Origin of the sequence: Xanthomonas sp. 3075, from assembly GCF_014197275.1 — a bacterium.
GTDB classification, from domain to species: domain Bacteria; phylum Pseudomonadota; class Gammaproteobacteria; order Xanthomonadales; family Xanthomonadaceae; genus Xanthomonas; species Xanthomonas campestris_B.
This window is the reverse complement of sequence record NZ_JACIFI010000011.1, coordinates 56,486-113,223: the sequence shown is the minus strand read 5'-3', so window position 1 is coordinate 113,223 and position 56,738 is coordinate 56,486. Positions and strand designations below refer to the sequence as shown.

Below are 56,738 nucleotides of genomic sequence, written 5' to 3'. Positions count from 1 at the left end.
TTCGCGGATCTCGCGGCGCATGCCGGCCAGCACATCCTCATCCGCTTCCACCTTGCCGCCAAGCCCGTTGTACTTGCCCAGGTGCTGGTCGCCCGGGCGGGCATTGCGGTGGATCATCAGCACCTGGGTGCCATCCGGCGACAACAGGTAGCCAAGCGTGGCGACGATGGGGGTATAAGGCATGGCATGCGATCTGGCACGAAGCGCATCAGTATGACCGATCCGGCACAGGGCGCGGCGGCGGGCAGTCGCTCAGCCGATGGTGGTGCGGGACCCAGGACGCGGCGGAGCGACGTAGTCGGTATCCAGACGCAACGTGGCCACGCCATGGCCGCGCTCGGCCAGGTAGTCCAGCCACTTGCCCAGGAAGGTATTCATGCGCATGCGGTGGCTGATCAGCTCGGCCGGCGGCGGGAACATGCCCATCACATCCTGCCAGCGTCGGCCGACATAGCAATGCGTGGTCTCTGCCTGGCGGGCATCGCGGTACAGGCGGACATACGCCGACGGGTCCGGCTCACCGGTCACCGGGTCGCACAGGTCGTAGGTCAACCGCAGCTCGACCGTGTAGCGGTGGCATTCGATCACGTCCAGACGCAGGTCCAGGCCATCGCCGATCGTCGAGACGTAGGATCCGGGCGCCAGATCGGCCGGTGCGAACAACCGGGTCAGATGCTGGAAGTTCTCTGCATACAAGCCCATCAGCCAGCCGAACCGGCTCAACTTGGGGATGCGTTCGAGTTTGCTCAGTGCTTGCGCCATGGATCAATCCTACACGCTGCGCTGCCACTCGGGCAGCATTGACGAGGCCCAACGGCAGGCCTACCTTGGCAGGCTAGTGCCCGGCCCCACTTCATTTCCTCAGAGCTGACACGGAACTGCGCGGGCAGCGTTTCAGGCGTTTGGCGCGGCATGCAGCAACCGCGCGTCGTAGCGACCGCATCACGGCCATTCAATTCCCAATCCCGGCAACTTCAGAACATCTCGCGCTGCAGCCCCAGCGTGGACAGCACCTTGCTGGAAATTTCCTCGATCGAGGTGTTGGTGGTGCTGAGCGAGGGAATGCGTTCCATCTGGAACATGCGCTCGGCAATCGCCACCTCGCGCCGGCAGGTGTCGGCCGCGCTGTAGCGCGAGTTGGCGCGACGTTCCTGTCGAATCTGCTGCAGCCGTTCCGGGTCGATGGTCAGGCCGAACAACTTGCTGCGGTAGTTGCGCAGCCGCGGCGGCAGACTCTCGTTTTCCAGATCTTCGTCGGTGAGCGGATAGTTGGCGGCACGAATGCCGTAATGCAAGGCCAGGTAGATGCAGGTCGGCGTTTTGCCGGCACGCGACACCGCCACCAGGATCACGTCGGCCTCGTCGTAGTTGAGCGCGATGCCGTCATCGTGGCTCAGCGCGAAATTCATCGCATTGATGCGGCGGTGATAGGTCTCGAAGTCCACCATGCCGTGCGCACGCCCGACACGCGAGTGCCGGGGCGCATTGAGCTCGCGCTCCAGCGGCTCGATGAAGGGCGCGAACACGTCCAGCATCAATGCGCCGCTTTCGGCCAGGATCATGCTGAGTTGGGGATCGACGCACGAGTTGACCACCACCGGGCGCACTTGGTAACGCTCGCCAGCGGCGCGCACACGCATCGCTGCATCGCGTGCTTTTTCTGCATCATCGATGAACGACATGCGGTCGGTGACGAAGTTGAATCCACTGAACTGCGTGAGCAGGCTATGCCCAATCGTTTCAGCGGTGATACCGGTTCCATCGGACACGTAAAACACCGGCCGGATTGTTGACATCAAGACCACCTCTTTGAACTGGTGTTCAAAACTTACGGGTTCATGCTTGTGCATATTCTGCTGTGCACTGCATCATAGCGGCTTCTTCCTACGGACGCGGCCATCCAGCCCGCTCGGGCGATGGCCAATACGGAGCATCGCGCTTGAACGAGAATATCCTGTGGTTGCATGAGCTACGCCTGGCCGATCTGGCCCGCGTAGGCGGTAAAAATTCCTCGCTCGGCGAGATGATCGGCAACCTGGCCGGGCTGGGCGTGTCGGTTCCTGGTGGATATGCGACCACTGCGGAGGCATTCAAGGACTTCATCGCGCACAACGATCTGTCCAAACGCATCTTCGACAGGCTTGCCACGCTGGATGTCGAAGACGTCAACGCGCTGACCGTGGCCGGCAAGGAAATCCGCAGCTGGGTGACCGACGCGCCACTGCATCCCGAACTGGACCGCGACATCCGCACCGCTTACGCACAGCTATGTGCCGAAAACGGCGGCGGCGACGTCGCGGTGGCAGTGCGTTCGTCGGCCACCGCCGAAGATCTGCCCGATGCCTCGTTCGCAGGCCAGCAGGAAACCTTCCTCAACGTGACCGGCGCGGACGACGTCGTGCATAAAGTTAAGGAAGTGTTCGCCAGTCTCTACAACGATCGCGCGATCGCCTATCGCGTGCATCACGGGTTCAAGCACGAAGACGTATTCCTGTCGGCCGGCGTGCAGTTGATGGTGCGCTCGGGCGTCGGCGCCGCAGGCGTGCTGTTCACCCTGGACACCGAGTCCGGTTTCCGCGATGTGGTGTTCGTCACCTCGAGCTTCGGTTTGGGCGAGATGGTCGTGCAAGGCGCGGTCAACCCCGACGAGTTCTATGTGTACAAGCCCACGCTGAGCGCAGGCAAGCCGGCGATCCTGCGCCGCTCGCTCGGCAGCAAGGCGATCCGCATGGTGTATTCGGATGTGCCCGGCGAACGCGTGCGTACCGAAGACACGCCAGCAGAGCTGCGCAACACCTTCTCGATCAGCGATGAAGATGTGCAGGAGCTCTCCAAGCAGGCATTGGTGATCGAAAAGCATTACGGCCGCCCGATGGATATCGAGTGGGCCAAGGACGGGGTGAGCGGCAAGCTGTTCATCGTGCAGGCGCGCCCGGAGACGGTGAAGTCGCGCAGCCACGCCACCCAGATCGAGCGTTTCTCGCTGGAAGCCAAGGACGCCAAGATCCTGGTCGAAGGCCGCGCGGTCGGCGCCAAGATCGGCAGCGGCGTCGCACGTGTAGTGCGTTCGCTGGACGACATGAACCGTGTGCAGGCCGGCGATGTGTTGATTGCCGATATGACCGACCCCGATTGGGAGCCGGTGATGAAGCGCGCCTCGGCGATCGTCACCAACCGTGGCGGCCGCACCTGCCACGCGGCCATCATCGCGCGCGAACTCGGCGTGCCGGCCGTGGTCGGCTCCGGCAATGCCACCGATGTGATCAGCGATGGTCAGGAAGTGACGGTGAGCTGCGCCGAAGGCGATACCGGTTTCATCTACGACGGCCTGCTGCCGTTCGAGCGCACCACCACCGATCTGGGCAACATGCCGCCTGCCCCGCTCAAGATCATGATGAACGTGGCCAACCCCGAGCGTGCGTTCGACTTCGGCCAGCTGCCCAATGCCGGTATCGGCCTGGCGCGTCTGGAAATGATCATCGCCGCGCATATCGGCATCCATCCCAACGCGCTGCTGGAATACGACAAGCAGGACGCCGACGTCCGCAAGAAGATCGACGCCAAGACCGCAGGCTATGGCGATCCGGTGAGCTTCTACGTCAACCGTCTGGCCGAGGGCATCGCCACGCTGACAGCGTCGGTGGCGCCGAACACGGTGATCGTGCGCTTGTCGGACTTCAAGTCCAATGAGTACGCCAACCTGATCGGCGGTTCGCGTTACGAGCCGCATGAAGAGAACCCGATGATCGGCTTCCGTGGCGCCAGCCGCTATGTCGATCCGTCCTTCACCAAGGCCTTCTCGCTGGAGTGCAAGGCGGTGTTGAAGGTGCGCAACGAGATGGGCCTGGACAACCTCTGGGTGATGATTCCGTTCGTGCGCACCTTGGAAGAAGGCCGCAAGGTGATCGAGGTGCTGGAGCAGAACGGGCTCAAGCAGGGCGAAAACGGCCTGAAGATCATCATGATGTGCGAACTGCCGTCCAACGCGCTGCTGGCCGACGAGTTCCTGGACATCTTCGACGGCTTCTCGATCGGCTCCAACGACCTGACCCAGCTGACCCTGGGCCTGGATCGCGATTCGTCGATCGTGGCGCACCTGTTCGACGAGCGGAATCCTGCAGTCAAGAAGCTGCTGTCGATGGCGATCAAGTCGGCACGTGCCAAGGGCAAGTATGTGGGCATCTGCGGCCAGGGGCCGTCGGATCACCCGGAACTGGCCGAATGGCTGATGCAGGAGGGCATCGAATCGGTGTCGTTGAATCCTGACACCGTGGTCGATACCTGGTTGCGTCTGGCCAAGCTCAAGAGCGAGAGCTGATCGAAATGGTGGGTGCATTTGTGATGGCGGCGGCTGCCGGAGCAGCCGCCGCAAAGCCGGTAACCGCGGTGCCTGCGGCGACAAAGCCGGCATTCAACTGGGCCAACATCCCATGGGCGCAATACGCGCTCAATTGGGGGTTGGCGCTGCTGATCATCGTGGTCGGCATGTGGCTGGCCAAACAGCTCAGCCAGTGGCTGCACCGTGCGCTGACCCGCGCGCGCATCGAGATCACGCTGACCAACTTCCTGCGCAACGTGTTGTATGCGTTGCTGCTGGTGCTGGTGTTTGTGAGCGCACTGAGCAAGATCGGCGTGCCGCCGACCTCGCTGATCGCGGTACTGGGTGCGGCAGGTCTGGCGGTTGGCCTGGCACTGAAGGATTCGCTCTCCAACATCGCCGCAGGCGTGATGCTGATCGTGTTGCGGCCGATGCGCGATGGCGACCACGTGGTGATTGCCGGCCAGGAAGGCATCGTGGACGAGATCCGGATCTTCCAGACCCGGCTACGCTCGTTCGACGAACGCATGATCACCCTGCCCAACAGCACGATTACCACTGCGCCGATCGTCAACTACAGCACCCTGCCCAACCGGCGTCTGGATGTGACCGTGGGGGTGGGCTATGACGACGATCTGAAAAAAGCCCAGCAGCTGTTGCTGCAGATCGCCAAGGACAATCCGAACATCCTGGATTCGCCGGCACCGTTCGTGCAGGTGACCAATCTGGGCGAAAGCACGGTGGACCTGATGTTGTTCGCGTATGCGACCAACAGCAATTTCGGCGCGGCCAAGAGCACCACGCTGGAGCAGATCCGCAACCAGTTGCTGGAGAACGGGCTCAACCTTCCCTACCCGCAGCGCGACCTGCATGTGTATCACCACGATGCCGACGGCAAGCCGATTTCGGACCTGTTGTTGAAGGGGGTCACAGACGATGGCGACGTCACCAAGGGACCGTCATTGGCGCGTTGATGCCCTGGATGGCGTGATGGAAAAGCAAAAGGCCGCATCAGGTGATGCGGCCTTTTTATTGAAGATCCACCGTCATCGCCGCGTGCTCGACCGGTGCATTCAACCAGCGCGGGCAGACCCGCGCGTACGTCGTTTGCAACCGGGGACGTGCAGTACGCAGCGACGCGGTGACCAGCGCTCAGCCCTGCACGTCGGCCTGGCGATCGCCGCCCAGCGCGCCCATGAACTGCCGGTAGTGGCGCAGCTCGTCGATCGAATCACGCACATCGCTCAAGGCGGTGTGGGCCGAGCTCTTGGCAAACCCATTGGCCACCGTCGGCGCCCAGCGCCGTGCCAGTTCCTTGATGGTGGACACGTCGAGATTGCGGTAGTGGAAGTAGCGCTCCAGGCGCGACATCTGACGGTGCAGGAAGCGGCGATCCTGGCAGATCGAGTTGCCGCACATCGGCGAGGCGCCGGCGCGGATCCACTCGCCCAGAAACGCAATGGTCTGCGCTTCGGCCTGAGCATGGCTGACCTGGCTGTCGAGCACGCGCTGCCACAGGCCGGAACGACGATGCTGGTTGCGGTTCCATTCGTCCATCGCTTCGAGCGTTGCCAGCGGATGGGCAATGGCCAGTTCCGGCCCCTCGGCAAGCACGTTCAACTGCGCATCGGTGACGATGGTGGCGATCTCGATGATGGAATCGCGATCGGTATCCAGGCCGGTCATTTCCAGATCGATCCAGATCAGTCGGTCGTTGCCCGCAAGGTTGTCTGCCATGTCGCCGTCCTGTGAAGGGCCGTCGCCGGCCAGATGCTGAAGGGCGCGCATCATACCGCGGCCGCGCCGCTCAGGGCGCGAGTGGCGGCTTGCCACGCTTGGCCCTGAAGTAATTGGTCAGCCGCAGACTTGCCTCGGCCGCCAGCACGCCGCCGCTGACCTGCACGCGATGGTTGTGGCGCGGATCGGCGAGCAGATCGAACACGCTGCCGCAGGCACCGGTCTTGGGGTCGCTGGCAGCGAACACCACCCGTGCGATGCGGGCATGGATCATTGCCATCGCGCACATCGCGCACGGCTCCAGCGTGACATACAGCGTGCAGCCGATCAGCCGATGGTTGGACAAGCGGCGGCCGCCCTCGCGCATGGCCATGATCTCGGCATGCGCGCTGGGATCGTGGCTGGCGATGTTGAAGTTCCAGCCCTCGCCCAGCACGTTGCCGGCGGCATCGATCAGCAAGGCGCCAACCGGAATTTCGTCGTAGTCGCGCTCGGCACGTTCGGCCAATTGCAGGGCGCGTTGCATCCATTGCCGGTCGATCAGCGCCTGCGCAGCGTCGTCTGGCGCTTCCAGCGGCATGCTCACCCGGCACTGCCGCCCTGGCGTTCCAGGAAAGCGGCGAATGCGGCGACGGTCGCTTCGCTGACGTGGTGTTCGATGCCTTCGGCATCGCGGCGCGCGGTGGCTTCGTCGATGCCCAGGGCCAGCAGGAAGCGCTCGACGATCTGATGCCGCTGCCGGCTGGACGCCGCCAGCGCCTCGCCGGCCGGGGTCAGGAAGACGCCGCGATACGGGCGCTGCACCACCCAGCCGTCGCGCACCAGGCGTTTTAGCATCTTGGCCACGGTCGGCTGGGCCACGCCCAGGCGCGCCGCGATATCCACCTGGCGCGCTTCGCCGCCATCGACCAGCAGATCGGAGATCAGCTCCACATAGTCCTCCACCAGCTCGGCGCGGCGCGCTTCGCGCACCTGACGGAAGCTCTCCATATGCACCTGCGCATCGATCAGGACCGGCGCGGCCACCTCCGGCTTTTCGCTCTTGCCCACCCTCATCCCCGTTATCACGTCCGGCAGCATTGCCTGGATGCGTAGTTTGAAGCACGCAGCCGATCAATACGATTGAGTTTGCCAATGCTCAACAGAATAGCAAGTGCTATATCATCCCTACGATCCTCCGCCAGCACCTTCCGCATGTCCGCCAACAGCTTGTCCTCCGCCCGTCCACCCGCCCCTGCCTTGACCCCGGACAACCGTGGCCTGGGCGATCACCACGCCAGTGTCGCCGTGCCCCAGGGTGGCCATTGGTGGTTCCGGCTGCTGGCATTCCTGGGGCCGGGCTACATGGTGTCGGTCGGCTACATGGACCCGGGCAACTGGGCCACCGATCTGGCCGGCGGCTCGCAGTTCGGCTATCTGTTGCTGTCGGTGATCCTGCTGTCCAACCTAATGGCGATCGTGCTGCAGAGCCTGTCAGCGCGGTTGGGCATCGCGACGGGACTGGATCTGGCGCAGGCCTGCCGGGCGCGCTACCCGCGCGGAGTGAACCTGGCGCTGTGGGGAATCTGCGAGCTCGCGATCATCGCCTGCGATCTGGCCGAGGTGATCGGCACCGCAATCGCATTGAAGCTACTGTTCGGCATTCCGCTGACCCTGGGCGCGATCATCACCGCGGTGGATGTGGTGCTGGTGCTGTTGCTGATGAACCGTGGCTTCCGCGCGCTGGAAGCCTTCGTGATCGCATTGCTGTTGATCATCTTCGTGTGCTTCGGCATCCAGATCGCGCTGGCCGCGCCGCCGATCGCAGCGCTGCTGGGCGGTTTCATTCCGCGCGCGCAAGTGGTCACCGACCCACAGGCGCTGTATCTGGCGATCGGCATCATCGGTGCCACGGTGATGCCGCATAACCTGTATCTGCATTCGTCGATCGTGCAGACGCGTGCGTATCCGCGCACCGATAGCGGACGCAAATCGGCGCTGCGCTGGGCAGTGACCGACAGCACCGTGGCGTTGATGTTCGCGCTATTCATCAACGCATCGATCCTGATCCTGGCGGCGGCGGTGTTCCATGCGCAGGGACGCACCGATGTGCAGGAAATCGAACAGGCGCATGCATTGCTGGCCCCCATGCTGGGCGTGGGGCTGGCATCGACCCTGTTCGCCGTCGCCCTACTCGCATCGGGCGTGAACTCGACGGTGACCGCCACCTTGGCCGGGCAGATCGTGATGGAAGGTTTTCTGCAGTTGCGCCTGCCGCCCTGGATACGCCGGCTGCTGACACGCGGCATCGCCATCGTGCCGGTGGTGATCGTGACCTGGCTGTATGGCGAGGCCGGTACCGCGCGGCTGTTGGTACTGAGCCAGGTGGTGTTGTCGATGCAGCTGCCGTTCGCGGTGATTCCGCTGGTGCGCTTTGTGTCGGATCGCAATTTGATGGGCGCATTGGTCGCACCGCCGTGGCTGGTGCGCACCGCCTGGGTAATCGCTGCGGTGATCGTCTGTTTGAACCTGAAATTGCTATGGGATACCGCATTGCAGTGATGGTCGGCGTCGGCCGGCCCGATACGCGCAAACGGCGCGTGCGTCATATCTGCGCGTGGGGTTTTGTGCGATGCGCGTCTTGAGGCACGCACTCCGATGGCTGCATACCGCGTCGCTCCGCTACACGGCGCGATGCGTTTCCCCCGGCCGGCGGCGTGGGGTCACTTCAGCATCCTGCGTGACGGCCGATAACAGCCATGTCCGGCTGCGGCACTGCGCTGCGCCGGCGTAGATCCAATCATATAAACGCATTCAGGGGAATTGCGATGCTTCGTCACTCTTTGCGGGTGCGCCTGCTGTTGCCGGTGCTGGCCTTGGTATTGGTCGTGGTGGTGGCACTGACGGTCATTCTGGCCATTACCGAAGCCAACCGGGTCAGGTTCGAAGCCGGCGAATCGATCGAGCGTCAGTCGGTCTCCTTGCAGACGCTGTTCTCTGTCACCCGCGCCATGATGCTCGATCGCGTCAATTCGTCCATGCGCCAGCTGCGCAAGGAGGCTAACGCACAGGGCGCGGCAAGCCTCGGCAGCGAAGTGCGCGTTGCCGATCGCACTGCCAACGACCTGCTGCTGGGTCAGCGGTCGCAGGCCAATGTGTTCGGCATGCTCGACGATGTGACGTCCATCCACGAAGGCACCGCCACGTTGTTCTCGCACACCGGCGAAGAGTTCGTGCGCATCTCCACCAACGTCAAGAAGGACGATGGCAGCCGCGCCATCGGCACCGTGCTGGACCCCAACGGCAAGGCCGCCGCCAAGCTGCGCAACGGCGAAAGTTTTTACGGGGTGGTCGACATCCTCGGCAATCCGTACGTCACCGGCTACGAGCCGATTTTCGCCGGCAACGACAAGCGCGTCATCGGCGCCTGGTACGTCGGCTACAAGGCCGACACCCAGGCACTGGAAAACGTGATCGGCAGCCGACGCGTGCTCGACTCCGGCTTCATTGCCGTGTTCGACAGCAAGAACACGCTGCGCTTCCAATCCACCACCGGTGTCACCACCGACACCGCCACCATCGAGCGGATCGTCAAGGAAAGCCCGGACGACTGGGTCGTCATCAAACAGGACGTGCCCGACTGGGGCTTCACCCTAGTCTCGGCCTACCCGAAGAGCGACGTCAATCGCGTGATCGTGCGTCAATCGCTGTGGATCGCCGGCATCGGCCTGCTGGTCTGCGCCTTGCTGCTCGGCCTGCAATGGGCGCTGATCTGGAACCGCGTGCTGCGTCCGATCCAGCACTTGACCACCGTGGCCGAAGAGCTGAGCCTGGGCAAATGGAACCACACCATCGACGAGGTCAATCTCAAGGATGAAATCGGCACCCTGGCGCGCGCCATCTCCCGCCTCTCCAACAGTGTCCGGTTGGCCATGGAGCGCCTCAGCAAACGCTGAGCCGCTCCCGCCCATTCCGTACCAGATGCTGCAAGGGAGACGTCATGTCCACTGAATTTCGTCCGCTGATCGAGATCCTGCGCGAGCTCAAGGCGCTGGCATTGAAGAAGGCGTCCGGCTTTCTGTTCATCGTCACCGACGAAAACCATTCCTGCATCGTCCGCCTCAATGCCGGCCAGATCGAAGAAGTGGTGTTCCGCATGTTGCGCAATGATGAGGCAGTGCAACGCCTCACCATGGTCAATGCGGCCAAGGCCCGCTTTCAGGCCGATCCCGGCGTCGGCCTGGGCAAGCCCTCGCTGCTGAGCGAGGACTCGCGCCAGTGGTTGTTGGGCGGTTTCGAGCAGGATCTGGGTGGTGCGCCGGCTGCGCCGCGTGCAGCGGCAGCACCCGCAGCGGCCCCCGCTGCTGCAGCACCTGTCGCGGCAGCAAGTGCAGCGTCAGTTTCTGCAGACGGCGGCTCGGCACCGGACGATCGCGTCCGCGAAGCGCTGGAAAAAGTCGCGCTGAACTACCTCGGCCCGATCGCCGGCATGCTCTGCGACGAAGCCTGGGAGGCATCGAGCGATATCGAACAAGTCATCAATCAGCTTGGCGCCAATCTTTCCACCCCGCAGGAAACCCAGAAATTCATGGCCGAGGCGCGTCTGGCATTGGCCAAGGTCCGCTGACTGGTCGATGCACTAGACTCCGGATCAAACCGCGCATCGCGCAGTTTTTTACCGCATCGCCGCCACCTCCCGTTCGACTTGGCAGCGCACCGGGCATGTTCGGATTGGGTCGCGCGGATTGGATGTGGACGTCAGCGGCATGCAAACACGTGACCACCACCCAATCACCCCATGCATCGACGCATGGCGACGAGCGAAGCACTTCACGACACGACCGCACCAACAGAACGACAAAGGCGCCTGTCGGCGCCTTTGTCGTTCAACTCATTCCCACTCGATCGTCGCCGGCGGTTTGCCGGAGATGTCGTAGACCACGCGCGACACGCCGCGCAGCTCGTTGATGATGCGGTTGCTCACCGTGCCGAGGAAGTCGTACGGCAGATGCGCCCAGTGCGCGGTCATGAAGTCGATGGTTTCCACCGCGCGCAGCGCGATCACCCATTCGTAGGCGCGTGCGTCGCCGACCACGCCGACCGACTTCACCGGAAGAAACACTGCGAACGCCTGGCTGGTGGTGTCGTACAGATCGGCCTTGCGCAGTTCTTCGATGAAGATCGCATCGGCCTTGGCCAGCAGTTCGGCGTATTCGCGCTTCACTTCGCCCAGAATGCGCACGCCCAGGCCCGGGCCCGGGAACGGATGGCGATACACCATCGTGCGCGGCAGGCCGAGTTCGACGCCTAGGCGACGCACTTCGTCCTTGAACAACTCGCGCAACGGTTCGACCAGGCCCAGCTTCATGTGCTCGGGCAAACCACCGACGTTGTGGTGGCTCTTGATGACATGCGCCTTGCCGGTCTTGCTGCCGGCCGACTCGATGACGTCCGGATAGATCGTGCCCTGCGCCAGCCATTTGGCATTGGCCAGCTTGCTGGATTCTTCGTCGAAGATATCCACGAACAGGTTGCCGATGATCTTGCGCTTGGCTTCCGGGTCGCTGATGCCTTCGAGCTTGGCGAAATAGCGATCGGCCGCGTTGACGCGAATCACCTTGACACCCATGTGCTCGGCGAACATCGCCATCACCTGGTCGCCTTCCTGCCAGCGCAGCAGGCCGGTGTCGACGAACACGCAGGTCAGCTTGTCGCCGATCGCCTTGTGCAACAACGCCGCGACCACCGACGAATCGACGCCGCCGGACAGGCCAAGAATGACTTCGTCATCGCCTACCTGCTCGCGCACGCGTGCGATCTGGTCGTCGATGATGTTGGCTGCGGTCCACAAGGTCTGACAGCCGCAGACATCGACGACGAAGCGACGCAGCAGGGTCTGGCCCTGCAACGTGTGGGTGACTTCGGGGTGGAACTGCACGCCGTACCAGCGCTTGTCCTCGTTGGACATCGCCGCGACCGGAATACGGTCGGTCACCGCAGTGACCGTGAAGCCCGGCGGCACCTGCGACACGTGGTCGCCGTGGCTCATCCACACATTCAGGCGCGACGCGCCGGCATGATCGGTCAACCCTGCGAACAACGCATCGGCGGCCACCACATCGACTTCGGCATGACCGAATTCGCGCTGATCGGCCGCTTCGGTGGCGCCGCCCAATTGCGCAGCCAGGGTCTGCATGCCGTAGCAGATACCAAGCACCGGCAAGCCGCTGTCGAACACTTGCTGCGGCGCGACCGGCGCGCCCGGCAACGTGGTCGACTCAGGGCCGCCGGACAGGATGATGCCCTTGGCCCCAAAGGCAGCGATTTCCGACGGATCGTGATCCCAGGCCCAGATTTCGCAATACACCCCGATCTCGCGGATACGCCGTGCAATCAGCTGGGTGTATTGCGCGCCGAAATCGAGGATGAGGATCTTGTCGTGATGGATGTTGGTCATTGGCGCCGGGAATCGGGAACGGGGAATCGGGAATGGGCAAAGCGGCGCAGACGCTGGTTCATCGACTCCCGATTCCCCATTCACGCGCAGGCATCACCCCATGCGGTAATTCGGCGGTTCCTTGGTGATCTGCACGTCGTGGACATGGCTCTCGCGCTGGCCGGCACCGGTGATGGTGACGAACTTCGGCTTGGTGCGCATTTCCTCGATGGTCGCGCACCCCACATAGCCCATGGTGGCGCGCAGGCCGCCGATCAGCTGATGGACGATGCCACCGACCGGGCCGCGATACGGCACGCGCCCTTCGATGCCTTCCGGCACCAGCTTGTCGGCATCGCTGGAATCCTGGAAATAGCGGTCCTTGGACCCCTTCTCCATCGCCCCCAGGCTGCCCATGCCGCGGTAGCTCTTGTAGCTGCGACCCTGGAACAACTCGACCTCGCCCGGGGCTTCCTCGGTGCCGGCGAACAGGCCGCCGACCATCACCGTGGAGGCACCGGCGACCAGCGCCTTGCCGATGTCGCCGGAATAGCGGATGCCGCCGTCGGCGATCAGCGGAATCCGGTCCTGCAGCGCCTCGGCGACCATGTCCACCGCAGTGATCTGCGGCACGCCGACACCGGCGACCACGCGCGTGGTGCAGATCGAGCCAGGACCCACGCCGACCTTGACCGCGTCGGCACCGGCGTCCATCAGCGCCAGCGCGGCATCGCCGGTGACGATGTTGCCGCCGATCACCTGCAGCTGCGGATAGGTCTTCTTGACCCAGGCCACCCGATCGATCACGCCCTGCGAATGACCGTGCGCGGTATCGACGATGACCACGTCCACGCCCGCCGCAGCCAGCAATTCGATGCGCTGTTCGGTATCGCCGCCGACACCGACCGCCGCGCCGACCAACAGGCGCGTGGACGCGTCCTTGGCGGCATTGGGATTGTCGGTTTTCTTCTGGATGTCCTTGACCGTGATCAGGCCGCGCAGCTCGAAGCTGTCGTTGACCACCAGGATCTTTTCGATGCGGTTGCGATGCAGCAGCTCCAGCACTTCCTCATCGCTGGCGCCTTCGCGCACGGTGATCAGGCGATCCTTCTTGGTCATGATGTGGCGGACCGGATCGTCGAGCTTCTTCTCGAAGCGCATATCGCGGCTGGTGACGATGCCGACCAGTTCGCTGCCATCCACCACCGGCACACCGGAGATGTTGCGCGCGCGGGTCAGCTTGAGCACCTCGCCGATGGTCGTGTCCGGGCTCACCGTGAACGGCTCGGTGATCACGCCGGACTCGAACTTCTTGACCCGGGCCACCTCGCCCGCCTGCTGCGCCGGGGTCAGGTTCTTGTGGATGATGCCGATGCCGCCCAACTGGGCCATGGCCACCGCCAGACGGTGTTCGGTCACTGTGTCCATCGCGGCCGAGAGAATCGGCAGTTTCAGGCGCAGATCGCGCGTCAGCCGGGTTTCCAGGCTGACGTCCTTGGGCAGGACGATCGAATGAGCGGGGACGAGCGAAACGTCGTCGTAGGTAAGAGCTTCAGCCTGGATGCGGAGCATCGGCGGACCCGAGTTTGGGGAAGCGCGGCATTTTACCCTGAAAGCCTTCACGAAGACACCACGCAGCCGCAATGCTGCGTTACGTCCGCAGCTCAGCCAGCCGCGTCGGCCGCCTCCAGGGTGTTCTGCATCAACGTGGCCACCGTCATCGGCCCTACCCCGCCCGGGACCGGGGTAATCCACGCGGCGCGCTGCGCTGCGGCGTCGAAACCGACATCGCCGACCAGGCGCCCGTCATCCAGCCGATTGATGCCCACATCGATCACCACTGCACCCGGCTTGACCCAGTCGCCGGGAATCAGGCCAGGGCGGCCCACCGCCACCACCAGGATGTCGGCATTGCGCACGCTGGCCTCCAGCACATCGGCCGGGGTGAACTTGTGGCAGCTGGTCACCGTGCAGCCGGCGATCAACAGCTCCAACCCCATCGGCCGACCCACATGGTTGCTCACGCCTACGATGGTCGCATTACGTCCGCGCACCGGCTGGTCGGTATGCCCGAGCAGGGTCACGATGCCGCGCGGCGTGCAGGGGCGCAGGCCGAATTCGCGCAATGCCAGGTGCCCGACATTCTGCGGATGGAAGCCATCCACGTCCTTGCGTGGATCGATACGCTGGATCAGGCGGTTGGCATCGGGAATGCCGGGCAGCGGCAACTGGATCAGGATGCCGTGGATCTTGGGATCGGCATTGAGCTGGTCGATCAGCTTCGCCAACTCGGCTTCGCTGGTGCCCTGCGGCAAGTCGTAATCGAAGGCTTCGATGCCGACCTTCTCCGCCGCACGCCGCTTGTTGCGCACATACACCGACGAGGCAGGATCGCCACCGACCAACACCACCGCCAATCCGGGGCGGGCCTTGCCGGCGGCCAGACGCGCATCCACCCGCAGTTTCAGTCCGTCGAGCAATTCCTCGGCGATACGGCGACCATCGAGAAGGCGGGCCGAAGCACGGGCTGGCGCGGAAGCGGTCATGGGGCGTCGGGTGTAGAGTCGAAGGCCGCCTATTGTCCCCGATTCCGCCATGACCGACACCACCTCGATATCAGATTCAACCACGGCCATCGAAGCGGCCGCATTTCGCCGGCTGTTGCAACATCTCAACCAGGAGCGGCCCGATGTGCAGAACATCGATCTGATGATCCTGGCCGGCTTCTGCCGCAATTGCCTGGGCGACTGGTACCGCGAAGCGGCCGAGGCGCAAGGCCATGCGATGAGCAAGGAACAGGCGCGCGAAGCGGTCTACGGCATGCCGTTTGCGCAATGGAAGCAGCAGCATCAAAAAGAGGCTACGCCCGAGCAGCTGGATGCCTTTGCAGCCGCACAGCGCAAGCACGCACCATGACGCTTCGAACGCGCCTGTGATACGGCGGGTAACGCAAAACAAAAAAAAGCGGCGCCGTGAGGCGCCGCTTTTTGGTTGCATCGTGCGCGGATCAACCGCGTGCGTCGGCCTCAGCCAGCGCGTTGCGCAGAATCTCCTTGGCCGGCCCACCATGCTTTTCGTGTTCGAGTGCGAAATGCACCGTGGCCTCGATCAGACCAATGTGTGCGCCGCAGTCGAAACGACGTCCCTCGAAGCGGTATGCGTCCACGGTTTCCTGCTGCAACAGCCCGGCAATCGCATCGGTCAGCTGGATCTCGCCACCCGCGCCGGCGCCGGTTTCTTCGAGCAATTCGAAAATCTTCGGGCTCAGCACATAGCGGCCGACCACTGCCAGATTGCTCGGTGCAACTTCCGGCTTGGGCTTTTCGACAATGGCATTGATGCGCCCCTTGCGGCCATCGAATGCGTCGGTCGCCACGATGCCATAGCTGGCGGTCTTGTCGTGCGGCACGTCCTCCACGGCGATGACGCTACCACCGGAGGCTTCGGCCACATCGGCCATCTGGGTCAATGCGCCATCGCCCCGATTCCAGATCAGATCGTCCGGCAGCAACACCGCGAACGGCTCGTCACCGACCACCGCCTTGGCACACAGAACCGCGTGGCCCAGGCCAAGCGCTTCGGCCTGCGTCACGAAGATGGCGCGTACGCCTTCCGGCAATGCATTGCGCACCAACTCCAATTGCTCCAGCTTGCCGGCGCGTTCGAGCTTTTGTTCCAGCTCGTAAGCCTTGTCGAAGTAGTCGGCGATCGAGTGCTTGTAGCGATTGGTCACGAAGATCAGCGTATCGCAACCGGCCTGGATGGCCTCGTCGACGGCATACTGGATCAACGGTTTGTCGATGATTGGCAGCATTTCTTTCGGAACCGTTTTGGTCGCCGGAAGAAAGCGGGTCCCAAGACCTGCGACGGGGAATACGGCCTTGCGAATACGCTTGCTCATTAAAGTCTTCTGACCTCACGTGCGGGGAATGGAACGACCGTATCAGATCGCGTGTCGACTTTCCGTCTAGCCGCTGCAAAATCCGGCATCAGACTACCCAGCACCGTCTCCATCGCGTTGACGTCATAGCGATTGACCGCCTCACGTAAACGCGTCACCAGTTGCAAGACCTGCTCGTGCGAAAACTCGCGCACGCCCGCCTCCAGAATCTTGGGATGTGCGGTCGGGCGATAGTCTTCGTCCGAATAAAATAGTGTCTCGTGCAACTTTTCGCCCGGGCGAAGGCCCGTGTAGAGAATCGCGACATCCTTGCCCGGCTGCTTGCCGGCAAGCCGAATCATCTGCTCGGCCAGCAAGCGGATCGGCACCGGCTCGCCCATGTCCAACGTGTAGATCGCACCATGCGAGGCGGATGCCGCAGCCTGCACCACCAACTGGCAGGCTTCCGGGATGGTCATGAAATAGCGCGTCACATCCGGATGCGTCACGGTGACCGGGCCGCCCTGACGAATCTGCTCGCGGAACAGTGGCACCACGCTGCCGGCCGAGTCCAGCACATTGCCAAAGCGCACAGTGATGAAGCGCGTCGGCGCGTCCCGCGCATCGAGGCTCTGGCAGATCATTTCGGCATAGCGCTTGCTCGCGCCCAGCACGTTGACCGGCTCGACGGCCTTGTCGGTGGAAATGAACACGAAGGTTTCGATGCGTGCACGCTGACAGGCACGGGCAACGTTCTCGGTTGCCAGCACATTGTTGCGGACCGCTTCGCGTAACTGCTCTTCCAGCAGTGGCACCTGCTTGTATGCGGCGGCATGGAAGACGGCGTCCGGGGTGGCGATCTTGAGCGCATGCGCGACCACCGCCGGATCGCCGCAATCGCCCAGTACACGAACGACCTCGATATCTGGAAACAACCGCCGCAGGTCCGAATCGATCGTCAACAGCGCCAGCTCGTCGATCTCCAGCAGCACGATGCGACGCGCCCCGTGACGCGCGCACTGCCGGCACACTTCCGAGCCGATCGAGCCGCCGGCCCCGGTCACCATGACCGTCTTGCTGGTCAGCCAATCGCGGATCAGCCGCCAATCGGGCGTGACCGGCTTGCGATTGAGCAGGTCTTCAATGGCAACCTCCTTCAACTCGCCAGGCAATGAACGCCCTTCCAGCACGTTGATCAGCTTGGGCACCATCCGGAACGGCAGGCCGGTGCTTTCGCAAATCGCCACGAGGCGCTGCATGCCGGAGGCATCCAACGAGGGAATGGCGATCACCAGCAGCTTTGCAGCCGTTTCCTTGGCGATGGCCGCGGCCTGGTCCAGATTGCCCAATACGTTCAGACCCTGGATCTTGGCGCCATGCAGATTGCTGGCGTCGTCCAGATAGCCGACCGGCACGAACGCACCGGTACGGCGAAGATCGCGCACCAGCCCCTCGGCGGCACGTCCGGCGCCCAGGATCAGGACGCGTTGCGCAGCGTCGCCGGAGTGCGCGATCTGATAGTCCTTCCAGGCCCGATACAACAGCCGTGGCGTTCCCAGCAATGCCGACAATGCAAACGGATAGACAACCAACACCGACAGCGGCACGCCGTCCAGGCGATCGTAGGAGAGCGCCAATACGATCGCGACCAAGCCAAGAAAACTCGACTTGAAGATGTTCCAGAGGTCTGGCACCGAGGCGAAGCGCCACAGCCCGCGATACAGCCCCATCTTCCAGAACACCAGCCCTTGCGCGATCAGCACGATCGCAGTGTGCCAGTCCCACAAGGGAAGCCCCGGCGCCTCGCGCAACATCGAATAGCGGCCGGCGTGCAGCAACTGCCAGCACACCCACACCATCAGCAGGTCGTGTGTCACTACTGCCGCTTGCGGCAAGGCTCTGGTCAAACGGTCACGCCAGGAAATCATAAAAGTCCATTGCTCAGAAATTGCGCAGTCCATCGCGCAGAAAATGCCAGATCGCGGTCATGCCTGCACTCCAGACCATGGCTGCGAGAACCTGGAGCAGAAACGCATCATGGCGGATTACCACATACAAGCAGACTGTAGCGACGCTGAAAGCGAAGTAAACGCCTGTTACCGGGACGTGCGTCTCAAGCCTGCGCGCCAGGCGCTGATAGACATGCTGAGCATGAGGCTCCCACCAGCGCTGCCTGTCGAGCATGCGAGACAGCAGCGTGAAGCCGGCGTCCACAAGAAAGGCAGTCAACGGCAACCAGCTGATCCACCAGGTCACTTGCCCGCTCGCCACGTTGAGCGCGAGCAATGCAGCCAGCACATATCCAAGCCCACCGCTGCCGCCATCGCCGAGGAAAATGCGCGCGCGTGGAAAATTGAACGGAAGAAATCCCAGGCAGGATGCCGCCACTGCAAGACCGGCCAAGCCCCATGAACCGGGGGCAACAGCGGCGAACGCCAGTGCGGCCAAGGCGGCCTGACTGGCAGCAAGACCGTTGATGCCATCCATGAAATTCCAGACATTGATCAGCACCACCGATGCTGCTGCGCCGAGCACGCCATCCCACACGTTGCCGGTGCAGTCACCCACCAACACGCCCAACGACGCCGATGCGGTCAGATGAATCGCAAAACGCAGCCTGGCCGACAACGGCCGATGGTCATCCCACCAGCCCACCCCCGCCACCAGTACCAGACCGGCCGCAAACCAGCCGATGATCAGGCGCGCATCCGGCCACACCGTTGCCGCAGTCACGCAACTCAGCAGGATTGCCGCCACGATCGCCATGCCGCCGCCGCGCGGCGTTGCCACCCTGTGGCTACGGCGCTCACCCGGGTGGTCGAGCAAGCGGCGATGCAGCGCGTAGCGCCGCAGCAACCAGGTTCCCAGGGCTGCGATCGTCAGATGCAACAGGCACCACCACAGCCAGGCCTGCGGCATCAGACCACCGCGTAGTTCAACAGCGGCTTGACCGTACCCCACTCCTTGCAGCTCGGGCATTGCCAGTGGTGCGTCTTGGCACCAAAGCCGCAGCGCGTGCAGCGATAACTCGGATTGCGCACCAGCAACTGGTCAGTGATGTGCTTGAGATCCTGCAGCGTGCCGACCGGGTCACTACCTTCGGCCAGGGTAAGGTCGATCAATGCGGACTCACCACGTACCGACGGCCGATCCTTGAGCTGACGGCCCAGGTAGGCCAGCGCAGGCGCCACGCCATCCTGCGCTTCCATCAGCTGCGTCAGCGCCAGCACCGGCGCGATACCGCGATAGTGTTCGGTCATCTCGGACAGGAAGTTACGTGCGCCCGCGATGTCGCCGACCCGGCGATAAGCGGCCATCAGTGCAGGAATGATCTCTGGCAGATATTCCGGATCATGCCGGGCGGCGCGCTCGAAGGCGCGCACGGCCGCTTCGTCATGTCCACGCTCGGCTTCGATGCGTCCTTCCAGAATGCCCGCGCGCACGGAAGTGCCATCGGCCTGATAGGCGCGTGCGATCGCCTGCAACGCTTCATCGGTCTTGTTCACGCCGCGATAGCGATCCGCCAGCTCGCACTGGAACTGGGAGATCAGCTTGCCCATCGGCTCGCCGGTCACTTCTTCGTAGCGGGTGGCGTTGTCGATCGCCTTTTCCCAATCGCGTTCGGCCTGATAGATGCCGATCAGATGGCGCAGCGCTTGCGGGGCGCGTTGATCCAGCTGGGCCAACTCGGTGAACACGGTTTCGGCACGATCCAGCAGACCGGATTTCATGTAGTCCTCGCCCAACGCCAGCAAGGCCTGGACGCGCTGCTGATCGGTCAGGTCGGCGCGTTGCACCAGACCCTGGTGCAAGCGGATGGCGCGATCGACTTCACCGCGACGCCGGAACAGATGCCCCAACGCGACCTGGGTCTCGAAGGTTTCCTTGTCCAGCTCGGCGATATGCAAAAACAACTCGATCGCCTTGTCCGGCTGCTCGTTGAGCAGATAGTTCAGACCGCGAAAGTACGTACTGGACAGGCGGCTGACCTGCGTATCTCCATGCCGTTGACCGCCACGACGGCCAACGATCCAGCCACCCAGTGCCGCCACTGGCACGAACAGGAAGAACCAGATCCATTCGGTCAGAAAGTCCATACGCGCTTACAGTCCATCAAAGGGGCGCGGCTCGACTGCGGCAGGCGTGATGGGCCTGGCGTCGGCGCGACTGACCGCTACAGCCTTGTTGGCCTGGCGCAGTTTGGAATAGAGGGGAATCACCACACTCACCAGCACCATGCCGGCGCCGATCAACACACCGACCAGCAACGCGACGATGATCGCGATTCCGGACGTGGTATGCACACTTGAGAACAGAAAATCGAGGGTAATGTCCTGGGAATTGACCGCGCCGATGATCAGACCGACCAACAGAAAGGCCAACATCACCAGCAAGCGAAACACCTTCATGGCCAGACTCCGTCGGAAAGGGGTTTAGCTTAACCGAGCCGGCATAAACGCAGCGGCAGAACGGTCTTTAGTCAGCTGCATCGGCCAGATCGACCGGGACCACAGAGCTGACACGCTCACGCAATTCCTTGCCTGGCTTGAAGTGTGGAACATGCTTGCCCGGCAACGCGACCGACTCACCGGTCTTGGGATTACGGCCAAGGCGTGGCGGGCGGTAGTGCAGCGAGAAGCTGCCGAACCCGCGAATTTCGATCCGATCACCATCGGAGAGCGCCTGCCCCATCATTTCCAGCAGCGACTTCACTGCCAGATCCACGTCGTCCGACTTCAGATGCGCTTGACGTCGCGCCAGGATTTCAATCAATTCGGACTTGGTCATGGGAAAACTTGCTTTTTTCGACTGACACATCGGAATCGGCCCGGGCATGCCCGGGCCGATCCATCACGCTCTTGCGAGCGCTACGCGCTTACTCGGACTTGTTGCTGTTCAACTGTGCACGCAGCAGCGCGCCCAGCTGAGTCATGCCGCCCGACGCAGCGGAGGACTGATATTCCTCCAGCGTCTCGCGCATTTCGGCGTCGTCCTTGGCCTTGATCGACAGCTGCAGGGTACGGCCCTTGCGGTCCATGCCCACGAACTTGGCTTCGATCTTGTCGCCAACCTTCAGGTGCTGGGTGGCATCGTCGACGCGCTCGTTGGCAATGTCGCGTGCAGCGACGTAGCCCTCGATGCCGTCGGCCAGGTCGATCGTGGCGCCCTTGGCATCCACTTCACGCACAACGCCTTCGACCTTCGAACCCTTCGGGTTGGACGCCATGTACTGACCGAACGGATCCTGCTCCAGCTGCTTGACGCCCAGGCTGATGCGCTCGCGTTCCGGGTCCACTGCCAGCACGACGGCTTCCAGCGTGTCGCCCTTCTTGTAGTTACGCACGACATCTTCGCCGGTGGTGTTCCAGCTGATGTCGGACAGGTGCACCAGACCGTCGATGCCACCGTCCAGACCGATGAAGATGCCGAAGTCGGTGATCGACTTGATCTGACCGGACACCTTGTCGTTCTTCTTGTGGGTCGCAGCGAAGGTTTCCCACGGATTGGCGGCAACCTGCTTCATGCCCAACGAGATGCGGCGACGCTCCTCATCCACATCCAGCACCATCACTTCGACTTCGTCACCAACCTGCACAACCTTGGACGGGTTGACGTTCTTGTTGGTCCAATCCATCTCGGAGACGTGCACCAGACCTTCGACGCCCGGCTCGATCTCGACGAATGCGCCGTAATCGGTGACGTTGGAGACCTTGCCGAACACGCGGCTGTTGGCCGGGTAACGACGCGCGATGTTGTCCCACGGATCTTCGCCCAGCTGCTTCAGGCCGAGGCTGACGCGGTTACGCTCGCGATCGAACTTCAGCACGCGCACGTCGAGCTCGTCGCCGACGTTGACGACTTCGGACGGATGGCGCACGCGCTTCCAGGCCATGTCGGTAATGTGCAGCAGGCCGTCGATACCGCCCAGGTCCACGAATGCGCCGTAATCGGTCAGGTTCTTGACGACACCCTTCAGGATCGCGCCTTCCTGCAGCTTGTCCATCAGCTGCTCGCGCTCTTCCGAATGCTCGCTCTCGACCACTGCACGACGCGAAACCACCACGTTGTTGCGCTTGCGGTCCAGCTTGATCAGCTTGAACTCGAGTTCCTTACCTTCCAGGTAGGCCGGGTCGCGCACCGGGCGCACATCCACCAGCGAACCGGGCAGGAACGCGCGGACATCCTTGATGTCCACGGTGAAACCACCCTTGACCTTGCCACTGATGCGGCCGGTGATGGTTTCGTTCTTCTCCAACGCCTCTTCCAGCTCGTCCCACACCATTGCGCGCTTGGCCTTCTCGCGCGACAGCACGGTTTCGCCGAAGCCGTTTTCGATGGAGTCGAGGGCAACCTTGACCTGGTCGCCCACGCCGACATCGATTTCGCCAGCGTCGTTACGGAACTGCTCGATCGGCACAATGCCTTCGGACTTCAGGCCAGCGTTGATCACCACCACGTCGCCGCGCACTTCCACGACGGTACCGGTGACAATGGAGCCCGGCTTCAGCTTCGCCAGATTGGCTTGGCTGGCTTCGAACAGTTCGGCAAAAGATTCTGTCATTTGGAATTTACTCAGTTGAACACACGGGGGTCGATCGTCGCCTGGCGACTGATACGTACCGCCCAGCCTGTTGGTCGACCCCGGACAGCGAGTCGGTTAAGTAGTCATAGAACCGCCACACGGGATGTGCGGCGGAGCCTTGGAACGCCTTACGGTCGGCGGGACATGCCCGCTTGCGGAACGCTTACGACGACGTGTGAGGAGCTAACAACCCCACCACACGTTGGACGACATCCTCGATCCCCATTCCGCTGGTATCGATCAGCACGGCGTCTTCGGCCGGCCGCAATGGCGCCACCACCCGCTGCGCATCACGGGCATCTCGAGCCATGATCTCGCGCAGCAGGTCGTCAAAGATAACCGAAACACCCTTTTCCATCAACTGTTTATGGCGACGACCCGCGCGTTCCTCGGCACTGGCGGTCAGGAAGACCTTGTATGCGGCGTTCGGGAAGATCACCGTCCCCATGTCGCGCCCGTCCGCGACCAGCCCGGGCGCGCGCCTGAATGCGCGCTGGCGCTCCTTCAGGGCACTGCGCACCTCGGGAATGGCGGCGATCGCCGACGCCAATGCGCCAGTGGTTTCCAGGCGCAATTCGCTGGTGGCATCCACGCCGTTGACCAGCACCCGCAGCCCCGCCTCGCCCGCGTCGTCGAACTCCACCTTGGTATCGAAGGTGCAGCGCACCAGCGCGGCCTGGTCGGAGACGTCCAGATCGGCCCAGCTCGCCGCCACGCCCACCGCGCGATACAGTGCGCCCGAATCGAGGTAGTGCCAGCCCAACCGGGCGGCCACGATCCGGCTCACGGTCCCCTTGCCGGCGCCGGAGGGACCATCGATGGTGAGGACGGGCGAAAGGTCGGTCATTCAGGTTTCCGGAAGGTCAACAGCCGCTAGTGTAGCGCCGCCCGCAGGGATTGGGATGCAAGCACTTGAAAGCACGACGAAAAGCCGGTTAGAATTGCCGGCTTAATTCCGGGTGCACCCTCGATAGCGGGCACTCTTCCATCGAATCCAACCGTTTACGCCGAGGTGTGCCATGAAAGTCCTGTCCTCCCTGAAGTCTGCGAAGACCCGTCACCGCGACTGCAAGGTGGTCCGCCGCCGCGGCAAGGTCTTCGTGATCTGCAAGTCGAACCCGCGCTTCAAGGCGCGTCAGCGCTAAGCCTTTGCTGCGCGAGCAAGACCCGAGAAAGCCGCCTTCGGGCGGTTTTTTCTTGGCCGATGCTTCACGTCAGCGGTTGCGAGGTGCAGGCTGTCATGCGCCAGGGCCTGGCCGGCTTCGCGCGCTGGTGGCGAGGGGGCACAGGCTCGAGACTGCTTTGAACAACACCGCGCTGGAATCACGTCCATCCTGAATTTTTGCTGTAATCACCATCCGAAATCTTGTCCACTGGGGAGTAGATGACATGCGCAACCGTTTGTTTGTCCTGCCACTGATCGCGCTGATGGGGATTAGCGCCGTTGCGTCGGCCGAGACGTTGCTGATCGATCGTGTACAGCAGAAACCTGCCGCCGCCCTGCCCTTGCGCGGCGACAGCATGGGTCAGGTCGAAGGTCGTTACGGCGCGCCGCAGCAAAAGCTCGACCCGCGCGGCGGCCAGAAGCGCCAATGGCCGACGATCCACCGCTGGGTGTATCCGGCCTTCACCGTGTACTTCGAAAAGAGCCGGGTGATCGACGTGGTGGCCAATCAGGCCGATGCCAACGAGATCGGGCCGAAGCCGCCGATCAGGTAATCCGCAGCAACACAGCGGCCAGCGCCTGCAGACAGCGCTCGCTGAAGGCCTGGCCCAACGCTTCGCATCACCACGTATCCGGTCCGTCAGCACTCGGACATGCGCTGCTGCGAATCTGCACCAATGCTTGGCGCGGCACCTCGCGCCAGGATCGCAAGAGCCTGCACTCGGGTGCAGGGTATCGATGAACGTCCGGGCCGCTGCCCGGCACCAAGATGAGTATTGCCTCGCATGACCGACCATCTTCGCTTTCCCGCCGAGTGGGAACCTCAATCCGCCGTCTTGATCGCGTGGCCGCATGCGGGCACCGATTGGGCCGAGCGTCTGTCCGAGGTGGAAGAGACCTACATCGCGCTGGTGACGGCGATCTCCCGCTTCGAGCCGGTAGTCATCTGCGCGGCCGATGACGATCTGCAGATCTACGCCGAGGCACGGCTGCGCTCGGCGCGGGTGGACATGGCGCAGGTACGCTTCGTGATTGCGGCCTACAACGACACCTGGCTGCGCGACTCCGGCCCGATCACGCTGCGCCAGGACGGCGGCTTCCGGCTGATGGATTTCCGCTTCACCGGCTGGGGCGGCAAGTTCGAGGCCAGCCTGGACGATCAACTGGTCACCTCACTGGATGCGGCGCAGGTGTTCGTGCCTGCCCCGGTGCAGACGGTGGATTTCGCGCTGGAAGGCGGTGCGATCGAGACCGATGGCGCCGGCACGTTGTTGACCACCTGGAAGTGCCTGCACGAGCGGCATCCGCAGCGCACGCGCGAGTCGTTGAGTGCCGATCTGGCCACCTGGCTGGCGCAGGACCGCGTGCTGTGGCTGGATCATGGCTATCTGGAAGGCGACGACACCGACGCGCATATCGACACGCTGGCCCGCTTTGCCGGACCCGACGCGATCGTCTACCAGGGCTGCGATGTAGCCACCGATTCGCATTACACCGAACTGCAGGCGATGGGCGCCGAACTGGCCGCGTTGCGCACCGCCGATGGGCAGCCGTATCGCCTGTTCGTGCTGCCGTGGGCCGAGCCGATTCTCGATCAAGGCCGGCGTCTGGCTGCGTCGTATGCCAACTTCCTGATCGTCAACGGCGCGGTGCTGATGCCGGCGTACGGCGATGCGGCCGATGCCGCCGCGCAGGCAGTGTTGGCCCAAGCGTTTCCGCAGCACGAAATCGTGCCGGTTCCGTGCCGTGCGCTGATCTGGCAGAACGGCAGTCTGCATTGCCTGACCATGCAGTTGCCGGCCGGCCTGCTCGCCGCATAAACGTTGCGTTCGTCGCGGCTGCGCACGCAGCGCGTCGGTTCTTGTTCCGGCCGGCAGGCCGGTGTTATGCCATGGCGCGCTACCTTAGTGCGCACCTTTGCAGGATGAGATGCCATGTCCCGTCACCTTCTTTCCGTCGCGCTGATCCAGGAGCGCAACCACGGCGACGCCGAGGCCAATCTGGCCATCATCGCATCGCGCGTGGCAGAAGCCGCCGCGCAGGGCGCCAAGCTGGTGCTGCTGCAGGAACTGCACAACGGTGCGTATTTCTGCCAGCACGAATCGGTGGACGAATTCGATCTGGCCGAGCCGATTCCCGGCCCCAGCACCGAGCGCCTGGGCGCGCTGGCCAAGCAGCATGGCGTAGTGCTGGTGGCCTCGTTGTTCGAGCGCCGCGCGGCCGGGCTGTATCACAACACCGCAGTGGTGTTCGAGAAGGACGGCCGCTTGCTCGGCAAGTACCGCAAGATGCATATCCCGGACGACCCGGGCTTCTACGAGAAGTTCTATTTCACCCCGGGCGATCTGGGATTCACGCCGATCGACACCTCGGTGGGCCGTCTCGGCGTGCTGGTGTGCTGGGACCAGTGGTACCCCGAGGCTGCGCGCCTGATGGCGCTGGCCGGTGCGGAACTGCTGCTCTACCCCACCGCGATCGGCTGGGACCCGGACGATCAGCAACCCGAACAGGAGCGTCAGCGCGATGCGTGGGTGCTCAGCCATCGCGGCCATGCGGTCGCCAATGGCGTGCCGGTGCTGTCGTGCAACCGCATCGGCCATGAGCCCTCGCCGCTGGGCGCTTCCGGCATTCAGTTCTGGGGCAACAGCCATGTGCTGGGACCGCAGGGCGAGTTCATCGCCGAGGCCGGACAGGATCCGACCGTGCTGGTGTGCGACGTCGACCTGCAGCGCAGCGAACACGTGCGCCGCATCTGGCCGTTCCTGCGCGACCGTCGCATCGATGCGTACGGCGACCTGCTCAAGCGTTACATCGACTGACCGCATGCCCGTCGAGCTGCGTGCAGTCCGCGATGCGGACATCCCGGCGATCACCGCGATTTATGCGGAGCAGATCGCCGGGTTCAACACTTACGAATACAGCGCGCCATCGAGCGCGGAACTGCACGCGCGCATGCGCGCGATCGTGGATGCCGGCTATCCGTATCTGGTGGCAGAACATGACGGCGCCGTTGTCGGCTACGCCTACGCCAGTGCCTATCGCGCACGTGCCGGCTACCGCTGGACGGTGGAGAATTCGATCTATCTCGCTGCCGACATGCAGGGCCGCGGGATCGGCAAGGCGCTGCTGGGCGAGCTGATCGCACGCTGCGAGCAGCGCGGTGATCGACAAATGATTGCGGTGATCGGCGATGCCAGTAACCAGGCATCGCTGCGACTGCATGAACGTTTTGGTTTTCGCACGGTCGGAGTGTTCACCGGTATCGGCCGCAAGCATGGTCGCTGGCTAGACGGCGTGCAGATGCAACGCGCGCTCGGCTCCGGCGACACCGCCCCTCCTTCTGATGAATGACCCCATGACCGAGCAGACTCCCCACCTTCTGGACGATGCACTGTCCGGCCAGCCGCACCGCATCGTCGAACGCGATGGCGTGCGCTACACCTTGCTCGGCACCGCGCACGTCTCGCTGGCGAGTGTGGCCGCCGTGCAGCGGGCGATCGGCAGCGGCCGCTACGACGCGGTGGCGGTGGAACTGGACGCGCAACGGCTGCAGGCGCTCAGCGACCCCGACGCCCTCGCCCGCCTGGATCTGGTGCAGGTGATTCGCAAGGGGCGGGTGGCGTTGTTCGCGGCGAACCTGGCACTGGCGGCCTATCAGCGCCGGCTGGCCAAGCAGCTCGGCATCGAGCCGGGCGCGGAGTTGAAGGAGGCGGTGAATCTGGCGCGTGCGCAAGGTTTGCCGGTGCACCTGATCGATCGCGAAGTCGGCCTGACCTTCAAGCGCGCCTCCGGGCGGCTGGGATTCTTCGGCAAGATGAAGCTGGCCGGCGGCTTGCTGAGCGGCCTGTTCGCCGCCGACGAAGTGGGCGAAGAGGAAATCGAAAAGCTCAAGCAAGGCGACATGCTGGAGGCGAGCTTCGGCGATTTCGCCAGCGAAAGCCCGGAGCTGTACGAGACCGTGATTGCCGAGCGCGATCAATACATGGCCACGCGCCTGCGCGAGGAAGCCACGACAGAGCAGCGCGAGATATTGGCAGTGGTCGGCGCAGGACATCTGGCCGGTCTTGCGCGCCACCTCGAACAGGACACCGCCGCACCCGGCCCGTTGCGCGAGTCGCTGGAATACGTGCAGCAACGCAAGCGCGTTCCGTGGATCACGCTTGGCATCCTGGCGATCATCATCGCCGGCATTGGGATCGGGTTCTGGCGCGGCGGCCTGAGCATGGGCGCCGACCTGTTGCTGCAGTGGGCGATGTATACCGGAGGAATGGCGGCACTGGGGTGTCTGCTGGCCGGCAGCCACCCGCTGAGCATTCTCACTGCAGCAGTGGTGGCGCCGTTCAAGCCGTTCCGTCTGAGCGTGCCGACCGGCGCGTTCGCTGCACTGGTCGAAGTGCACATGCGCAAGCCGGCCTACGGCGATTTCCTGACGCTACGCGACGATGCGCAGACCTTGCGCGGCTGGTATCGCAATCGCGTCTCAAGGGTGGTGCTGACCTTCCTGCTGACCAACTTCGGCAGCATGGCTGGTGTGTGGCTGGCCGGTGTGCAGATCTTCAATCGTCTGCATGGCTGAGCGGCGACGCCGGGGCGCGTTGTAACGCAGGTTGCGAACGACTGTTGAAGCGGTAGCGCTTGCTTGGGCAGCCTCATTGCGCTTGAAAACAGGCTCTCACGCTTCAATCGACGGACTGAGGCGGTCAAGCCTGCGCGCGGCTATGGGGCAGACGGTAGGTCCGGTGCCAATTGCAGGCGTACCCAGACACCGTAGTGGTCCGATGCCCAGCGGCCTTCGGCGTAAGGCGTGTCGAACAGGATGCGCGCCTCGCGAGCAAGCAAACGGCTCTGCTGGAAGAACACGTGATCGATGCGCGCGGGCTTGTCGAACACATGCAGATTCAAGGTGCTGACAGTGGCGTCGCTGTTGCGGTGCACGCTTCCGTAGCTATCGCCATAGCCCTTGCGTAGCGCTTCCAGATCGAGTGCATCGGCGGCGGTATTGAAGTCGCCGGCAATCACGACCGGCGCCTGATGGCTGTTGGAGGAAATGAAATCCAACAGGTCCGCGACCTGACGCGTGCGTGTGGCAGTGCCGCGTGCGTCGGCACGTTCGTTGAGATGAGTGACGTAGACGTTGATCGGCTGGCCGTCGAGCTCGACCTGGAGATGCGCAGCGACGCGGTAATCGTCCAACGGCTGCAGCAAGCGCTGGTGCTTGGCCAGCACCTTGCGCCGGCTCAGCAGCGCATTGCCGTAACGCTTGGGCGCACCCGCAGGATCGACCGAAGCAAAGGTGTAGTCATAGCCGAGCGTGCGCGCCAGCCAGGCGGCCTGATTTTCCACGCCGTCGCGGCGTTCGATCACCTCCTGTAGCGCGATCACATCCGGCGACAGCTGCTTGAGCTCCTTGGCGATATGGATGCGACGTGTTGGCCAGTCTTCGCGGTCGTGATGCAGGTTGAGCGTGACCAGGGTCATCTCATGCCCAGGCACAGGCGATGCGGGTGTCTGCGCTGGCTGCGCCACTGCCGTGCAGGACAGCGCAAGCACCACCACACAGGCCAGCGCGCAACACGTCGCGTGGACGGTGGCGCGCAGGCCGCTCATTGGGTGGCGCGTTCGGCTCGCCGTACGGCGCTGGGCACATCGATCTGCACGTTGGCCGGCATCTGCTGGATGCGCAGCTCGCCGTCCTGCCATTGGACCGATTCGCCGTTGATGCTGGCCTTGCCAGGCGTGCCCTGGTAAGGCCAGCGAAACACCACCCCGCCCGGCGGCAGGATCAGGCCGGGCTGCAACTGCAACAGCAATTGCTTGTCGGTGCGCTGCAAGGTGTAGTTGAGGCGCCCGTACGGGGTGCGCAGTTCGGCGATGCCGATGCCCTTGCCTTCGAACCAGCGCGTCGGCGTGCCGGCAGCGATGACCAGGCTGGCGTCGGATTCGCGCCCATAGGCGAACATGTCCAGTACCGAGCGCACGAAATCCGAGGCGACCCAGGCATGCGGCAGATCGCCGACGAAGAACGGCGTGCGCGGCGTGCGCGAGACCACTTCGGCCCATTGGTTCCAGGGTTGCGGCGCACGGTCCTTGAAGAAGAACGCAGTGGCATCCCAGGCGCGGTCGCGCCAGCCTAGGCGCACGAACGCGGCCACGTTGCGCCATTCGTACGGCGTGTAGTCCTTCCAGTCGCGCTTGCCGTCGCGGCGGTCGGAGAACTCTTTCCAGTAGCGCTCGAACGTGTTGGTCAACAGATCTTGCGGCAGGCGTTGCTGCTCGCCACCCGGTGCCAGTGCGATGGTGGTCGAGGTCGCATCGAAGTCGCCGAGCTCGGCCGAGCCAGGCAGGAAATCGAGATTGTGCTGGCGCACCGCCGCACCCAGCGACGCACTCAGGTCACCACTGAATTCATCGCGGGCAGCACTGAAGCGGGCGACCTCGTCGGGCTTGTCGAGCGCGCCGGCCAGCATCACCGCATCCTTGTAGCCCCGCAGCGCCCAGAAGTTGTCCCAGTACGAATGCACCGGCTTGGCCGAATAGCCTTCGTGGCTGATCGACACCGGCATCATTCCGTAGAAGGCCGGGTTGCGCATGAAGTTGTCTTCGGTGCGCTCGCTGGCGCGCAGCGTTTCCATGTAGTCATAGGCGCCGGTCACGTGCGGCCACATCTTTTCCAGGAACGCCTTGTCACCGGTGTAGCGGTAGTACTCGGCGATATTGAAGATCAGCTCGCCATGGCTGTCGTTCTCCGGCACCGGGTCGCTGCCGCGATCGTCCACACAGCACGGCACCATGCCGTTGTCGAATTGATACGGCGCGAACCAGTCGACGTACTCGCGTACCACGTCTTCGCGGCCGAGCCGCAACAGACCTTCGGAAATCATCGCGCCGTCGCGGATCCAGCTGCGCGAATACGAGCGCGTGCCCGGCTGCAGGCGCGGGCCGATGCGCGAGATCAACATATGCGCCAGCGCAGTGCGCAAGGTGTCCACCACCGGCTTACCCTCGGCCGGCACGCTGATGCGCACGCGATCGAGCTTGCTGCGCCACTGTTGGGCCATCTGCTGCTGCGCCTGGTCGGCATCGAAACCGGCCGGCAGCTGCGCCGTGCCGGTCTGCGGAATCACCAGCGCCACTTCGCGGCGCTGGCCGGGTTCGAGCTTCCAGCGATACAGCAGCACACCCGATGCAAGGCCAGTCTCGTCCTTCTTCACCTGGGTGATCGTCGGCGGCGTTGCGGCGGTGAGATGACTCACATCCATGCCGCTGTCGAAGGCACTGGCAAAGCCGGCATCCGGCCGTTGCACGGCAAATACGCGCGGCTTGCCGTTGACGCTGACCTGCGCGCCGTCCACCGCGAGTTGCTCGATCCGGCTGACACCGCCCAGCGTGTTGAGGAACTGCGCCGGCGGGTTGACCTGGAACGGGCGCACCGCCAGTGCCAATGTGAACTCACGCGCCTCCTTGCCGGTGTTGTGCAGCTGATAACGCGCCACCAGTTGCGCCTGGTCGGGCGTGCCCTGCACGAATGCGGTGACACGCAGATTCATCAGGTCGTGGTGCCAATCGACGCTGGGAATCGGCAGGTAATCGTCCTGCAGGCTCTGCTCGCTGCTGACGTCGGACCAATGCAGTACCTTGCCGCCGGTGACCACGAACGGCTCGATGCTGAAACCGCCCTTGCCCACTTCCACTGCGCCGTCTTCGCCGATCAGGCCCTGTTCGGTGCCGCCATCCAGACCCAGGATGGTCCAGTAGGGTTGCTCGCCGGAAAAGCCGCGCGGGTAGCTACCGCGCGGCATCTGCGCGGCCAGCGATTTGATGAAGTCATTGGGGGTGGCCGCAAACGCCAGTGGCTGCAGTTGCACTTCCTTGATGCCATAGCGCCAGTTGGGGCCGTCCTTGAGATCGAAACGCAGATAGCGCGCCTCGGTGTCCGGCAGTGCCAGCCAATCGGTGCCGCCGGCACCGGCGGTAACGGTGCGCAGATCGCGCCAGCCACGTCCGTCGCTCGATGCCCGCACGAGGTACTGCGAGGCCTGCAAACCCGGCACCCACTGCACCACCGCACCACCGAATTCGCGCACCTTGCCCAGATCCAGCGTCACCGTCTGTTGCTTGACCGCGCCGCTGAGCCAGAAGGTGTCCGGCTTGCCGTCGGCCAGCCGTTGTTCCAGCGCCGGCGCGGTGTCGGTGATGGCTTCGGCCTTCAACGGCGAGGTGTCTTCCGGCGGCAGCGGGGTCAGCGTCAGGCGGTCGAAGCAGACCGAGCCCTTGCCGCCCACCTTGTTGTAGATGGTGAATTCCACATCCGCACTGTTATGCAGTTGCTTGTCCTGGCCCGGGCCCCAGGCCTTTTCGATGTTGCGTTTGCGATAGCTGAAGGTGGTCCAGTTCTTCGGAAAATTGAAGCCCGGCCGGTTGACCCACCACACATTGTCGCCACTGGCATCGATCAGCTTGACCTGCAGATCGTTGGATGGCGAGTCGCCGCGCACCGCGACGCCGAGACGGTAATTGTCCGGATACTGGATCGGCAGATTGCGGCGGATGCCGACATACCCGGACACACCATTGAAGTTGTAGTCCAGGCACAGCGCATTCCCACCAGACGAGGTGGCCACCGGGCGCAGCGAACCGCTGACCTGGTTGGACACCACCAGCCGCCAGGCGCCGATGTCGTTGAAGCCGTCGAGCACACGCTCCTGCGCCTGTGCCGCGCCCGCAGACGTGACGACAGCGGCCATGGCAAACAGTCGCAGGAACAGGAATCTCACCCCTTCACACTCCCCAGCAGAAGACCTTGGATGTAGTAGCGCTGCAGCGCCACGAACAATAGCAGCACCGGAATCACTGTCACCACCGCGCCGGCCATCATCAACTCCACGTCCATGATGTGCTCGCGTGACAACGCTGCCAGCGCTACCGGCAAGGTGTACTGCTCCTGGTCGGTCAGCACGATCAGCGGCCACATGAAGTCGTTCCACGAACCCATGAAGGTGAAGATGGTCAAGGTGACCAGCACCGGCTTGAGCATCGGCAGCACGATCTGGAAGAAGATCCGCATCTCGCTGGCGCCATCGATGCGCGCGGCTTCGATCAGCTCATCGGGAATGCTGCGCGCGTACTGGCGCACCAGGAAGATGCCGAACACCGTCGCCAGCGCCGGCACCACCACCCCGCCGATGTTGTTGACCAGATGCAGCTGCTTCATCAGCAGGAACAATGGCAGCATCGCCACCTGCGCCGGGATCACCAGCGCGGCCATCAGGATCTTGAAGATGCGCTCGCGGCCGACGAACTGCAGCTTGGCGAACGCATAGCCGGCCATGGTGTTGATCAGCAGCGAACCGAGCGTGATCAGCCCGGACACCATCAGGCTATTGGCGAAATTACGCGCCATGCCGGTGCGCGCGAACAGCTCGTGGTAGTTGGCCAGGGTGAACGCCGAGGGCAGCATCGGCGGCGGAAAACGACTGGCCTCGCCGGTGGGCATGAACGACACCGACAGCATCCACAGCAACGGTGCCAGGCTGACCAAGGCCAGCACCAGCAAGCCGCCGTTGATCAGCACGGCATTCCAGCGCGATTGGCCGACATCACGACTCATATCAAATCTCTCTTGCGGCCGAAGCGCAGCATCACGGTGGTCACCGCCAGGATGATCAGGAACAGCAGGAACGCCACCGCCGACGCGCGGCCGAGGTTCCACCACTTGAAGCCTTCCTCGAACATGAAATACAGCACGCTCACGGTGCTTTGCAGCGGGTCGCCGCGGGTCATCACGTACGGTTCGGCAAACAGCTGGAAATAGCCGGAAATGGTGATGACACCGACCACCATCAGTACCGGGCCGAGCATCGGCAAGGTGATGTGCAGGAACTGCTTCCAGCGCGAGGCGCCGTCGATGCGCGCGGCCTCGTAGAGATCTTGCGGAATCGCCTGCAGACCGGCCAGGAAGATCACCATGTTGTAGCCGAAGTTCTTCCACACCGCGAACAGCATGATGGTCGGCATCGCCCAGCGCGGATCGCCCAGCCAGTCGATCGGGGCGATGCCCAGATGGCTCAGGCCGAAGTTCACCAAGCCGTATTTGATATGGAACAGATAGCGCCAGATCACCGCCACCGCCACCAGCGTGGTCACCACCGGGGCGAACAAGGCGGTGCGGAACAGCGCCTTGAAGCGCGAGGCCTTGGCGTTGAGCAACAGTGCAGCGCCCAGCGACACACCGATCGACATCGGCACGCCCAGCAGCACGAAATACGTGGTGTTCCACAACGACTTCCAGAACAGCGGCGTCTGCAGCAACTCGATGTAATTGCCCAGGCCGACGAAACGCAGATGGCTGCTGTCGGCCAGCGCGTACAGGTCGAAGTCGGTGACGCTGAGCACCAGCGCGGCGAACACCGGCACGCCGAAGAACATGCCCAGCACCATGATCGACGGCGCGGCGAACACCCAGCCGGCGACGGAATTGCGCTTCATCATCGTGCCGCTCCCTTGCCATCAACTGGCGCTGCGGTCGGCGTCACCGCAGGCGTCGCCGCTTCGCCTGCCGGAACGACATGCCCGCCCTCCTGCTCGAAGATCCAGCGGCGCTTGGCCAGAATATCGTCCACGCGTTTATCCAGTTCCTGCACGGCGGCCTCGTGCGATTGCCCGCCACGCACCACGCGCTCGGTCACCAGGCGCATTTCCTGCACGATGCGCTCCCACTCCAGCACCTTGGGCGTGGCCTTGACCCGCTCCAACTGGTCGCCGAAGGCATGCGCCAGTTCGTCGTTGGCCAGCGACGGCAATTTCCAGGTACTGCGACGCGGCGGCAGGTCGCCGATGATGGCGTGGAAGCGCGCCTGCACCTGCGGCTGCGACAGGTACTCGATCAACTTCCAGCTGGCATCCTTGTGCTGCGACGCCTTGAAGATCACCAGACTGGAACCGCCGGCGATGCCCGCGCCCAATCCGTTGGGACCCGGCAGCGGCGCAGTGCCCCACTTGCCTTCCATGCCCGGCGGCTGGCGCAGCTTGAACTCGCGTACGTTCCACGGGCCGGACAGATAGAACGCGTAAGAGCCGTTGAAGAATTCGTACCAGACGTTGGACACCTGGGTCTCGGAGACCTTCGGCGCCCAGCCTTGTTGAAACATGTTGTCGTAGAAGCCCAGCGCCTTGCGGAAGCCTTCGCCACGGAAGTTGCCGTAATTGTCGTGGTCGCGCAGCAGGCGGTCGTCCTGTTGCAGCGCGAACGACAGCTGCTGCTCGAACTCGTTGAGCGGCATCAAGATGGCGAAGCGGTCCGGGCCGACCTTGCGCTTGATCGCCGCCATCACCTGATCCATCTCAGCCCAGGTCTTGGGCATCTCGTTATAGCCGGCTTCGCGCAACAGATCCTTGCGATAGAACAGCAGCCGCGTGTCCACGTACCACGGCACCCCGTACAACGTGCCGTCGACCACATTGGTGTCCCACACGCCGGGGAAATAATCCTGCGGATCGACGATCTTCGAGCGCGCCACGTACGGCTGCATCGGCTCCAGCGTGTCGAGCAAGGCGAATTCCGGCAGCCAGGTGTTGCCGAGCTGGCACACGTCCGGCAGGCCGTCGGCGGCGAAGGCGGTCAACAGTTTCTCGTGCGCCGCGGTCATCGGGATGTTCTGCACATCGACCCGGATATCGGGGTTCTGCTTCTCGAACTCGGTCACCAGCTCGGCGACCACTTCGGCTTCCTTGCCCATCGCCCAAAAGCGCACGGTGGTCTTGCCGGGGTCGGCGCGTTCGCATCCCGCCGCACCCATGCACAGGGCGGCGGCCACTATCAACAGTTTCAAAAGGCGCACGGATTACTCGGGTTTGGGGCGTTGCGTGGAGTTTTGCCGCTGCGACGGATCTTGCTGAGCCTGGGCAGCAGCGGCACGCGATTCGGCCATGCCCAGCGAGCGCGCGGCGGCGGCCTGCTCGTCCTTCTTCGGCAACGGCTGCGGCTCGCCTTCGGGGGTGAGCCAGCCGCCGGTGAAGCCGGCGCGTTCGAGACCGGCACGGATGTAGGGGTTCTTCTTCATCACGTTCCAGACGAATTCGTTCTGATAGTTGGAGATCATCGCCAGGATCGGGCCTTGATCGATGGCGATATAGTCGCTGGCCACCCAGCCGCGATCGGGCACCATGCGTCCGGTCTTGAGCGGGATGTCGTAGTTGAAGCTGGGGTTGAACGAATCCAGAAACCCGTAGCTCGAATACAGGAAGTCGCCGTAGCGCTTGTGCATTTCCTCGGTGGCGGGGATCACCACTTCCGGTGCGAACACGATCGAGGAGATCGCCGCGGTCGGGGCGATGGTGCCGTCGTCGAAATTTTCGCGCAGGCCGGCGCCACGCGAGGAGTAGTGCCGGAACTGGCGCTGCTCGCCGCGGTATTCCTGGCTGGTGTTCTGCGGGCCGTCGCCGGCGGTCAGGCCCCAGACGTTCTCGCCGTAGTCCTTCCACTTCATCGGGTTGTCGATGGCGTAGTCGCGCTGGGCCAGCGTGGCGCGGCGGCTGTTGAGGAAATAGTCGATGCCGCGTTCGCGCATGTACTGGTCCTGGATATCGCGGAAGTCGATCCAGACATGGCTGTATTGATGACCGAACATCGGGCCGAAGGACAGGTATTCCTGGCCCTGGTAGACGCCCCAGTCGTTGTTGTAAGTACGGGTCCAGCTTGTCCATGCATCCGCATCGACGCCGTGGGTGGGCGAACCGAGCGCGAGGATGTACAGCATCATCGCCTCGTTGTAGCCCATCCAGTCGTGGTCGATGAAGCCGCTCTCCGGGAACCAGCCCATCGAGATCAGCGGCGCACGCTGTTGCAGCCAGCGCCAGTCCACGCGCTTGTACAGCATGTCGGCGATCTGGCGGATCTCTTTTTCGCGCGGGTCGTCGCCGTCGTAATACGACTGGGTGAACAACACGCCCATCATCAGCAGCGCGGTATCCACGCTCGACAGCTCGACCCAGCTGTCGTACCTGTTGCCCTGCTGCATGTCCAGAAAGTGATAGTAGAAGCCCTTGTAGCCGGCCCTACCGGTCCGCTGCGGCCCCATTGGCGCATCGCGGAAGAATTTCAGTGTGGTCAAGGTGCGGTCGATCGCCTGATTGCGACTGACCCAGCCATTCTCGATCCCGATCGGATACGCGGTCAGCGCAAACCCGACCGACGCGATGCTGGCGAACGGGCGCGACGGAAATCGATCCGGCGCCAGTCCATTGAGTTCGTTGGTGGTGTCCCAGAAAAACTGGAAGGTGCGCCGTTCGATATCCGAGAACAGCGGCGGTAATGGCGGTTTGACCGGCTTGGGCGGTAGTTGTGCTTCGATCAAGATCACTTTCACCGGGGCCTTCTTTTCGGCCACCTTGGGCTCCTCGGCCTGTTTACAGGATGACAGCGCCAGGACGCCTGCCATGAGTGAAATTACCAGCCAACGCGATGTCAGACCCCTATTCATCCGCCCCCCACTTGTGTAATCGATTACATCCCGCACGCAAACCTACTCCATCTGCGCGCCAAGTACGACCGCCCTGGCAGCTGCCAGGGCGGTCGGTTGCTTACCAGTTCAAGCCGAAGGCCAGACGGAAGGTACGCATCGGCGACGCCAACACGCCGGTCGGCGTGCCGTACGCCGTATTCAAGTCTCCGAGTGTCCCAGTCTCGCCGTTAAAGTCGGCGTAGTTCACCCAATTGAAGACGTTGAGGATATCCGCACGCACATTGAATTTGACACCGCCACCGGTATCCCATTCTTTGTTGGCCGCGATGCTGAATTCCTTGTAGCCCAGCGTGCCGTCCGGCTTGAACTGGACGATGTAGCACTGGTCGTTGCCGGCCACGCAGTTCTGGCCGTAGCGCGCGGTCTGGCTGGCCAGCGACAGCTTGCCGGACAGCTTGACCTCGTAGGGCAGCTCGTAGATGCCGGTGACCACCAGGCGGTTCTTCGGAATGCCGCCGGCCTCACGCCAGCCATAGTCCTGGACGCGTTCGCGATCCAGCGCGTAATGCTCGCCGAACTGGCGGTTTTCCTTGGCATCGGAATAGGTGTAGGCCACGGTCAGGCCCCAGCCGGATTCCTCGTCGAACGGCTTTTCAACCTGCAACGCGAGTTGGTTATTGCGGGTTTCCACGCCATTGGTGCCGAGCACGATCGCGCTATAGCCGTCCGGGCCGTCGGTCGGAGAGCCGGAGGTGGTGCCCGGCTGGAAGAACGAGCCGTCCGGCAGACGGTTGCCGCGCACGAACGCAAAGCCGTCGTGGCTTGCGATGCGGCTCAGGGTCACGTCGGTGAACCAGTCCTGGCCCCACAGCGGCACCATGTTGCGCATGCCGATGCTGAACTGGTCCGAGTACGGGGTCTTGATGTTGTTGTCGATCAGATAGACCTCACGACCGCCGCCGCCACTGCTGCTCGCCGCCAGCGCGTCGAGACCTTCCTGGGTGTTGTAGGCCGGATTCCATGCCACGCACGGGTCGCCCAGGCAGGCCTGGCCGTTCTGGGCGTTGGGGTTGCTGAAGTAGTAACTGTAGGACTTGAACGAGTTGTTGAGCTGTTCGAGTGCCAGGTAATCGAAGATGTTGCGGTCGTACGCACGGCCGGCGCCACCGTAGATCACGTGGGCCTGATCGCCGAACAGGTCGTAGGAGGCGCCCAGGCGCGGCTGCCAGGCGTTCTTGAACGCCTTGCGGTTGTTGCCGGTGCTGATGAAGTTGTTGATGTCGTAGTTGGCGTTCTGCAGGTTCGGCCAGTTCTGCAACGCACCGGCCACATCGGACGGCGTGACGAAGTCCAGGAACGCCGGGGTTTCTTCGTAGTCGTAGCGCACGCCCAGGTTCAAGGTCCAGTGCTCGTTGACCTCCCAGTCGTCCTGCAGATAGATGCCGTACTGCTTGTTCTTGGACACCACCGACCCGCCGCCTTCGACCAGCGGCGCACCGAAGCGCACCCGGTACGGCGTTCCGAGATCGCCGAGGATGTTGTAGTAGTACTGCGGATTGGCCGGGTTGAACTGGGTGGAATCCAGATCGATGCTCTTGAACTTCACGCCCATCTTGACGGTGTGCGCGCCGTGCCATTCCAGGCTGTTCAAGGTCAAATCGTCCTGGAACGTCCAGCCCTTCTGGCCCTTGCGCTGGAAGCTGCCGCCGGCACCGGCGGAGAGCACTTCGTCCTCGATGCCGCGTACCGGCGCATAACTGAGCACGTAGCCGGTGCCGTTGTTGATCGGCGCCTGGTTCCAGAATGCACTTTCGTAGCTGAAGTTGGCTTCGTTGAGGAAGCTTTCACCGCTGTACTGCCAGCGCAGGTTGGCGCGCTTTTCTTCCTGGCCGTTGATGCTGCCGTGCTCGTAGGTCGAGGTGCCGCCGACGTCGTTGAGCTCGTCTTCCTTGCGGTACTTGCCGCTCAGTTCGAACATGTTGTTGTCGCCGATGGTCCAGTCGATCTTGGCGAAGTACAGGTCTTCCTTGAACGGGGTACTGTAGGTGGCCACCAGCGGCTGCAGCTGCGCAGGCAACTGGTCGACACGGTCGGAATAGATCGAGCCGGGAATCACCACGTTCGGGGTGGTGTATTCCTTGGCTTCATAGGCGACGAAGAAATGCGCCTTGTCCTTGAGGATCGGGCCGCTGAAGGTCGCGCCGTACTGGGTTTCCTCGAAGTCGTCGCGCACGCCGGCCTTCTTCTCCAGCGGGCTCTCCTCGCGCCAGCCGTCGTTGCTGGTGTCCCAGAAGAAGCTGCCATGGAAATCGTTGGTGCCGGACTTGGACGAGGCCACGATGGCTGCGCCGCTGACCTGGTCGAACTCGGCCTTGTAGTTGGAGGTGATGACCTTGTATTCGCCGATCGCCGACTGCGGGAACGGGTTGCCGCGGCTGGAATCCTGGCCGCTGACGCCGCCGGTCAGCACGTAGTTCTTCTGGCTCACGCCGTCGATGTAGACGTTGGTGCCTTCGGCCGAGGTGGCGCCGGTGCGCACCTTGGTGGTGCCGTTGGCTTCACGGGTGAACTGCACGTTCGGTACGGTGTCGGCCAGTTCCAGGAAGTTGCGCGTGGCACGCGGCAGGTTCTGGATCTGGACGTTGGAAATGTACGTGGCGTTTTCGGAGGTGCGGGTTTCCACCAGCACCGGCGGTGCCTTGACCTGCACTGCGTCCAGCGTGGTGGCGTTGCCACCGGCGGCCGTGGCCGGTTCGCCACCGACGCCCAGGTTCAGGGTCGCGGTCTGGCCGACCTGCACGGTGACGTTCTGCGAGGTGGTCTGGCCGTTGGCAGTCACGTCCAGGCGATACGAACCCGGCGGCAGGCCGCCGAGCGAATAGCCGCCGTTGCTGACCTGCACGGTGCGGGTCAGGCCGGTGGCGAGGTTGGTCGCGGTGACCTGGGCCTGGCTGGCAGGTGCCGAATCGACGGTGACCTGGCCACGGATGGTCGCAGCAGCACTCTGCGCGAAGGCCGGTGCGGCGCCCAGCAGCAGGCAACTGGCCAGGGCGCAGCTGAGCAGCTTGCGCGCCGGACTGGCGGAATGGGGGTAGTGGTGGCGCATTGGTCCCTCCAGGGATCGGTACAGATTGTTGTTGTGGCGTTGCGACTTGCAGGAACGACCGCTGCGGGGGGCAGCGGGAGCGGACAGAACGTCCGCGAAAAAGGTCAGGGCGTTCGAACGATCAGGAGACCAGCTCGGCGGCACCGCAGGACGCGCGGATCACCAATTCCGGCGTGAGCAGCTGGCGCATGCCGTCGTCGCGGCCGGGCTGCTCGACCAGCCGCATCAGCCGGGTCATCGCCTGCTCGCCCAGGCGCGCGATGCTGACCCGCATCGTGGTCAGCGCCGGGTGGACGAAACGGGCCAGCGGGATATCGTCGAAGCCAGCCAGCGCCACCTCGCCGGGCACCGATACGTCGGCCTGGACAAACGCATACAGGCAGCCCAGCGCGGTCATGTCGTTGGCGGCAAACACCGCATCGGGCAAGGCCCCATCGGCCAGCATCGCCAGCCCGGCGCGATGGCCGGAGGCTTCATCGAAGTCGCCCGCGTATTCGATGCCCTGCGCCTGGGTGCCGTGCGCGGCAATCGCATCACGGAATCCGCGCAGGCGTTCGCGCGCATCGAAATTGAGCGCCGGTCCACCAATGAAGGCGATGCGCCGATGTCCGGCCGCCAACAGATGCTCGGTCATGGCCATGGCGCCGGCATGGTCGTCGATGCTCAGTACCGGGTAGTCGGCGCCCGGCAGGTGCGCGTTGATCAAGACCGTCGGCAGCGCCTGCGGCAGGTTGTCGGTGAGGAATCCCGGCTGTTCGGCATACGGCGACAGCACCAGCAGGCCATCCACGCGCCCGCGCATCGCGCGCAGTGCCCTGCCCTGCGCTTCCGGATCGCCGTGGTAACTGGACACCAACAGATGCTGGCCGGCCGCGCGCGCGGCGCCGTCGATGCCACGGATCAGCTCGGAAAAGAATTCGCCATACAGGTCGGGCAACACCACGCCCAGGGTCTGGGTGCGACGGCTGCTCAAGCTGCGCGCCGCTGCATGCGGGCTGTAGCGCAGGCGTTGCGCTACCTCCAGCACCTGCTGGCGCACCGGGCCGGCAACGTTCTCGTGCCCATTGAGCGCACGCGACACCGTTGCAACAGAGACCTGTGCTTCTCGAGCGACATCTTTGATGGTGACCGCACCATTGGCCATTCGTGTCGCCCTCCGCGACCGAGTTCCCAAAACTGGCGCGGACTGTAAGCGTTTTCATACAAGGGCGTAAACCCCTGTGAGAACGACTGTGAAAACGCTTACAGATCAAGCATCTACGAATGATGGCGAAGTGAAATGTTCTGCTGCGTCGCAACAATCACGCACGACTGCGTCCACAAACGAAGTACCACGGCGGTCACGCTTGATGCGGCGCCTGGCTCGTACGATGGCCGGCAGACACACAGGGACATCGGTATCGCGTCAGGTGCGGCGCCTGCTGGATGCCCACGCCGACCGTGGCGGTCGGCACGGTTGTGGTCGCAGCCCGCTCCGCGACATCGGCCGGCCTACCCCGCTTCGCCCGGCGCGAAGGCTTCGATCGACAACGCATGGATATCGGTCTGCATCATCTCGCCGACTGCGGCGTAGACCGCGCGGTGACGGGCCAACGGGGCTTTGCCGGCAAACGCGGCGCTGACCACGCGCACATTGAAGTGACCACGCCCATCGCGCGCGCCGGCATGCCCGGCATGCCGATGGCTATCGTCCACCACGTCCAGCTCGGTCGGCGCCAGCGCAGACTGCAGCGCGGTGCGGATCCGCTCGACCCGGCTCATGGCAGCACCTTGCGGAACGGGCGAACCTCGGTGCGCCCATACACGCCGGCTGCCACGTAGGGATCGGCATCGGCCCAGGCGCGCGCGTCTTCCAGGGCGTCGAATTCTGCGATGACCACACTGCCGCTGAAACCGGCCGGGCCCGGATCTTCGGCATCGATGGCCGGACATGGGCCGGCCACCAGCAACCGCCCGGCCGCCGCAAGCGCCTGCAAACGCGCCAGATGCGCCGGTCGCGCCTGCTGCCGCGCCGCCAATGCGTCGGCCCGGTCATACCCTTCGATTACGTACCACACATGCCACCTCGCCAAGACTTGAAGATCACTGCAGGGATTCTAGCCGCGTCAGCGCTGGACACCGCCCCCGCGCACGCATTACCCTTGACACCTACTGCACACGCAACCGGACGCAGCGGCGCGTAGGACCAGGCACACGCCTCACCCGACGACTGATTCGCTGCCCACCGCCGGCCCGCGTAGACGACCTCCTCGCTGTTCCGTCGCCGCATGCCACGTGGCGCCTGTTTTATGTGGATTGGCGTATGTGGATTTGTAAGATCGTGCCGGCACGGGCACGACATTGATCGCAATAACTCAAGGCAAAGCCCTGCAGGCGCGGCTCAGATCGCGGCCGGCGACCGTAACACCCGATGTCGACCTGATGAATTCCGAACTCGCGCACGACGCGAATCCGCCAGCCACGAGCGCGCCGCCACAACAGCAGGAAATGCCGCTGGCGGTGGTGCATGGGCAACCGGTGCTGCAGATCCCACAGGATCTGTATATCCCGCCGGATGCGCTGGAAGTCATCCTGGACGCCTTCGAAGGTCCGCTGGACCTGCTGCTGTATCTGATCCGCCGGCAGAACCTGGACATTCTGGATATCCCCGTCGCCGAAATCACCCGGCAGTACGTGGACTACATCAATGTGATGCAGGAGCTGCGCTTCGAACTGGCCGCCGAATATCTGGTGATGGCCGCGATCCTGGCCGAGATCAAATCGCGCATGCTGTTGCCGCGCCCCCCGAGCCAGGACGGCGAAGAGGACGACCCGCGCGCCGAGCTGGTGCGCCGGCTGCAGGAGTACGAGCGCTTCAAGCAGGCGGCCGAGGATCTGGACACCCTGCCCCGCATGGGCCGCGACAGTGCGCCGGTGCAGGCGCATCTGCCCGAGCGCGCCGCAGTCAAGCTGCCGCCGCCGGTGGAATTGAAGGAAATGCTGATGGCGCTGTACGACGTGCTCAAGCGCGCCGAACTGTTCACCGGCCATGCGATCAAGCGCGAGGCGCTGAGTGTGCGCCAGCGCATGGGCGATGTGCTGAGCCGTCTGGACGATGGCAAGTTCTACCGTTTCGAATCGCTGTTCACTGCCGAAGAAGGCAAGCTCGGCGTGCTGGTCACCTTCCTGGCGCTGCTCGAATTGGCCAAGGAGCAGTTGCTGGACATCGTGCAGGAAGCGCCGCTGGCGCCGATCTACGTGAAGTCCCTGGCCTTGGGCAATACCAATGCGCCGTTGCAATTCTCCAGCGAATTCGACGACAGCGATGCCGCCAACGAACCTATCTGAAGCCGATCACCGAATGGATCAAGCGTTGATCACCCGCATTATCGAAGCCGCCCTGTTGGCCAGCAGCCAGCCGCTGACGCTGGCGCAGCTGCAGGGGCTGTTTCCCGAAGAAGAGCCGGCGCCGCCAGGCAGCGTCGAGCGCGCGCTGGAACTGCTGCGCGAGGGCTGCACCGAACGCGGGGTGGAACTGGTCGAGGTGGCCTCGGGCTTCCGCTTCCAGGTCAAGGCCGACGTGCATGGCTGGGTCGCCCGGCTGTGGACCGAGCGCCGCACCAAGTACACCCGTGCCACGCTGGAGACCTTGGCGCTGATCGCATACCGCCAGCCGATCACCCGTGGCGAGATCGAACAGGTGCGCGGGGTGGCGGTCAGCAGCAACATCATCCAGGCGCTGGAAGAACGCGAGTGGATCCGCGTGGTCGGCCACCGCGACGTGCCCGGCAAGCCGGCGCTGTTCGGTACCACCAAGGGCTTTCTGGATTACTTCGGGCTCAAGCGATTGGACGAGCTGCCGCCATTGTCTGAGTTGAAGGACATCGCCGAGCTGGAACCGCAGCTGCCGCTGGACCGCGACGGGCAACTGGATGGCGCGGTGCCGGCATCGGCGGCGATGGATGCAGCAAGCGATGAAGCCGGCGCGGATGCGGATTCGGACGCAGGTCCGCAGACGGCCGATGCAGACGGCGCCAATGCCGATGCAGCGACGGCTGCCGCGACCGGGGCGGATACCCAGGCCGGTGTCGGCGCTGACGCAGACGCTGACCAGGGCGACGATGCACCGGAACACCGCGACGCCTTGCCAGACCCGGACAGCACGACCGAAGCAACCAGCGACACCGATGACGAAACGCACGTCGATCCCGCTGTTGGAACGACTGTTGATGGCACTGCCGATGCTGACGATCACGCAGCCAGCACCGCGGCAGCATTGCGTGACCAACAAGACCACGAAGACGGCCAGGTCGATGACCACGCCAGCGCCGATGCGTTGAGTAACGACACACCGCAGCACCCCGAGCATGCCTCGGCGCAGGACCCGAACACGTTGGACCCAGATGACGCCCGTGAGGGCGACCCCGACACCGCGCCGGGAACGCGCGCGGATGCAGTGAACGAAGACGAAGACAACGCCGTCGCGACGACGACCGTGGCTGTTGACGAAGCCGATTCCGACCCAGAGGCCGACCCAGAACGCGTCGGCCGGAGCCAGACACATGAGTGACACCCCCCGCAAGCTGTCGTTGAACAAGCTTTCCCTCAAGCGCGACAGCGCGCCCGAAGCGCCCAAGCTGGAAGAGCGCCTGCACAAGGTGCTGGCCCAGGCCGGCCTGGGCTCGCGCCGCGCTCTCGAACAACGCATTGCCGATGGCCTGATCAAGGTCAATGGCGCCGTCGCGCAGACCGGCATGTCGGTGCGCAGCGGCGACAAGATCGAACTGGATGGCCGCAGCTTCGTGGCCAGCGCGCTGACCGAACCGGCGCGCGTGCTGATCTACAACAAGCCCGAAGGCGAAGTGACCACCCGCGAAGATCCCGAAGGCCGCCCGACCGTGTTCGAGTCGCTGCCGGCATTGAAGGGCTCGCGCTGGATCGCCATCGGCCGGCTGGACATCAACACCACCGGCCTGCTGCTGCTGACCACCGACGGTGAGTTGGCCAACGCGATGATGCATCCCTCCTACGAGGTCGAACGCGAATATGTGGTGCGCGTGCGTGCCCCGGAAGGCGAAGAAAAAGTGTCCGACGCCATCATCGAGCGGCTGTCGCGCGGCGTGCTGCTGGAAGACGGCGGTGCCAAGTTCGACGAGATCGAACGCATCGGCGGCACCGACTCGCACGACTGGTTCCGCGTGGTGGTCAAGGAAGGCCGCAACCGCGAAGTGCGTCGCCTGTGGGAATCGCAGGGCTGCCAGGTCAGCCGCCTCAAGCGCAGCCGCTACGGCAAGATCTCGCTGCCGCGCGAACTGCTGCGCGGGCAATCGGTGGAAGTGGCGCAGGACAAGGTCGACGCCCTGCGCGCCGAACTGAAGCTGGAAGAAGGCGCGCCGTCGGCGCTGACGCTGCAGCCGGTGATCGGCCAGCGTCGCGCCGCCAAGTCCACCGTGCACGTCTCGCGCGATGGCCGCAGCAATGCCTACGTCAACGGCCAGACCTCCGGCGCCGACGAAGGCCGCGAACTGCGTCGCTTCGACAACCTGCGCGAAGACCGCGGCGGCCGTGGCCGTGGCAAGCCGGGCGGTTTCCGTGGCGGCCTGACCGTCAGCGGCGAAGCAGCGGCCAAGCAGTCGCAGCAGCGCCCGTTCAAGCCGCGCGCTCCCGGCAAGGGGGACCGTGCGCTGCCCGATGGCAACCCGGCCGCGTTCCGCAGCTGGTACGTGCCCGATGGCGTGAGCACCGGCCCCAGCGGCCACCGCAATGCCGGCCCCAGCGGTCCCGGCACCGGCCAGGCGCGTCCTTACGCCAAGAAGGGTCCAGGCGGTGCGCGTCCAGGTGCCGGTGGCCCGAGCAATGGCCGTCCCAGTGCAGGCGGCGCAGGGCGTGGCGGCGCCGGTGGCGGACAGGGTCAGTCGCAGGGTCAAGGCCAGGGTCAGCGCAAGCACCCGTATGGCCATCCGGGCAATGCACCGAGCTTTCCGTCCGATCATGCCAACCCGGGTTTCAGCCCGTATGGTGCGGCACGTCCGGCGGCCGGGCGCCCGACCGGCGCACGTGCAGGCGGCCCCGGTGGCAACCGTGCTCCGGGCGGTAATCGCGGTCCCGGTGGTCCGGGCGGCGCGCCGCGTGGTCCGGGCGGCCCCGGTGGTCGTCCCCCGGGCGGCGGCAATCGTCGCCCGCCAGGTGGCGGCGGTAATCGCGGCCGCTGAGGTGCGGCACGCGCAATAAAAAAACGGCCCTGCAAAGGGCCGTTTTTATGTGTGCAGCAAATCGCGTATGACGTGGCGGTTGGTTGCAGCGACGACGTTGTACACCACACCCATGCGATCAAACTCTCTGCGCGCATCGCGTCAGGCACGCATCACGTGTCCGCAACGCGCCACGAACCCGCTGTTACGACTTGAAGCGGCCAACCGCACATGGCGGGCAATCGGTCGATGGGCGCAGACGGCGCAAAGAACCGCAGATCCATGCAGATTCCGCGCAGCTACCGCGCCTGCCTGCCAATGCGCGCAGTCGTGGTTCGGCTGCGCTTACTTGCGGCGTTCGATGACGAAGTTGCCGACGTTGACGCCCAGATCCACGCCCTCACCCGTGCCGGCCAACGCCAGCGAAATATCGCCCTTGGTGACCACCTGAGCGGTGCTGGACTTGACCACGCCGGCATGCGCTTCGGCAGCCGCGTAAGTGCCCAACAGGTCGTTGAGGCTGTAAGCGCCGGAGAAGGTGCCGCGACCGCCGGTGATCTTGGACTTGCCGACCGTCAGACCGCCACCCTTGCTGGAAATCTTGACCGGAATCACCGCGCCGTTATCGCAGGTGATGGTGCCGGTGCCGCTGGCAGTCTTGTAGAACACCGACCAGCCCGACAGATTGAACGACAGCTTGCAGTCGATATTGCCTGCAGCCTGAGCCTGCGGAGCGAGGGTGGCGACGCCCAGCAGCGCGAGAAGAGAGAGCGACTTGATCATGTGAGCATTCCAGTGGTGAACGTGGCGCCGAGCCTAGCAGCGCCGCTGTGGCAGCCGCGACAATGTTTCGGCACCACCCAGGCGATCGTTCAGCCAATCATGGCCGACTGCGCCGACCCTCATCGAGACTGCAGCCAGGGCTTTGGCATGGGATGATCGCAGCATGCTACGTACCGCCCACGCCCTGCTCCTTGCCGCCCTGTTGCTGCCGTCCGCCGCCCACTGCCGCGAGACGATTCCGACCCAGGGCTATACCGTCGTTCGGACCTATCCACACGACACTACCGCCTTCACCGAAGGCCTGTTCTATCGCGACGGACACCTGTACGAAAGTACCGGCGAACTGGGCCAATCCAGCGTGCGCAAGGTCGATCTGGACAGTGGTCGGGTGCTGCAACAGGTCGATATCCCACCGCCTTATTACGGCGAAGGCATCGTGGCCTGGCACGACCGCTTGATCCAGCTGACCTGGCGCAACCAGCGGGGATTCGTCTACGACCTGGCGACGCTGACGCCGCGCACGCAGTTCAGCTATCCCGGTGAGGGTTGGGCGCTGACCAGCGACGACACCAGCCTGTACATGAGCGATGGCACCGCCAGCATCCGCCGGCTGGACCCGCAGACACTGCAGCAGGTCGGCAGCATCCAGGTCACCGCGCGCGGCAAGCCGCTGGAGAACCTCAACGAACTGGAATGGGTCAAAGGCGAGCTGTTGGCAAACGTCTGGCTGACCACCCGCATCGCACGCATCGACCCGGCCAGCGGCAAGGTGATCGCCTGGATCGACTTGAAGGCGCTGGTACCCGATGCCGACACGCTCACCGACTCCACCAACGATGTGCTCAACGGCATTGCCTACGACGCCAAGCGCGATCGGCTGTTTGTCACCGGCAAGCGCTGGCCGAAGATCTACGAGATCAAGCTGGCTGAGTAGCCGGGATTGGGGATTTGGGAGTGCGGATTCGCAACGGCGGGCGAGCGGACAGCTGGGGCTTTCCTGCTTGCACCAATCCCTAATCTCTAATCGCTAATCCCTGATTAAAAAGGCATCGGCATCCAGCATCGCCGGGAAGCGCGCGCGGTGTTCGGCCAGGGCCGAAGCCATGAGGGTGGTGGTGACCACTTGCGGCTGCTCGCGGATTTCCACCTGCGGCTGGCCAAGAAAATCGATCACCGCGCTGTCGCCGGCATAGTGCAACTGATTGCCATCGACACCGACGCGGTTGACCGCCGCCACAAAGCACAGGTTTTCGATCGCGCGTGCGCGCAGCAGCGTCTTCCACGCGTATGCGCGCGCGGACGGCCAGTTGGCGACGAACAGTTGCAGATCGAAATCCAGCTGGCCCGGCCGCTCGACATCGAAGCGGTTGCGGCAGAACACCGGAAAGCGCAGGTCGTAGCAGACCTGCGGATTGATCCGCCAGCCCTTCCATTCCACGCACAGGCGATCGCGCCCGGCCGCGTAACGCAGATGCTCGTTGCCGAAGCGGAACAGATGGCGCTTGTCGTAGTACTGCAGCGCGCCATCCGGGGTAGCCCATAGCAGGCGGTTGAACACGCCCTGCTCGGTGCGTATCTGCACGCTGCCGGTGATGGCGGCAGCCAGCGTTGCTGCCTGTGCACGGATCCACGCCACCGTGGGGCCGTCCATGCCTTCCGCCTTGAAGATGGCATCGTTGGAGAACCCACTGGTAAAGGTCTCCGGCAGGATCACCAGATCGGTCTGCCCGGCCAACGGCTCCAGCAACGCGCCGTAGTAATCGCGGTTGCCGGCCGGGTCATGCCAGCGGGTGTCGCCCTGGATGAGCGAGATGCGGAGGTCGTGCATATGGGACTCGGGAATGGGGAATGGAGAATCGGGAATCGGGAATCGGACGGCGAGTTTTCGTGCGGCTTCATGGCATCAGGCTTTCTGCGGATTCAGATCGAAAAGCGACCAACCGCCTTTTCGATTCCCGAATCCCCATTCCCGAATCCCAGCTCCTCAAAGCTGCTGCAAGCGCTCGATCGCCGCATCCAGCGTCGCATCGTTCTTGGCGAAGCACAGCCGCGCCAAACGTTGGCCGGCAGGTGCAGTCTCATAGAACGGCGACAGTGGAATCGCAGCCACGCCCTTCTCCACCGTCAGCCACTTCACGAACTCGGTGTCGGGCAGATCACTGATCGCCGAATAATCCACCAGCTGGAAATAGCCGCCGGGCACCGGCAGCGGTATCAGCCGCGTGGTCAGCAGTTGCTCGCGGAAACGGTCACGCTTGGCTTGATAGAACGCGCCAAGTTGCTCGTCGTGCTCGGGTTCGTCGCGGATCATCGCGGCGAAGGCGTGCTGGGCCGGGCCGAAGCTGGTGAAGGTGTTGTACTGGTGCACCTTGCGGAATTCGGCGGTGAGCGCCGGTTGCGCGATGGCGTAGCCGATCTTCCAGCCGGTGCAGTGATAGGTCTTGCCGAAACTGGAAATCACGAAGGCGCGCTCGCGCAGTTCTGGCCAGCGTAATACCGATTCGTGACGGTGGCCGTCGAACACGATGTGCTCGTAGACCTCGTCCGACAACAGCAAGATATCGGTGCCGCGCAGCAGCTCGGTCAGCGCCTGCATGTCGGCCGCCGACAGCATCGCCCCGGAGGGGTTATGCGGCGAGTTGATCATCAGCAGGCGCGTCTTCGGCGTGATCGCCGCGCGCAGCGCCTGCCAATCCACCGCGAAGGTCTGCGGATCCAGCGCCACGTGCACCGCACGCGCGCCAGCCAGGTCGATGGCCGGTTCGTAGCAATCGTAGGCCGGGTCGAGCACGATGACTTCCTCGCCGGCCCGCACCACCGCGTGGATGGCGTTGAAGATCGCCTCGGTAGCGCCGCTGGTCACGGTGATCTCGCTGTCGGCATCGACCTGCGCGCCATAGCAGCGCTGCGCCTTGCCGGCGATGGCCAGGCGCAACGCCGCCACGCCGGTCATCGGCGGGTACTGATTGTGGCCGGCGCGCATGGCGCGCTCGAGCTCGTCGACCAGCCGCGATGGCACTGCGAAATCGGGAAAACCCTGGCCCAGATTCACCGCGCCGTGTTCGGCCGCCAGCTGCGACATGACGGTGAAGATGGTGGTGCCCACCTTGGGCAGCTTGGTCGTGAGGGGCATCGGGCCTGTCCGGGCAACAAACGGGGGGACCGCGAGTGTACGCAAAGCCGCAAGGCGGTTGCGCCCGGCCGATGCAAAACAGCGTTCCCGGACACATCACGCCGCCTGCAACGCCGACGCATCCGCCCCGGCGTGCCACCATCGTCGCTACAATGCGCGCCCTGTGCGGGGCGTATGCCGCCCTGGTCCTTCCCCATGCCGTCCGACGACGGGAGCCCGCTGCGCCGATGATCGATCCGCTGCACACTGCGCCACCGCTGCTGGCGGCCCGCGCGCTGGCCTTCAGCCGCAACGAGGAGCCGGTGTTCGGCCCGCTGGATTTCCACGTCGACGCCGGCGAGGCGCTGCTGGTGCAAGGCAACAACGGCGCCGGCAAGACCACGCTGCTGCGCGTACTGGCCGGGCTGCTGCATGTGGAGCATGGGCAGATCCAGATCGATGGCAAGACCGCCCGACGCGGCGACCGTAGCCGTTTCATGGCCTATCTGGGCCACCTGCCGGGCCTGAAGGCCGACCTCAGCACGTTGGAAAACCTGCATTTTCTGTGCGGCCTGCATGGCCGCCGCGCCAAGCAGATGCCTGGCAGCGCGCTGGCCATCGTCGGCCTGGCCGGCTACGAAGATGCGCTGGTGCGGCAACTGTCGGCCGGGCAGCGCAAGCGTCTGGCGCTGGCGCGGCTGTGGTTGTCGCCGGCTCCGCTGTGGCTGCTGGACGAGCCCTACGCCAACCTGGATCTGGACGGCATCACGTTGGTCAACCGGATGATCTCCGCGCATCTGCGCGGCGGCGGTGCGGCGCTGGTGACCACCCACGGCGCCTACGCGGCGCCGCCGGTGCGCACGCGCATGCTCACGCTGGAGGTGGCAGCATGAGCCTGGATTCGCCACAGCCCTCTCTTCTGCAGGCAAGTCGCGCCCTGCTGCGTCGCGACCTGCAACTGCTGTGGCGCCGCCGCAGCGATGCGCTGCAACCGGCATTATTCGCGCTCTTGATCGTGGTGCTGTTCGCGCTCGGCCTGGGCGGACGCCCGGACCTGCTGGCGCAGGCCGCGCCGGCGGTGCTGTGGCTGGCGGTATTGCTGGCCGGCTTGCTGTCGCTGGATGCGTTGTTCCGCAGCGATGTGGAAGACGGCTCGATGGAGCAATGGCTGCTGGCGCCGGTGCCGTTGGCATGGCTGATCGCGGTACGTGTCGTGCTGCATTGGGCGACCAGCGCCTTGCCGTTGATCGCAGTGACGCCGCTGCTGGGCGAATTGCTGCACCTGCCGCATGACCAACTCCCGGTATTGCTGGCATCGTTGGCGCTGGGAACACCGTTACTGAGCTTGCTCGGCGCCGTGGTTGCGGCGCTGACGGTGACGATGAAACGCTCTGGTATTCTCGTGGCGTTGCTGGCGTTGCCGCTGTATGTCCCGGTGCTGGTGTTCGGGGCCGGCAGCGTGGCGGCAAGCGGACAAGGCCAGGATGCGGTGGGTGCGTTGTTGTTGTTGGGCGCCGGATTGGTGATCGGCATGGTGCTGGCACCGCTGGCTGCGGCTGCCGCGATCCGTATTTCGTTGAGTTGAGTCGTGCAGTCGATGCGCTGTCGGTAGGCCGCTCCCCTCACTGCGTTGTTGCTGTTTCGCTGCGTTGTTGCTGTTTCGAGAGCCAATGCCATTCCAAAGGCTACTGCCATCGCATGAACGTCGTCGTCCGCTGGTTCCATCAACTCGCCTCGCCTCCGATCTTCGACCGTTTCACCGCGCGCTGGGCGCCGTGGTGCTATGCGCTGGCTGCGGTGTTGCTGGGCGTGGGCATCTGGCAGGCCTTGTTCGCGGTGCCGGCCGATTACCAGCAGGGCGACAGTTTCCGCATTCTGTATATCCACGTGCCGAGCGCGTGGATGAGCCTGTTCGTGTTCGGCCTGATGGCGTTGTATGCGGCGATTGCGCTGATCTGGCGGATCAAGATCTGCGAGATTCTGGCGATGGCCTGCGCGCCGATCGGCGCTGCGTTCACCGTCATCACGTTGCTGACCGGCAGCATCTGGGGCAAGCCGATGTGGGGCGCCTGGTGGGATTGGGACCCGCGCCTGACCACCGAGCTGATCCTGTTGTTTCTGTATCTGGGTGTGATCGGGCTGTACCAGGCCATCGATGACCGCCGTCAGGCCGCACGCGCGGCCGCGTTGCTGGCGATTGTGGGCGTGGCGCTGCTGCCGGTGATCCGCTATTCGGTGGTGTGGTGGAACTCGCTGCATCAAGGCCAGAGCATTCGCCTGCTTGGCCCGTCGAGCATCGATGCGAGCATGTTGCTGCCGTTATGGCTGATGGTGATCGGCACCAAGTTCTGGTTCGCCGGATCGCTGCTGACGCGCGCGCGCGCCGACAACCTGCGCCGCGAGGCCGGCAAGGCCTGGATCGTGCGCGATGCGCAGGAGCGCGCGGCATGAACTACCTGCCCTATGTCATCGCCGCCTACGCCGTGTTCGGGCTGGTGCTGCTGTGGGATCTGATCGCCGCCCGCTGGCAGGTGCGCCGTGCCTTGAAGATCGCGCAGGCACGCCGGTTACGCGAGCGCAAGCGCGCAGTGCCCAGCGATGCGGAGCTGATCCGGTGAACCCGCAACGGCGCCGCCGGATGTGGTTGGTGATCGCACTGGTGCTGGCCGGCGGCCTGGCGACTACGCTGGTGGCGATGGCCTTGCAGCGCAACGTCGCCTATCTGTACACGCCGTCGGAAGTGCTGCGCGGCGACGCGGGCGAGCACGCGCGCTTCCGGCTCGGCGGCATGGTCGAAAAAGGCTCGTTCCGCCGTGCGTCCGGCTCGCTGGAAGCGCAGTTCCGCGTGACCGATGGCGACGCCCAGTTGCCAGTGCGCTACGACCGCATCCTGCCGGACCTGTTCCGCGAAGGTCAGGCCGTGGTCGCCACCGGCCGCATGCAGCAAGGCGTGTTCGTGGCCGAGGATGTGCTGGCCAAACACGACGAAACCTATATGCCCAAGGAAGTCGCCGACAAGATGGGCAGCGCGCACCGCAAGCACGACGTGCCGGCTGCAGCCGATCGACCGGGAGAGCTGCGTTGATCGCAACTGCGGGTGCACGGCCGAGGTGGCAGCAGAGGCGTGGGTTAGCCGACGCCAGCGCGGTGCGTCCCCCCTGCTCCACCGCAGTTGCACCGAGCGCGCATCGTCATCGCGTCATCGATCCCGGCACCGGGGCATCGCTGCCCCCCCATACGCCCCTCCCCGATGCTGCCTGAGCTCGGTACTTTCCTGCTGGTGCTGGCCTTGCTGGTGGCGTTGGTGCAGGCCGCGCTGCCGCTGGCCGGCGCGCAGCGTGCACGTGCCAGCTGGATGGCGGTCGCGCGGCCGGCCGCATTGGTGCAACTCGGGCTGATCGCGGCGGCCTTCGCGCTGCTGACGCATGCGTTTTTGGTGCAGGACTTTTCGGTGCGCTATGTCGCCGAGAATTCCAACAGTCTGTTGCCGGTGATCTACCGCTACTCGGCGGTATGGGGCGCGCACGAGGGCTCGTTGCTGCTGTGGACGTTGGTGCTGGCGCTATGGACCGGTGCGGTCGCAGTGTGGTCGCGGCAGTTGCCGGCTCAGGTCATCGCACGCGTGCTCGGGGTGATGGCGCTGGTGAGCATTGGGTTCCTGGCGTTTCTGCTGTTCACCTCCAACCCGTTTGCGCGCGTGTTCCCGGTGCCGCTGGAAGGTGCCGATCTCAATCCGCTACTGCAGGACCCGGGGCTGATCATCCATCCGCCGATGTTGTATTGCGGCTACGTCGGCTTTGCGGTGCCGTTCGCCTTCGCCATCGCTGCGCTGCTGGAAGGCCGGATGGATGCGCGCTGGCTGCGCTGGACGCGGCCGTGGACGAATGTGGCGTGGTCCATGCTCACCGTCGGCATCGCGCTGGGCAGCTGGTGGGCGTATTACGAGCTGGGCTGGGGCGGTTGGTGGTTCTGGGACCCGGTGGAAAACGCCAGTTTCATGCCGTGGCTGGTGGGTACCGCGTTGCTGCATTCGCAGGCGGTCACCGAAAAACGCGGCAGCTTTGCCAGCTGGACCTTGCTGCTGGCCATTGCCGCATTTGCGTTGTCGTTGCTGGGGACCTTTCTGGTGCGCTCGGGCGTGCTGACCAGCGTGCATTCGTTTGCCGCCGACCCGTCGCGTGGGCTGTTCATCCTGGTATTCCTGCTGGTGGTGGTGGGCGGCGCGTTGCTGCTGTACGCGCTCCGCGCACCGGGCATGTCTGCCAGCAACGACCCGCGCCGCGCCTTTGCCGGCAGCTCGCGCGAAACCTTGTTGCTGTTGAACAACCTGCTGCTCACCTGCGCCTGCGCGATGGTGCTGCTGGGTACGCTGTATCCGTTGCTGGCCGACGCGCTGGGTCTGGGCAAGCTGTCGGTCGGCCCGCCCTACTTCGGCACCTTGTTCGTGGTGTTGATGGCGCCGCTGGTGGCGCTGCTGCCGTTCGGCCCGCTCACGCGCTGGCAGCGCGAACAGGCATCGCGGCCGCTGGCGCTGCTGGCACCGTGGGCAGGACTGGCACTTGCCGCAGGCGTGCTGGCCTGGTTCATGGCGCCGCAGGGCCAGCTGAAAGCCGCCGTCGGCGTGGCCGGCGCGGCATGGGTGCTGCTTGGCACGGCGCGCTTCCTGTGGACCCGCCGCGCAGCCAAGGGGCGCAAATTCACTGCCGAAATGCTGGGCATGGTGCTGGCGCATCTGGGTGTTGCGGTGTTTCTGGCCGGTGCCTTGCTGGTGGAGTCGCTGAGTCTGCAACGCGAAGTCGCGTTGGCACCGGGCCAGCAGGTGCAGATCGGCCGCTACGCACTGCACTTCGATACCGTGCAAGAACTGCGCGGGCCCAATTACGTCTCCGATCGTGCCAACCTGCAGGTATTCAAGGACGATGCGCCGGTGGGCGTGCTGCATGCAGAAAAACGCCGCTATGCCAGCGGCGGACAGACCTTGACCGAGGCGGCGATCCGCCCCGGCCCGTTCGGCGACCTGTATGTCGCGCTTGGCGAGCCGCTGGGCAATCAGGCCTGGGCGGTGCGCGTCCACCTCAAACCGTTCGTTCGCTGGATCTGGCTGGGGGCGCTGCTGATGGCGCTCGGTGGCCTGGTCACTGCGGCCGACCGGCGTTTTCGTCGTTCTCCGGAGATCCAAGATGGTTGAGTCACGTTCGCCCCGCCTGCCCACTGCCGTTCTCGTGGGCGCCATCGTGCTGCTGCTCGCACTTGCAGCGCTGTTGGTCTATGCGGTGGTGCGTTCCGGTCAGGGCGACCGCGATGCCCTGCCCTCTGCACTGATCGGCAAACCGGCGCCGGAGTTCGCGCTGCCGCTGCTGCACGACCCGAGCATCGTGGTGCATGCGCGCGAGCTACGCGGCGCGCCGTACATCATCAACGTGTGGGGCAGCTGGTGCCCGGCCTGCCGCGAAGAACACCCGGTACTGAGCCGCTTTGCGCTGACCAAGCGCGTGCGCGTGATCGGCTACAACTGGAAGGACGAGCGCGCCGATGCCTTGCGCTGGCTCGAACAACTGGGCAATCCGTATCTGCTGGTCGTGGCGGACAAGGACGGGCGCACCGCCATCGACTTCGGCATCGCTGCCGCGCCGGAGACCTTTCTGGTCGACGGGCGCGGCGTGGTGCGCTGGAAATACAGCGGCATGCTCACGCAATCGATCATCGACACCCAGTTGATTCCGATGCTGAGCAAGATCGAGCGCTCGCCCAGCGCCGCACCGGATCTGCACACCAGCCGATGATGCGTGCCTGGCTGCTGACGCTGTTGCTGTTGCCCTGGCTGGCTCTGGCCCAGCCGGTCGGCGACCCGTCGCCGCTGCACTACCGCTCGGCGGCCGAAGAAGCGCGCTTTCATGCGCTGACCGCCGAGCTGCGTTGCGTGCAGTGTCAGAACCAGTCGCTGGCCGATTCCAATGCGCAGATTGCGCAGGACCTGCGCCGCGAGGTCTTGGCGTTGATGCACGAAGG

Annotated in this window: 54 protein-coding genes (2 of these 54 running past the window's edge); 24 read left to right on the top strand and 30 right to left on the bottom strand. The window is 64.2% G+C overall.

Annotation, left to right across the window (positions count from 1 at the left end; translation table 11 throughout):
- From GGR62_RS12175 to GGR62_RS12165, 3 genes are all read right to left on the bottom strand, one after another.
- On the bottom strand, positions 1-183 hold the 5' end (the start) of the coding sequence (locus GGR62_RS12175) for an 8-oxo-dGTP diphosphatase (RefSeq protein WP_184408156.1). 306 nt of this gene lie to the left of the window's left edge; 183 of the gene's 489 nt are visible here — the first part of the coding sequence; it begins with the start codon at positions 181-183; the stop codon falls past the left edge of the window.
- Positions 184-252: 69 nt separating this feature from the next.
- The gene (locus tag GGR62_RS12170) at positions 253-762 is read right to left on the bottom strand and encodes a DUF1249 domain-containing protein (protein WP_184408155.1); all 510 of its coding nucleotides are present in this window, start codon (positions 760-762) and stop codon (positions 253-255) included.
- Positions 763-974: 212 nt separating this feature from the next.
- The gene (locus GGR62_RS12165) at positions 975-1,796 is read right to left on the bottom strand and encodes a pyruvate, water dikinase regulatory protein (protein ID WP_184408154.1); all 822 of its coding nucleotides are present in this window, start codon (positions 1,794-1,796) and stop codon (positions 975-977) included.
- 143 nt (positions 1,797-1,939) lie between these two features.
- Between GGR62_RS12165 and ppsA the strand changes: the two genes are divergently transcribed.
- The gene (gene ppsA / locus GGR62_RS12160; RefSeq protein WP_184408153.1) at positions 1,940-4,318 is read left to right on the top strand and encodes a phosphoenolpyruvate synthase; all 2,379 of its coding nucleotides are present in this window, start codon (positions 1,940-1,942) and stop codon (positions 4,316-4,318) included.
- A complete protein-coding gene (locus GGR62_RS12155) occupies positions 4,318-5,292 on the top strand; it encodes a mechanosensitive ion channel domain-containing protein (protein ID WP_184408209.1) in 975 nt (324 codons plus the stop codon). The genes ppsA and GGR62_RS12155 overlap by 1 nt, the downstream gene beginning before the upstream one ends.
- Positions 5,293-5,470: 178 nt before the next feature.
- Here GGR62_RS12155 and orn read toward each other — a convergent pair whose 3' ends face one another.
- The 3 genes from orn to mntR form a co-directional block, all read right to left on the bottom strand.
- Entirely contained in the window at positions 5,471-6,055 is a 585-nt protein-coding gene (gene orn, locus GGR62_RS12150; protein ID WP_184408152.1) for an oligoribonuclease, read from the bottom strand.
- Positions 6,056-6,125: 70 nt separating this feature from the next.
- Positions 6,126-6,641 (bottom strand): tRNA adenosine(34) deaminase TadA, encoded by a 516-nt coding sequence (gene tadA, locus GGR62_RS12145; protein WP_184408151.1) that lies wholly within the window; start codon positions 6,639-6,641, stop codon positions 6,126-6,128.
- On the bottom strand, positions 6,638-7,105 hold the full coding sequence (gene mntR, locus GGR62_RS12140; RefSeq protein WP_184408208.1) for a manganese-binding transcriptional regulator MntR: 468 nt from the start codon (positions 7,103-7,105) through the stop codon (positions 6,638-6,640). The genes tadA and mntR overlap by 4 nt, the downstream gene beginning before the upstream one ends.
- 144 nt (positions 7,106-7,249) lie before the next feature.
- On the opposite strand from mntR, the gene GGR62_RS12135 reads away from it, so the two are divergent.
- The 3 genes from GGR62_RS12135 (at position 7,250) to GGR62_RS12125 (ending at position 10,661) form a co-directional block, all read left to right on the top strand.
- The gene (locus GGR62_RS12135; protein WP_184408150.1) at positions 7,250-8,596 is read left to right on the top strand and encodes an Nramp family divalent metal transporter; all 1,347 of its coding nucleotides are present in this window, start codon (positions 7,250-7,252) and stop codon (positions 8,594-8,596) included.
- A 266-nt stretch (positions 8,597-8,862) separates the two neighbouring features.
- The gene (locus GGR62_RS12130; RefSeq protein WP_184408149.1) at positions 8,863-9,990 is read left to right on the top strand and encodes a Cache 3/Cache 2 fusion domain-containing protein; all 1,128 of its coding nucleotides are present in this window, start codon (positions 8,863-8,865) and stop codon (positions 9,988-9,990) included.
- Between the two features lie 44 nt (positions 9,991-10,034).
- Positions 10,035-10,661, top strand: coding sequence for a hypothetical protein (locus GGR62_RS12125; protein ID WP_184408148.1), 627 nt, complete (start codon positions 10,035-10,037; stop codon positions 10,659-10,661).
- Positions 10,662-10,925: 264 nt separating this feature from the next.
- Here the strand turns inward: GGR62_RS12125 and guaA are convergent, their stop codons facing one another.
- From guaA to folD, 3 genes are all read right to left on the bottom strand, one after another.
- Positions 10,926-12,491, bottom strand: a complete 1,566-nt coding sequence (gene guaA, locus GGR62_RS12120; RefSeq protein ID WP_184408147.1) for a glutamine-hydrolyzing GMP synthase — start codon at positions 12,489-12,491, stop codon at positions 10,926-10,928.
- 93 nt (positions 12,492-12,584) lie between these two features.
- The gene (guaB, locus tag GGR62_RS12115; protein WP_184408146.1) at positions 12,585-14,042 is read right to left on the bottom strand and encodes an IMP dehydrogenase; all 1,458 of its coding nucleotides are present in this window, start codon (positions 14,040-14,042) and stop codon (positions 12,585-12,587) included.
- A gap of 92 nt (positions 14,043-14,134) precedes the next feature.
- Positions 14,135-15,016 (bottom strand): bifunctional methylenetetrahydrofolate dehydrogenase/methenyltetrahydrofolate cyclohydrolase FolD, encoded by an 882-nt coding sequence (folD, locus tag GGR62_RS12110; RefSeq protein ID WP_184408145.1) that lies wholly within the window; start codon positions 15,014-15,016, stop codon positions 14,135-14,137.
- A gap of 49 nt (positions 15,017-15,065) precedes the next feature.
- On the opposite strand from folD, the gene GGR62_RS12105 reads away from it, so the two are divergent.
- Positions 15,066-15,386, top strand: a complete 321-nt coding sequence (locus GGR62_RS12105; protein ID WP_184408144.1) for a DUF1244 domain-containing protein — start codon at positions 15,066-15,068, stop codon at positions 15,384-15,386.
- 91 nt (positions 15,387-15,477) lie between these two features.
- Here the strand turns inward: GGR62_RS12105 and galU are convergent, their stop codons facing one another.
- The 8 genes from galU to cmk all read right to left on the bottom strand — a co-directional run bounded on the left by galU (position 15,478) and on the right by cmk (position 23,780).
- Positions 15,478-16,371 carry a UTP--glucose-1-phosphate uridylyltransferase GalU gene (gene galU, locus GGR62_RS12100; RefSeq protein ID WP_184408143.1) on the bottom strand — a complete coding sequence of 298 codons (894 nt, stop codon included), beginning with the start codon at positions 16,369-16,371 and terminating at the stop codon, positions 15,478-15,480.
- Complete coding sequence (locus tag GGR62_RS12095; RefSeq protein WP_184408142.1) at positions 16,371-18,278, bottom strand: nucleoside-diphosphate sugar epimerase/dehydratase; 1,908 nt, start codon at positions 18,276-18,278, stop codon at positions 16,371-16,373. The genes galU and GGR62_RS12095 overlap by 1 nt, the downstream gene beginning before the upstream one ends.
- A gap of 13 nt (positions 18,279-18,291) precedes the next feature.
- A complete protein-coding gene (locus tag GGR62_RS12090) occupies positions 18,292-19,269 on the bottom strand; it encodes a lipopolysaccharide biosynthesis protein (RefSeq protein WP_184408141.1) in 978 nt (325 codons plus the stop codon).
- Entirely contained in the window at positions 19,269-20,447 is a 1,179-nt protein-coding gene (gene lapB, locus GGR62_RS12085; protein ID WP_184408140.1) for a lipopolysaccharide assembly protein LapB, read from the bottom strand. Before lapB ends, GGR62_RS12090 begins: the two co-directional genes overlap by 1 nt.
- 6 nt (positions 20,448-20,453) lie before the next feature.
- Complete coding sequence (locus tag GGR62_RS12080) at positions 20,454-20,759, bottom strand: LapA family protein (protein WP_184408139.1); 306 nt, start codon at positions 20,757-20,759, stop codon at positions 20,454-20,456.
- A 67-nt stretch (positions 20,760-20,826) separates the two neighbouring features.
- Positions 20,827-21,138: an integration host factor subunit beta gene (locus GGR62_RS12075; RefSeq protein ID WP_002805779.1), complete on the bottom strand. Its 312-nt coding sequence runs from the start codon at positions 21,136-21,138 to the stop codon at positions 20,827-20,829.
- An 88-nt stretch (positions 21,139-21,226) separates the two neighbouring features.
- Positions 21,227-22,912, bottom strand: coding sequence for a 30S ribosomal protein S1 (gene rpsA / locus GGR62_RS12070; RefSeq protein ID WP_016903550.1), 1,686 nt, complete (start codon positions 22,910-22,912; stop codon positions 21,227-21,229).
- Positions 22,913-23,096: 184 nt separating this feature from the next.
- Positions 23,097-23,780, bottom strand: coding sequence for a (d)CMP kinase (gene cmk, locus GGR62_RS12065; RefSeq protein ID WP_184408138.1), 684 nt, complete (start codon positions 23,778-23,780; stop codon positions 23,097-23,099).
- A gap of 172 nt (positions 23,781-23,952) precedes the next feature.
- Between cmk and ykgO the strand changes: the two genes are divergently transcribed.
- The 6 genes from ykgO to GGR62_RS12035 all read left to right on the top strand — a co-directional run bounded on the left by ykgO (position 23,953) and on the right by GGR62_RS12035 (position 28,674).
- Positions 23,953-24,078 carry a type B 50S ribosomal protein L36 gene (ykgO, locus tag GGR62_RS12060; RefSeq protein ID WP_005913193.1) on the top strand — a complete coding sequence of 42 codons (126 nt, stop codon included), beginning with the start codon at positions 23,953-23,955 and terminating at the stop codon, positions 24,076-24,078.
- Between the two features lie 244 nt (positions 24,079-24,322).
- Positions 24,323-24,652 carry a hypothetical protein gene (locus tag GGR62_RS12055; protein WP_184408137.1) on the top strand — a complete coding sequence of 110 codons (330 nt, stop codon included), beginning with the start codon at positions 24,323-24,325 and terminating at the stop codon, positions 24,650-24,652.
- Between the two features lie 231 nt (positions 24,653-24,883).
- Complete coding sequence (locus GGR62_RS12050; protein ID WP_184408136.1) at positions 24,884-25,918, top strand: agmatine deiminase family protein; 1,035 nt, start codon at positions 24,884-24,886, stop codon at positions 25,916-25,918.
- 114 nt (positions 25,919-26,032) lie between these two features.
- Complete coding sequence (locus GGR62_RS12045; RefSeq protein WP_184408135.1) at positions 26,033-26,917, top strand: carbon-nitrogen hydrolase; 885 nt, start codon at positions 26,033-26,035, stop codon at positions 26,915-26,917.
- A gap of 4 nt (positions 26,918-26,921) precedes the next feature.
- Positions 26,922-27,449 (top strand): GNAT family N-acetyltransferase, encoded by a 528-nt coding sequence (locus tag GGR62_RS12040; protein WP_184408134.1) that lies wholly within the window; start codon positions 26,922-26,924, stop codon positions 27,447-27,449.
- 4 nt (positions 27,450-27,453) lie between these two features.
- Positions 27,454-28,674, top strand: a complete 1,221-nt coding sequence (locus tag GGR62_RS12035) for a TraB/GumN family protein (RefSeq protein ID WP_184408133.1) — start codon at positions 27,454-27,456, stop codon at positions 28,672-28,674.
- A 140-nt stretch (positions 28,675-28,814) separates the two neighbouring features.
- Here GGR62_RS12035 and GGR62_RS12030 read toward each other — a convergent pair whose 3' ends face one another.
- The 10 genes from GGR62_RS12030 to GGR62_RS11985 all read right to left on the bottom strand — a co-directional run bounded on the left by GGR62_RS12030 (position 28,815) and on the right by GGR62_RS11985 (position 42,721).
- Positions 28,815-29,705: an endonuclease/exonuclease/phosphatase family protein gene (locus tag GGR62_RS12030; RefSeq protein ID WP_184408132.1), complete on the bottom strand. Its 891-nt coding sequence runs from the start codon at positions 29,703-29,705 to the stop codon at positions 28,815-28,817.
- Complete coding sequence (locus GGR62_RS12025; protein ID WP_184408131.1) at positions 29,702-32,842, bottom strand: discoidin domain-containing protein; 3,141 nt, start codon at positions 32,840-32,842, stop codon at positions 29,702-29,704. The genes GGR62_RS12030 and GGR62_RS12025 overlap by 4 nt, the downstream gene beginning before the upstream one ends.
- 26 nt (positions 32,843-32,868) lie before the next feature.
- On the bottom strand, positions 32,869-33,705 hold the full coding sequence (locus tag GGR62_RS12020; protein WP_115040133.1) for a carbohydrate ABC transporter permease: 837 nt from the start codon (positions 33,703-33,705) through the stop codon (positions 32,869-32,871).
- Complete coding sequence (locus tag GGR62_RS12015; RefSeq protein ID WP_184408130.1) at positions 33,702-34,586, bottom strand: sugar ABC transporter permease; 885 nt, start codon at positions 34,584-34,586, stop codon at positions 33,702-33,704. Before GGR62_RS12015 ends, GGR62_RS12020 begins: the two co-directional genes overlap by 4 nt.
- Positions 34,583-35,935 carry a sugar ABC transporter substrate-binding protein gene (locus GGR62_RS12010; protein WP_184408129.1) on the bottom strand — a complete coding sequence of 451 codons (1,353 nt, stop codon included), beginning with the start codon at positions 35,933-35,935 and terminating at the stop codon, positions 34,583-34,585. Before GGR62_RS12010 ends, GGR62_RS12015 begins: the two co-directional genes overlap by 4 nt.
- A gap of 3 nt (positions 35,936-35,938) precedes the next feature.
- On the bottom strand, positions 35,939-37,576 hold the full coding sequence (locus GGR62_RS12005; protein ID WP_184408128.1) for a glucoamylase family protein: 1,638 nt from the start codon (positions 37,574-37,576) through the stop codon (positions 35,939-35,941).
- A gap of 100 nt (positions 37,577-37,676) precedes the next feature.
- Positions 37,677-40,664, bottom strand: a complete 2,988-nt coding sequence (locus GGR62_RS12000; RefSeq protein WP_184408127.1) for a TonB-dependent receptor — start codon at positions 40,662-40,664, stop codon at positions 37,677-37,679.
- A gap of 121 nt (positions 40,665-40,785) precedes the next feature.
- Positions 40,786-41,808 (bottom strand): LacI family DNA-binding transcriptional regulator, encoded by a 1,023-nt coding sequence (locus tag GGR62_RS11995; protein ID WP_184408126.1) that lies wholly within the window; start codon positions 41,806-41,808, stop codon positions 40,786-40,788.
- A gap of 347 nt (positions 41,809-42,155) precedes the next feature.
- Positions 42,156-42,425 (bottom strand): BolA family protein, encoded by a 270-nt coding sequence (locus GGR62_RS11990; protein ID WP_184408125.1) that lies wholly within the window; start codon positions 42,423-42,425, stop codon positions 42,156-42,158.
- Complete coding sequence (locus GGR62_RS11985) at positions 42,422-42,721, bottom strand: YciI family protein (RefSeq protein ID WP_184408124.1); 300 nt, start codon at positions 42,719-42,721, stop codon at positions 42,422-42,424. The genes GGR62_RS11990 and GGR62_RS11985 overlap by 4 nt, the downstream gene beginning before the upstream one ends.
- A gap of 364 nt (positions 42,722-43,085) precedes the next feature.
- Between GGR62_RS11985 and GGR62_RS11980 the strand changes: the two genes are divergently transcribed.
- Genes GGR62_RS11980 through GGR62_RS11970 form a run of 3 tightly spaced genes read left to right on the top strand, consistent with a single transcriptional unit; the run spans position 43,086 to position 46,855 of the window.
- Positions 43,086-43,991, top strand: coding sequence for a ScpA family protein (locus GGR62_RS11980; protein ID WP_184408123.1), 906 nt, complete (start codon positions 43,086-43,088; stop codon positions 43,989-43,991).
- Positions 43,930-45,213 (top strand): SMC-Scp complex subunit ScpB, encoded by a 1,284-nt coding sequence (gene scpB / locus GGR62_RS11975; RefSeq protein ID WP_184408122.1) that lies wholly within the window; start codon positions 43,930-43,932, stop codon positions 45,211-45,213. The genes GGR62_RS11980 and scpB overlap by 62 nt, the downstream gene beginning before the upstream one ends.
- Positions 45,206-46,855: a pseudouridine synthase gene (locus GGR62_RS11970; protein WP_184408121.1), complete on the top strand. Its 1,650-nt coding sequence runs from the start codon at positions 45,206-45,208 to the stop codon at positions 46,853-46,855. The genes scpB and GGR62_RS11970 overlap by 8 nt, the downstream gene beginning before the upstream one ends.
- A 324-nt stretch (positions 46,856-47,179) precedes the next feature.
- Here the strand turns inward: GGR62_RS11970 and GGR62_RS11965 are convergent, their stop codons facing one another.
- Positions 47,180-47,617, bottom strand: a complete 438-nt coding sequence (locus GGR62_RS11965) for a hypothetical protein (RefSeq protein WP_184408120.1) — start codon at positions 47,615-47,617, stop codon at positions 47,180-47,182.
- 163 nt (positions 47,618-47,780) lie between these two features.
- Here GGR62_RS11965 and GGR62_RS11960 point away from each other — a divergent pair, with 163 nt between their 5' ends.
- Positions 47,781-48,551 (top strand): glutaminyl-peptide cyclotransferase, encoded by a 771-nt coding sequence (locus GGR62_RS11960; protein ID WP_184408119.1) that lies wholly within the window; start codon positions 47,781-47,783, stop codon positions 48,549-48,551.
- 93 nt (positions 48,552-48,644) lie between these two features.
- Here the strand turns inward: GGR62_RS11960 and GGR62_RS11955 are convergent, their stop codons facing one another.
- Positions 48,645-49,445 carry an amidohydrolase gene (locus GGR62_RS11955; RefSeq protein ID WP_184408118.1) on the bottom strand — a complete coding sequence of 267 codons (801 nt, stop codon included), beginning with the start codon at positions 49,443-49,445 and terminating at the stop codon, positions 48,645-48,647.
- Between the two features lie 156 nt (positions 49,446-49,601).
- Positions 49,602-50,750: a pyridoxal phosphate-dependent aminotransferase gene (locus tag GGR62_RS11950; RefSeq protein WP_184408117.1), complete on the bottom strand. Its 1,149-nt coding sequence runs from the start codon at positions 50,748-50,750 to the stop codon at positions 49,602-49,604.
- Positions 50,751-50,977: 227 nt separating this feature from the next.
- On the opposite strand from GGR62_RS11950, the gene ccmA reads away from it, so the two are divergent.
- The 8 genes from ccmA to GGR62_RS11910 form a co-directional block, all read left to right on the top strand.
- Positions 50,978-51,622: a heme ABC exporter ATP-binding protein CcmA gene (ccmA, locus tag GGR62_RS11945; RefSeq protein ID WP_184408116.1), complete on the top strand. Its 645-nt coding sequence runs from the start codon at positions 50,978-50,980 to the stop codon at positions 51,620-51,622.
- Positions 51,619-52,314, top strand: coding sequence for a heme exporter protein CcmB (gene ccmB / locus GGR62_RS11940; protein ID WP_184408115.1), 696 nt, complete (start codon positions 51,619-51,621; stop codon positions 52,312-52,314). Before ccmA ends, ccmB begins: the two co-directional genes overlap by 4 nt.
- A 113-nt stretch (positions 52,315-52,427) precedes the next feature.
- Positions 52,428-53,180 (top strand): heme ABC transporter permease CcmC, encoded by a 753-nt coding sequence (gene ccmC / locus GGR62_RS11935; protein ID WP_184408114.1) that lies wholly within the window; start codon positions 52,428-52,430, stop codon positions 53,178-53,180.
- Positions 53,177-53,347, top strand: a complete 171-nt coding sequence (ccmD, locus tag GGR62_RS21230; RefSeq protein WP_184408113.1) for a heme exporter protein CcmD — start codon at positions 53,177-53,179, stop codon at positions 53,345-53,347. Before ccmC ends, ccmD begins: the two co-directional genes overlap by 4 nt.
- On the top strand, positions 53,344-53,814 hold the full coding sequence (gene ccmE, locus GGR62_RS11925; protein WP_184408112.1) for a cytochrome c maturation protein CcmE: 471 nt from the start codon (positions 53,344-53,346) through the stop codon (positions 53,812-53,814). The genes ccmD and ccmE overlap by 4 nt, the downstream gene beginning before the upstream one ends.
- A gap of 165 nt (positions 53,815-53,979) precedes the next feature.
- A complete protein-coding gene (locus tag GGR62_RS11920; RefSeq protein ID WP_184408111.1) occupies positions 53,980-55,917 on the top strand; it encodes a heme lyase CcmF/NrfE family subunit in 1,938 nt (645 codons plus the stop codon).
- The gene (locus GGR62_RS11915) at positions 55,910-56,512 is read left to right on the top strand and encodes a DsbE family thiol:disulfide interchange protein (protein WP_184408110.1); all 603 of its coding nucleotides are present in this window, start codon (positions 55,910-55,912) and stop codon (positions 56,510-56,512) included. The genes GGR62_RS11920 and GGR62_RS11915 overlap by 8 nt, the downstream gene beginning before the upstream one ends.
- Positions 56,509-56,738 carry the 5' portion of a cytochrome c-type biogenesis protein gene (locus GGR62_RS11910; RefSeq protein ID WP_184408109.1) on the top strand. Its footprint extends 205 nt past the window's final position, so only the first 230 of its 435 coding nucleotides appear in the window; its start codon is at positions 56,509-56,511; its stop codon lies beyond the right edge, outside the window. The genes GGR62_RS11915 and GGR62_RS11910 overlap by 4 nt, the downstream gene beginning before the upstream one ends.

Bases quoted from the DNA above. Each gene is read 5' to 3' on its own strand.
- GGR62_RS12170 (WP_184408155.1), bottom strand. From the start codon at position 762: ATGGCGCAAGCACTGAGCAAACTCGAACGCATCCCCAAGTTGAGCCGG.
- GGR62_RS12165 (WP_184408154.1), bottom strand. From the start codon at position 1,796: ATGTCAACAATCCGGCCGGTGTTTTACGTGTCCGATGGAACCGGTATC.
- orn (WP_184408152.1), bottom strand. From the start codon at position 6,055: ATGGCAGACAACCTTGCGGGCAACGACCGACTGATCTGGATCGATCTG.
- GGR62_RS12135 (WP_184408150.1), top strand. From the start codon at position 7,250: ATGTCCGCCAACAGCTTGTCCTCCGCCCGTCCACCCGCCCCTGCCTTG.
- GGR62_RS12130 (WP_184408149.1), top strand. From the start codon at position 8,863: ATGCTTCGTCACTCTTTGCGGGTGCGCCTGCTGTTGCCGGTGCTGGCC.
- GGR62_RS12125 (WP_184408148.1), top strand. From the start codon at position 10,035: ATGTCCACTGAATTTCGTCCGCTGATCGAGATCCTGCGCGAGCTCAAG.
- guaA (WP_184408147.1), bottom strand. From the start codon at position 12,491: ATGACCAACATCCATCACGACAAGATCCTCATCCTCGATTTCGGCGCG.
- guaB (WP_184408146.1), bottom strand. From the start codon at position 14,042: ATGCTCCGCATCCAGGCTGAAGCTCTTACCTACGACGACGTTTCGCTC.
- folD (WP_184408145.1), bottom strand. From the start codon at position 15,016: ATGACCGCTTCCGCGCCAGCCCGTGCTTCGGCCCGCCTTCTCGATGGT.
- GGR62_RS12105 (WP_184408144.1), top strand. From the start codon at position 15,066: ATGACCGACACCACCTCGATATCAGATTCAACCACGGCCATCGAAGCG.
- galU (WP_184408143.1), bottom strand. From the start codon at position 16,371: ATGAGCAAGCGTATTCGCAAGGCCGTATTCCCCGTCGCAGGTCTTGGG.
- GGR62_RS12095 (WP_184408142.1), bottom strand. From the start codon at position 18,278: ATGATTTCCTGGCGTGACCGTTTGACCAGAGCCTTGCCGCAAGCGGCA.
- GGR62_RS12090 (WP_184408141.1), bottom strand. From the start codon at position 19,269: ATGCCGCAGGCCTGGCTGTGGTGGTGCCTGTTGCATCTGACGATCGCA.
- lapB (WP_184408140.1), bottom strand. From the start codon at position 20,447: ATGGACTTTCTGACCGAATGGATCTGGTTCTTCCTGTTCGTGCCAGTG.
- GGR62_RS12080 (WP_184408139.1), bottom strand. From the start codon at position 20,759: ATGAAGGTGTTTCGCTTGCTGGTGATGTTGGCCTTTCTGTTGGTCGGT.
- GGR62_RS12075 (WP_002805779.1), bottom strand. From the start codon at position 21,138: ATGACCAAGTCCGAATTGATTGAAATCCTGGCGCGACGTCAAGCGCAT.
- rpsA (WP_016903550.1), bottom strand. From the start codon at position 22,912: ATGACAGAATCTTTTGCCGAACTGTTCGAAGCCAGCCAAGCCAATCTG.
- cmk (WP_184408138.1), bottom strand. From the start codon at position 23,780: ATGACCGACCTTTCGCCCGTCCTCACCATCGATGGTCCCTCCGGCGCC.
- ykgO (WP_005913193.1), top strand. From the start codon at position 23,953: ATGAAAGTCCTGTCCTCCCTGAAGTCTGCGAAGACCCGTCACCGCGAC.
- GGR62_RS12055 (WP_184408137.1), top strand. From the start codon at position 24,323: ATGCGCAACCGTTTGTTTGTCCTGCCACTGATCGCGCTGATGGGGATT.
- GGR62_RS12050 (WP_184408136.1), top strand. From the start codon at position 24,884: ATGACCGACCATCTTCGCTTTCCCGCCGAGTGGGAACCTCAATCCGCC.
- GGR62_RS12045 (WP_184408135.1), top strand. From the start codon at position 26,033: ATGTCCCGTCACCTTCTTTCCGTCGCGCTGATCCAGGAGCGCAACCAC.
- GGR62_RS12040 (WP_184408134.1), top strand. From the start codon at position 26,922: ATGCCCGTCGAGCTGCGTGCAGTCCGCGATGCGGACATCCCGGCGATC.
- GGR62_RS12035 (WP_184408133.1), top strand. From the start codon at position 27,454: ATGACCGAGCAGACTCCCCACCTTCTGGACGATGCACTGTCCGGCCAG.
- GGR62_RS12030 (WP_184408132.1), bottom strand. From the start codon at position 29,705: ATGAGCGGCCTGCGCGCCACCGTCCACGCGACGTGTTGCGCGCTGGCC.
- GGR62_RS12025 (WP_184408131.1), bottom strand. From the start codon at position 32,842: ATGGCCGCTGTCGTCACGTCTGCGGGCGCGGCACAGGCGCAGGAGCGT.
- GGR62_RS12020 (WP_115040133.1), bottom strand. From the start codon at position 33,705: ATGAGTCGTGATGTCGGCCAATCGCGCTGGAATGCCGTGCTGATCAAC.
- GGR62_RS12015 (WP_184408130.1), bottom strand. From the start codon at position 34,586: ATGATGAAGCGCAATTCCGTCGCCGGCTGGGTGTTCGCCGCGCCGTCG.
- GGR62_RS12005 (WP_184408128.1), bottom strand. From the start codon at position 37,576: ATGAATAGGGGTCTGACATCGCGTTGGCTGGTAATTTCACTCATGGCA.
- GGR62_RS12000 (WP_184408127.1), bottom strand. From the start codon at position 40,664: ATGCGCCACCACTACCCCCATTCCGCCAGTCCGGCGCGCAAGCTGCTC.
- GGR62_RS11995 (WP_184408126.1), bottom strand. From the start codon at position 41,808: ATGGCCAATGGTGCGGTCACCATCAAAGATGTCGCTCGAGAAGCACAG.
- GGR62_RS11990 (WP_184408125.1), bottom strand. From the start codon at position 42,425: ATGAGCCGGGTCGAGCGGATCCGCACCGCGCTGCAGTCTGCGCTGGCG.
- GGR62_RS11980 (WP_184408123.1), top strand. From the start codon at position 43,086: ATGAATTCCGAACTCGCGCACGACGCGAATCCGCCAGCCACGAGCGCG.
- scpB (WP_184408122.1), top strand. From the start codon at position 43,930: ATGCGCCGTTGCAATTCTCCAGCGAATTCGACGACAGCGATGCCGCCA.
- GGR62_RS11970 (WP_184408121.1), top strand. From the start codon at position 45,206: ATGAGTGACACCCCCCGCAAGCTGTCGTTGAACAAGCTTTCCCTCAAG.
- GGR62_RS11965 (WP_184408120.1), bottom strand. From the start codon at position 47,617: ATGATCAAGTCGCTCTCTCTTCTCGCGCTGCTGGGCGTCGCCACCCTC.
- GGR62_RS11960 (WP_184408119.1), top strand. From the start codon at position 47,781: ATGCTACGTACCGCCCACGCCCTGCTCCTTGCCGCCCTGTTGCTGCCG.
- GGR62_RS11955 (WP_184408118.1), bottom strand. From the start codon at position 49,445: ATGCACGACCTCCGCATCTCGCTCATCCAGGGCGACACCCGCTGGCAT.
- GGR62_RS11950 (WP_184408117.1), bottom strand. From the start codon at position 50,750: ATGCCCCTCACGACCAAGCTGCCCAAGGTGGGCACCACCATCTTCACC.
- ccmA (WP_184408116.1), top strand. From the start codon at position 50,978: ATGATCGATCCGCTGCACACTGCGCCACCGCTGCTGGCGGCCCGCGCG.
- ccmB (WP_184408115.1), top strand. From the start codon at position 51,619: ATGAGCCTGGATTCGCCACAGCCCTCTCTTCTGCAGGCAAGTCGCGCC.
- ccmC (WP_184408114.1), top strand. From the start codon at position 52,428: ATGAACGTCGTCGTCCGCTGGTTCCATCAACTCGCCTCGCCTCCGATC.
- ccmD (WP_184408113.1), top strand. From the start codon at position 53,177: ATGAACTACCTGCCCTATGTCATCGCCGCCTACGCCGTGTTCGGGCTG.
- GGR62_RS11920 (WP_184408111.1), top strand. From the start codon at position 53,980: ATGCTGCCTGAGCTCGGTACTTTCCTGCTGGTGCTGGCCTTGCTGGTG.
- GGR62_RS11915 (WP_184408110.1), top strand. From the start codon at position 55,910: ATGGTTGAGTCACGTTCGCCCCGCCTGCCCACTGCCGTTCTCGTGGGC.